The following is a 48,701-nucleotide window of genomic DNA, read 5'->3' as shown; positions in this document are numbered from 1 at the left end:
ACCTCCGAGGCCGAACGCGCAGCACTGTTCCCCGAGTGGCTCCACACCTACAATCACCACCGCGGTCACACCGCACTGGGCGGCAACTCACCAGCCGACCTCGTGCCCAACCTGCGTGGACAGAACACCTAGAGCACGAGCAGCAGCAGCGCGACGACCAGCCCCAGCGCGCCGAGGACCAGCAGCACGACGGCGTCGACCGGTCTGCGGGCGGTGACCCCGGGCCCGGGGAAGGGCACCGTCGGCTGGGTGCGCCGGGTCACCGGCGGGGGAGGAGGCAGGGGTGCCGTCGCCCCGGCCGCCACCGGCGTCGCGGGCAGCGGCGGCGGCGGGTACGCGGCGGTGGTTGGGCCGGTGGCCGGGCCGATGGCTGGGCCGGTGGCCGGGTCCGCGACCGGCTCCGCTGCTGTCGGGGGGTGCTGGTCGACGACCTCGAGGTCGTCGGCGAGCGCGGGATCGTCCCAGCGGGCGACCAGGCCGGACAGCGCCGGGTGCCGCCGCAGCTCCGCCGCGGACGGCCGCGCGGCGGCGTCGTACGCGGTCGCGGCGTGCACCACGTCGAGCAGCGCGTCGTGCTCGGCGACCCCGCGGCGCAGGTCCCGGAGGTCGAGAGGGCGGGGCTCGCCGTCCCCGGGCGGCCGGTGGCCGGTCAGCATCTCCAGCATGACCACGCCCAGGGCGTAGACGTCGGCACGGGGGTCGGGGTCGGCGCCGCGGTACTGCTCGGGCGGCATGTAGCCGGGCGTCCCGATCACCATCGCGACATGGGTCAGCCGCGGCTCGTCGCTCGGGACCGCGATGCCGAAGTCGGTCAGGCGCAGGTGCGGTCGGGCCCGCCCGGTCGGCTCGAGCAGCAGGTTGCCGGGCTTGATGTCGCGATGGACGATGCCCGCCCCGTGCACCGCCTCGAGCGCCTGCAGCGTCTGGTCTGCCAGCATCGCCACCCATCGCGGAGGGAGCGGGCCGTAGCGCTTCATCAGCTCCGACACCGAGCCGCCCCGCACGAGCGGCATGGTGAAGAGCACCCGGTCGTCGACGCCGGCCCAGGACCGGGGCGTCACGACGTGGGTGTGGTCGATCCGGACCGACTGCTCTCGGACGAACCGCAGCAGCATCGCCGCGTCGGTCTGGCGCAGCATCTTCGCCGCCATCACCTCGCCGGCGACCCGGTCGAGGACCCGCCACACGGTGCCCATGCCTCCGGAGGCCACCGGGTCGAGCAGCTCGTAGCGCCCCGCGAAGACCTCGCCCATGGACGGAGCCTATCCAGCGCCGCAGCCGACGGTGGGTGGGCTCGCGACGACGGACGCCCCGGCGGGTCCGACGGGACCCGCCCGGGGCGTCCGGTGCGGTGGCGCTGGCGCGCGACGGCAGCGACCGGTGGGTCAGCTGCGGATCGCGGAGATGTCGAACTCGAGCTTGATCTTCTCCGAGACCAGCACGCCGCCGGTCTCGAGGGCGGCGTTCCAGGTGAGGCCCCAGTCCTTGCGGTTGACGGTCAGCTCCCCCTCGAAGCCGACGCGCACGTTGCCGAACGGGTCCTTGGCGGAGCCGGTCTCCTCGAAGTTGATGGTCACCGGCTTGGTGACGTCCTTGATGGTGAGGTCGCCGGTCACGGCCCACTCGTCGCCGGCGCGCTCGACGCGGGTGGAGACGAAGCGCCACTCCGGGTGGTTCGCGACGTCGAAGAAGTCGGCGGAGACGAGGTGGCCGTCGCGGTCGGCGCTGCCGGTGGAGACGCTGGCCGGGTCGATGGTCACCGTCACCGAGGAGTTGGCGGGGTTGGCCGCGTCGACGTGGGCGGTCGCGCTCCACTCGGAGAACTGGCCGCGGACCTTGGTCACGACGGCGTGCCGGGCGACGAAGCCGAGCCGGCTGTGGGCGGTGTCGAGGGTGTAGTCGCCGGTGATGTCGTCCAGGGCGGCGGACTGGCGGGTCTCGGTCATGGTGGCTCCTCAGGTCAGAGTGGTTGAACCGTCAATCGCTTCAACTAAGGTGACGTGTCAACCATTCCGGGATGCCGTGTGACCTGGCTCACAGCACGCCCGCCCGTCGCGCTGTGCCGCGGCGAAATGGCCGAGGAGTCGCCCCATGAGGGCGGCTCCTCGGCGACTGCTCGACGTCGGACGAGCGGGGTCAGGCCGCAGCGGCGCTGTGGACTGACGCCGGTCGACCGACCTCGACCTCGACCCAGCGGGCCACGATCCGCGTGCGGCCGTCGTTGTCGGTCGTCGGGACCCAGCGCATCTCGAGCCGGGGCGTCATCTGCGTGTCGGTCATGGGACACCTCCTGTTCACCATCCGTTCACCAAGGTAGCACGCTCCCCACCTGCGGGCATGGTCGATGAAGAAACTCGCCCGCTCGCTCCACTCCGGCAGCCCTGGAGCTCCCACGGCGTACGCGCCGCTCCACCGGTGCCGAAGCTCCGCGGTCGTGGGCGCTCGAGGGACATTCCTGCCCGAAATCGGGCAGGAAGTTGCGCGAAGCCCGCGGTTCGGCGCACGCTGCCGCCGTGACCGTCGATCCGCGCCTGCTGGAGCACGTGCGGACCAGCACGGGTCTCTCCGCCCAGGAGGCGGAGCGACTCGTCGAGGACGTGCTCGCCTTCCACGACGAGACGGTGGCGCAGTACGTCCGCCGGCGGCATGCGGAGCTGAAGACCTACGGCGCGCGCAACGCCGAGATCTTCGCCCGGCTCCGCGAGGAGCTGCGCCACCGCGTGGTGGCCGCGCCCGACCTCAGCGAGCGCCAGATCCGGCGCCTGATCTACGGATAGGAAGACACCCCATGTGCGGCATCGTCGGCTATCTCGGCACCCAGCAGGCGGCCCCCGTCCTGCTCGAGGGACTCACCCGCCTCGAGCACCGGGGCTACGACTCGGCCGGCCTCGCGGTGCTGGGATCCACCGGCATCCGGGTGGCGAAGCGCGCCGGGCGGGTCCGCGACCTGGCCTCCGCGCTGCCGAAGCGGTTCGCCGGCAGGGTCGGGATCGGGCACACCCGCTGGGCGACCCACGGGCCGCCCACCGATGCGAACGCCCACCCGCACACCGACGCGAAGGGCCTGGTCGCCGTCGTCCACAACGGGATCATCGACAACGCGGCAGCGCTCCGCGGCGAGCTCGCCGACGACGGCGTGGACCTCGTCTCGGAGACCGACACCGAGGTGATCGCGCACCTGGTCGCCCGCTCGGAGGCCGACACGCTCGAGGCGAAGGTCGCCGAGGCGCTCAGCCGGATCGAGGGCACCTACGGCATCGCCGTGGTCCACGTCGACTTCCCCGAGCGGATGGTGGTCGCGCGCAACGGGAGCCCGCTGATCATCGGCGTCGGTGACCGCGAGATGCACGTCGCGTCCGACCTGGCTGCGCTGGTGCGCTACACCACGACGGTGGCGCACCTCGAGGACGGTGACATGGCCTCGATCACCGCGAGCGGCTTCACCACCTACCGCCGAGAGCCGAGCGGCCTGGCCACCACCGACCGGCGCGCGGCCCGGGTGGACATCGACCCGTCGGCGTACGACGCCGGGGAGCACGAGTCCTTCATGCACAAGGAGATGCTGGAGCAGCCCGCGGCCACGGAGCGGGTGCTGCGCGGGCGGCTGGACGAGCGGTTCGGCACCGGCCACCTCGGCGGCCTCAACCTGGACCCGCGCGAGCTGCGCGCCATCCGGCGGGTCAAGATCCTCGGCTGCGGGTCGGCGTACTACGTCGGGCAGATGGGCGCCACGCTGGTCGAGGAGCTGGCGCGGATCCCCGCCGACGCCGAGGCCGCCTCGGAGTTCCGCTACCGCAACCCGATCATCGAGCCGGACACCCTCTACGTGGTGGTCAGCCAGTCCGGCGAGACCGTCGACACCCTGCTGGCCGTCCAGGAGGTACGACGCAAGGGCGGCCGGGTGATCGGGCTGGTCAACGTGGTGGGCTCCGCGATCGCCCGCGAGGTGGACGGCGGCATCTACCTGCACGCGGGGCCCGAAGTCGCGGTGGCGTCGACCAAGGCGCTGACCAACATGTTCTGCGGCTTCGCGATGCTCGCCCTCCAGCTCGGCCGGGTCCGCGACCTGTCGATCTCCGACGGCCGCCGCCTGATCGCCGGCCTGGCCGCCCTGCCCGGCCAGATCCAGGAGATCCTCGACGGCGAGGAGGCGGTCGCCGACGTGGCCCGCCGGCTCGCCGAGGCCGAGAGCCTGTTCTTCGTCGGCCGGGTGCGTGGCTTCCCGGTCGCGCGGGAGGGTGCGCAGAAGTTCAAGGAGGTCAGCTACCGCCATGCGGAGGCCTACCAGACCTCGGAGCTCAAGCACGGCCCGCTGGCGCTCATCTCCCCGGCCGTGCCGACCGTGGCGATCGTGCCCGACGACGAGCTCGTCGAGCGCAACGTCGCCGCCCTGCACGAGATCGCGGCGCGCGGTGGCCCGCTGACAGTGGTCACCCACGCCGGGGTGGACCTCGGCGATCTCGGGACCGACCCGGAGCGCACGCAGCTGGTCCGGGTGCCGCGGAACGAGCGCGAGCTCGACCCGATCCTGCTCACCATCCCGCTGCAGCTGCTCGCCTACCACGCCGCGGCGAGCCTCGGCCACGACATCGACAAGCCGCGCAACCTCGCGAAGTCCGTGACCGTCGAGTGAGAAGGGGCGGTCGCCCCCCGCGGCCGCTCAGCCGAGGAGGCCGCCGAGCAGGCCGCCGGACGACGGCAGGTAGATCGTCATCGCGACCGGGCTGTGGTCTGACGGCAGCGGCGTCACGTAGCGGTTGCCGCGGGTCCGGGTGACCGTCCGCCAGCCGGTGACGGTGGCGCCCTCCGGGACGAACACCCGGTCGACGTGCGAGCCCCACAGCACCGACGTCATCGGGCGGGCGCGGTAGCGGTTGGCCGAGTTGCGGTACGGCGTGCGGAACGTCGCCGAGACGTCGTAGGCGTCGTCGAAGCCGGCCCGGCGCAGCCGCTGGAGGGGTCCGTCGTAGGCGTGGCCGCGGTGGGAGTTGAAGTCACCGCCGATGACGAACCGCGGCGTGCCGCGAGCTCCGATGTCGCCGTACCTCTCCTGCATCACCCGCAGGATCTTGCTGGTCTGCACCTCGCGGACGTGCGCGGGCCAGGCGCCCCGGCCCTTGCGGAGGTGGACGCTGGCGACGGCGAGCTGGGTGCCGGTCGCGCGGTGGCGGACCTTCGCCCAGCAGCCCCCGTGGGCCTTGTCGTTGGTGAAGCGCAGGCCGCCGGCGGAGCCCCAGGTGACCGCGTAGACGCTGCGACGCACGAAGACGGCCTGGGCGTTGGCCCACGAGCAGGCCTTCACGAAGCCCTCCGCCTCCAGGTCCCGGGCGATCCCGGACAGCACCGCGCGGGTCTCCTGGAGCGCCACCACGTCGGCGCCGCTCATCACGATGTGCTGCTTCACGAGCGGACGCCGGCGCGACCAGCTCCACCGTGCCTGGCACGGCTCCGCCTTCCCGCAGACGTTGAAGGTCACCATCCGCAGCTCGACCTTCGTCGGCTTCAGCGCCCGCGCCGCCGGCATCACCACCTTGCAGTGGGTGGGGCCGAGATGGCCGACTCCGGTGGTCGAGCGCCCGCGCAGCTGGAAGCAGTACTTGCGACCCGGCTCCAGGCCGCGCACCACGTAGGTCTCCAGGGCCCGACCGGACGCCGGGATGGCGCGCACCACCACGCGGCCCCGGGACCGTTGCACGTCGTAGGCGGGGGCGTAGTGCAGCTCGTTGGTCGTGGCGCCCGCGGTCCGGGGCCACTTCAAGGTCAGCGTCGTCCGGCGTCCGGCCGACGTCGACGCCACGGTCTGCCCGGTCACCCAGGCCGCCCGGCCGGTCGCGATCGCGCGCGGGGTCCGCGCGCAGACCACGGCCGACGGGGCGCCGTACCGCGTCCTCCCGGCGGCCTTGCGGACAGCCCGGACGCGGAAGCAGTAGGTGCGCGACGCGCGCAGGTGCCGCACCGTGCGCGACGTGTCGCCGGCGCCGACGGACCTCGCGGGCGCCATGTCCCGGGAGGTCGCGTACCGCACCTGGTACGACGTGGCGCCGCGCACGGGGCTCCACGTCGCCGTCAGCCGGGCGCTGCTGCCGTTGGTCCGACCGGAGCCGACCGTCAGGTCGTCCACCCGCTCGAGCCCGGCCGCCGCCGACGCGGCCGGCACCGCGCCCGTGCCGCCGGGCAGCAGCCCGCCGCCCGCGACCACGGCGCCCGCGACCGCGACCGCGAGGCGACCCCGCACCACACTCCAACGCCGCATGCTCGTCTCCCCGTCAAGCGCCCTCCCCAGAAGGCTATGTCGGGTCGTTCCGGGCGTCCGCGGAACGGGTCAAGCCGGCCGGCGCCGACCGTGCTACTGCACCAGCCGCGGCAGCTCGAGGGACACCAGGACCGGGTTGTGGTCGGAGATGATCGGCGTCACGTAGCGGGTGTTCGTGGAGTTCGTGCGGTAGTCGACCTCCCACGTCGCGACGTGGGCTCCGCGCGGCGCGAAGACCCGGTCGACGTGGTCGCCCCACCGGTCCGACGTCTGCGGGACGGTGGACACGTCGCAGCTGGAGTTGCGGTTGGGGCGGGAGAGCCGCCTGGCCGCCATGTCGTAGGCGTCGTCGTGGCGGCCGTGGGCGTAGAGCGCCTTCAGCGGCGCGTCGGTCGCGCGGTTGCGGTGGGAGTTGAAGTCCCCGGCGAACACGGTCGGGGTGTCGGCGCCGAAGCCGTCCTGCTCCATCAGGTCGAGCACCTCCGTCATCTGCTTCGCACGGCGCGCGTCGACGTCGGAGCTCGAGCCCGGCGTCAGGTGGAGGCTGACGACCACCACGCGCTGCTGCGTCTCCCGGTGGCGCACCTGCACCCAGCAGGCCCCCTGGGCCTTGTTGCCGGTGAGCCCGGCGAAGTCGGTCCCGCCGCTGGTGCCCGGCACGATGTCGTAGCTGTCGGTGCGCACGAACACCGACTGGTTGTCGGAGTCGGCATGGGTCTGGCAGGCGCGCTGGAAGCCGGCCAGGCCACCGCTCTGGAACGAGTCGGTCGCGAGGCTGGCCTCCTGGAGCGCGACGACGTCGGCGGGTCGGCCTCCCACGCCCATCTCCAGGATCCGCTTCCGCACCCCGGCGGCCCGCCCGCTCGCCCAGTTCGTCAGCTCGCCGTTGCACGCGCTGCTGCACGTGTTGAAGGTGCCGACGACGAGGGGGAAGGACGTGCCCTCCGCGGGCTTCGGCCGGCTGCTCCGGGTGGTGACCTTGCAGTGCAGGCCGCTGCGGTAGCCGTAGCCGGAGCCGTTGCGACCGCGGACCTGGAAGCAGTACGTCGTGCCCTGCTTCAGCCCGGTCATCATCACGGCCTGGACGCTGCGGCTGGTGCCGCGGACCTTCTTGACCCGCTTCGACCGCGACCGCTGCACCTCGTCGGGCTGGATGCCGCCCGACGCCGGCGCGTAGTCGATCTCGTAGCTGCCTGCGCGCGCAGCCCGCGGCCACTCCAGGCGCAGGTCGACGGTGCCGTTGGCGCGCAGCAGGTTGTGGGTCACCCACACCGGTCGCGCCTTGCCGGGCTTGGCGGCGTGGGCCGGCGGGGCGGCCAGCACGGTGGCGGCGCAGGCGAGGGCCGCGACCAGGGCCAGCAGCGCGTGCGGTCGGCGCAGCCGGACACCCGTGTCGGTCAGCAACGGCATTCTCGTTCCCCTCTGGTTGCGACTCTGAGCCAACGAACCCCCATCGGCAGGCGTCCATTCCACCTGAGCCCCAGTGGGTTCGGGTGATCGACGGCACCGCGCTCGCGATCGTTGGTGAAACGCCTCACGGCCGTAGGCTGGAGGGGTGAGCGAGTCCGACCACCCCGAGACCACGACCTTCGCCGACCTCGGCCTCGGCGAGCGGATCCTGAAGGGCCTCGCCGACGTCGGCTACGAGTCGCCCTCGGCGATCCAGGCCCAGACCATCCCGCACCTCCTCGAGGGCCGCGACGTGCTCGGCCTCGCCCAGACCGGCACCGGCAAGACGGCGGCCTTCGCCCTGCCCATCCTCGACCGGCTCGACCTGGCGCAGAAGACGCCGCAGGCGCTGGTGCTCGCACCGACCCGGGAGCTCGCGCTCCAGGTCTGCGAGGCGTTCGAGAAGTACGCCGCCAACCTCCGCGGCGTCCACGTGCTCCCCGTCTACGGCGGCCAGGGGTACGGCGTCCAGCTCTCGGCCCTGCGCCGCGGCGTGCACATCGTCGTCGGGACGCCCGGGCGGATCATGGACCACCTCGACAAGGGCACCCTGGACCTGACCGAGCTCCGCTTCCTCGTGCTCGACGAGGCCGACGAGATGCTCAACATGGGGTTCGCCGAGGACGTCGAGACGATCCTCGCCGACACGCCCGCCGACAAGCAGGTCGCGCTCTTCTCGGCGACCATGCCGAAGCAGATCCGCAACCTCTCGGCGAAGTACCTCTCCGAGCCGGTCGAGGTCACCATCGAGCGGAAGACCCGGACCGCCGAGAACATCACCCAGCGCTACCTGGTGGTGAGCTACCCGCAGAAGGTCGACGCGCTCACCCGGATCCTCGAGGTGGAGAACTTCGAGGGGATGATCGTCTTCGTCCGCACCAAGAACGAGACCGAGACCCTGGCCGAGAAGCTCCGCGCCCGCGGGTTCAGCGCGGCGGCCATCAACGGCGACGTGCAGCAGGCGCAGCGCGAGCGGACGGTCAACCAGCTCAAGGACGGCAAGCTCGACATCCTGGTCGCCACCGACGTCGCCGCCCGCGGCCTCGACGTCGAGCGGATCAGCCACGTCGTCAACTACGACATCCCGACCGACACCGAGGCCTACGTGCACCGGATCGGCCGCACCGGTCGCGCCGGCCGCAGCGGCGACGCCATCTCGTTCGTGACCCCCCGCGAGCGCTACCTGCTCAAGCACATCGAGAAGGCCACCCGCTCCACGCTGCAGCAGATGCAGCTCCCGAGCGTCGACCAGGTCAACGAGACCCGGCTGGCCCGCTTCGACGACCAGATCACCGCCGCGCTCGAGTCGCCCAGCATCGACTTCTTCCGCGACGTCGTGAGCCACTACATCAAGGAGCACGACGTCCCCGAGGTCGACGTCGCCGCCGCCCTGGCGATCGTGATGCAGGGCGACAAGCCGCTGCTCCTCGAGCCGGAGCCCGAGCCCGAGCGCCGCCCGCGGCTCGACCGCGACCGGGGCGACCACCGCAAGCGCGACACGTGGGGTGCCGACGGCGGCCGCGACAGCCGCCCGGCGCGCGGCCCGCGGCCGACCGGGGCCGGCCTGGCGTCGTACAAGATCCAGGTGGGGAAGCGGCAGCGGGTGGAGCCGCGGCAGATCGTCGGCGCGATCGCCAACGAGGGCGGGCTCGACCGACGGGACTTCGGTCGGATCACCATCCGGCCGGACTACTCGATCGTCGAGCTGCCCGCCCGGCTGCCCGACGACGCCTGGGAGAGGCTGAAGAACACCCGGATCAGCGGCAAGCTCATCGAGCTCCAGCGCGACTACGGCCCGCCCAAGCGGAAGCGCCCCAGCGAGGGCTGACCGGGGTGCGGCACCAGCAGACGCGCGGGGGCGTCGCGCTCGCGGGCGTGGTGGCCGCGGTGGTCGTGGCGGCCGGAGTGGTCGGTGCCGCGGGGTGCACGGCAGGACCCGCCGGTCCCGGCCCGGCGGGTGACCGGACGTCGGCGGCCACCACCGCCTCGATGCCGGCCCCGTCGGCCCCAGCGGCCAGCCCCTCGACCGCTCCGTCCCGGACCGACGGCGGCCAGCAGCCCTCCGGCGCGCGGGCCGAGGTCCCGGCGACGGTGATCATGGCGCAGCTGGCCCGCCGGGCCGAACGGGTGGCCAAGCGGATCCCCCTGGAGCAGCCCACGCAGGTCGACGTCGACCCCGGCACCAACCGGGCGCTGGGCTACCAGCTGCTCGTGGAGTTCGGCTTCCCCGCCGACCAGTGGAAGTACCTCGACGCGCTGTGGCTGCGCGAGTCGGGCTGGGACCACCTCGCCGAGAACCCGAGCTCCGGCGCCTACGGCATCCCGCAGTCGCTGCCGGCCGAGAAGATGGCGGTCGTCGGCCGCGACTGGCGCACCAACCCCGAGACCCAGATCTCGTGGGGCCTGGCCTACATCGCCGCCCGGTACGGCAATCCGCAGCGGGCGTGGGAGCACTCCGAGCGGCGTGGGTGGTACTGAGGTGGGCAGAGTCGGCGGCTCTGCAGGAATCACCGGTCAACCGGTGATTCCTGCACTTCGCGGCCATTGCAACACCCGCGAAGTGCCAGTTCCGGCCGGGTCAGGTGACGGGTGCGACCGGTGTGACGGTCTCGGCCCGGGGGCGGTCACCGCTCCGCCGCTCGCTGGTGCACGTCGAGGTGGAGCAGCCGGGCCGCGAGGGCGACCAGCGGCCCGAGCAGCACGATGGTGGCGATCGTCCCCACGCCGATCGTCGCGCCGAGGAGCCACCCCACGACCGCCCCGCCGCCCTGGACGACGCTGTAGCTCCACTTGAACGGGACCGGCGGGTCCCAGGCCAGGGCCGCGGCCTCCGCCGGCCCGGCGCCGGTGCGGCTGCCCAGGTACGTCGCGATGCCGACGGCCAGCACCGGGAACGCCGCGACCAGCAGCGCGACCCGCGCCGGCCAGCCGTCCGGCGTCCGGACCAGCTCCAGCACCACCGAGATGGTGGCGCCGACGACCACCACCTGCACGAGCGTGCCGACGCCAGGCCACAGCCGCCGGCTCGCGGCCACCGCCAGGAAGCCCAGCCCGACGGCGACGTTGGCGATCCAGAACTCCAGCTCCAGGGCGAGCGAGAGGCCGTTGGCCAGGCTGGAGTAGCCGTCGGAGCCGAGGTCCGCGCGCAGCAGGAGGCCGACGCCGACGCCGAGGATGACGCAGCCTCCGAAGAGGAGCGCCAGACGGCGCAGGTAGGCGACCACGGGAGACACCCTGACAGGTGCCCGGACGCGGGTCAGAGCAGGTCGCGGTCGCACGACGCCGCGGCCACCAGCCCGGCCGCGGCGGCGGTGAGCACCGAGGCCACCGGCATCGGCAGGTCCCGGTGGTGCGCCAGGTCGCCGGCGGCGTACACGCCCGGCGTGCTGGTGAGCCCCTCGGAGTCGAGCCGGATGCCGCCGAGGTTGCCGGTGTCGAGGCCGAGCTGCTCGGCGAACGGCGCCGCGGGCCGCCACACCGGGTGCACGAACAGGCCGCCCAGCTCCACCGCCTCGCCGTCGGCCAGGCACACCCGGACCCCGAGGTCCGCGGGCTCGACCCGGTCGACCGCCTCGGTGACCAGCACTGCGGCGAGCTCCTCGACGGCGGCCGCGATCTCGTCGTCGGGCTCCTCGCCGTTCATCAGTACGACGACCGGCGTGGCCAGCCGCTCGAGGAGCCGGGCCTGTCCGGCGACGTGCGACCCCGGTCCGAGGATGCCGATCGGCTTGTCGCGGTACTCGTAGCCGTGGCAGTAGGGGCAGTGCGCCACGGCGGTGCCGAAGAGCGCGTCCAGGCCGGGCACGTCCGGCAACTCGTCGGTCACGCCGGTCGCCAGGATCACCCGTCGGGCCTGCACCGGCGACCCGCCCTCGACCGCCAGCCGGAAGTCGTCGACCTTGCCCGACACCTCGGTGACCATCCGCTCGACGACCTCGACGGTCTCGTACTCGGCGAGGTCGCGCACCGCGGCCGCGCGGAAGTCGCCCGGCGGCATCCCGTCCAGCCCGATGAAGTTGTGCATGTGCTCGGCCGGGTGGTTGCGGCAGTGCTCGGTGCCGAAGAGCACCACCCGCCGTCGCATCCGACCGAGGGTCAGCGCCGCCTGCAGCCCGGCGGCACCGGCGCCGACCACGGCGACGTCGTACGAGCGATCGATCTCCATCCCTCCCCGCTGCCCGAAACGGGCCGGCTCATCCCTGTGCGGCACGCTCCAGCGCCGCGTCCTGAACGCAGGCCGCGGCCGCGACCAGGCCCGCCGAGGCGGCGGTGAGGACCGACGCCATCGGCATCGGGAGGCCCGGCCCCTGGGCCATGTCCCCAGCCGCGTAGACCCCGGCACGGCTGGTGCGGCCGAAGGCGTCGACGACCACGGCGCCGACCTCCGACATCTCGACCTCGAGCTGCTGGGCGAACGGTGTCGACTGCCGCCAGGCGGTCTTCACGAAGAGCCCGCCCAGCTCGACCGTGCCGCCGCCGTCGAGGTCGACCCGGACGCCGAGCGACCCGCGGCAGGTGCCGAGCACCCGCTCGGCGCGGACCTCGGCGCCGAGCCGGGCGAGGGTCGCGGCGGTGTCCGGCTCGAGCGCGGCGCCGTCGGTCAGCACGACCACCTCGCTGGCGATCGGACCCACCATCGACGCCATCATCGCGACGTGGGCCGCCGACCCGAGGATGCCGACCGGCGTGCCCGCGAACTCGTGGCCGTGGCAGAACGGGCAGTGGGCCACCACGTCGCCGAAGAGGTCGGCCAAGCCCGGCACGTCAGGCAGGTCGTCGGCGACGCCGGTGGCGAGCAGGACCCGGCGGGCCCGGACCGGCTCGCCACCGGACAGCTCGAGGGTGAACGCACCGGCCTCGCCGCTGATCCGGAGGACGGCCTGCTCGCGGAGCTCGACCGTCGGGTACCGCTCGGCGTCCTTCCGCGCCGCCGCCCGCAGCTCCGCCGGCGGCTCGCCGTCGTGGCCGAGGAAGTTGTGCATGTGGGTCGCCGGGTCGTTGCGGTAGCGGTCGGTGCCGAGCACCACGGTGGTCTGCCGCATCCGGCCGAGGGTCTGGGCCGCCTGGAGGCCGGCGGCGCCGGCGCCGACCACGGCCACGTCGTACAGGTCGGGCCGGTCGTGCCGGTCATGCTGGTCGTGCTGGTCGTGCTGGTCCTGCTCGCTCATCGAGAGCTCCCTTCGTGTCGGTTCGAGGTGACGACTTGCGTCTGTGGAGAGGATCTGAGTTCATGTGAACATGAAGTCAAGCGCAGACCGGATCCGGTGGAGCGTGGGCGACCTGGCGAGCCGGTTCGACCTGGAGACCCACGTCCTCCGCTACTGGGAGGACATGGGCCTGCTGAGCCCCGAGCGCGATGCTGCGGGGCGTCGCGTGTACGGCGAGGACGACGCCTACCGGGTGGCGTCCATCCTCACCAGCAAGGCGGCCGGCATGACCCTCGAGCAGATCCGCACGATGATCGACGCCACGGCCGACGACCGCCGCGCGGCGCTGCGCGCCCACCTGGCCGAGCTCGACCGACGGCAGGAGGAGATCGAGCGGTCCCGGCACATGACCGAGCACGCGCTGGAGTGCCGAGCCCACGACATCACCACCTGCCCTGGCTTCCAGGCGCACGTCGCCGACATCGTGGAGGGCACCCGCCGCGGGCTTCCCCTGCCGCGTGGACATCGGCACGTCGGGCGGTGACCGGGCCCGGCACGCCGACCTACGCCCTCGCCTCTGGCCGGGACGGCGCCGACCTGCTTGAGTGACCCGGGTCACATCAGCGCGCTCACCAGCGCCGGCCCGAAGGGCATGGTCATGTCCCGCTCCCTCCGCCTGTTCCTCTCCTCCCTCTCCGGCCTCGCCGCGGGCCTCGTCGCGCTCGTCGGCGTGCCTGCCCCGGCACACGCCGCGGCGCCGTCGTACGTCGCCCTCGGCGACTCCTACTCCAGCGGCGTCGGCACCCGCAGCTACATCGACGACGGCACCAGCTGTCAGCGCTCCACCTACTCCTTCCCCAAGCTGGTGGCGGCGCAGCGGGGCTACGCGCTCAACTTCCGCGCCTGCTCCGGCGCCACCGTCGCGACCGTCACCAACACCCAGCTCGGCGCGCTGACCACCGGCACCGACTACGTCACGATCTCGGTCGGCGGCAACGACGCGGGCTTCAGCAGCGTGGTCACCGAGTGCGCGCAGCCGGGCTGGATGTCCGACTGCGGAGCGGCGATCGACCGGGCGCGCAGCTACATCAGCAACACCCTGCCCGGCCGCTTGAGCACGCTCTACGCCTCGATCAGGTCCAAGGCGCCGAACGCGGTCGTCGTGGTCGTCGGCTACCCACGGCTGTTCATGGGCGAGGACTGCAACGCCGGCACCTGGTTCTCCCCGACCGAGCAGACCCGCCTCAACTCCACGGCCGACCTGCTGAACAGCAAGCTCGCCGCCGCCGCGAGCGCGCGGGGCTTCGCGTGGGCGAACCCGACGAGCCGGTTCGTCGGCCACGCCGTCTGCGACGACGTCGAGTGGGTCAACGGCCTCTCCAACCCGATCAGCGAGAGCTACCACCCCAACCGCGCGGGCCACTCGTCCGGCTACAAGCCGCAGGTCGCAGCGCTCCTCGTCGGGTGAGGCGCGGGCCCGGCCGCCCGCGCTGCCGCACGGTCGGTGCCTGCTGGTAGAACCGTCGGCATGCGGCGACTCTCGGCAGCCATCACCGTCGTGCTGGTCACCTCCGTGACCGCCTGCTCGGGCGACGGCTCGGGCGAGGGCGGGGGAGCGGAGGCGCTCGCCGGACAGCTGGCCGGTGCCCTAGCGGCCGCGGCCGGGTCCGAGCGCTCGGCCGCCAGCGACGGGCCCGACCCCCTGGCGACGGTGCCGTTCACCGGTGCCGAGAACGCCGCCGTCACCGAGGAGTACGACGCCATCGTGGCCGGCATGGACGGCATCGTGCCGGAGATCTCGGTCGAGGACGTCCAGACCGACGGCGACGCCGCCACGGCGACTCTCGTGTGGGAGTGGCCGGTCGTCAGCGACGAGGAGGAGCAGTGGGTCTACGAGACGGAGGTGGCGCTGAGCCGCAGCGGTGAGGGCTGGGCCGCCGCCTGGTCGCCGGCGCTGGTCGAGCCCAGCCTCGAGGAGGGCGAGGTGCTCGACGCCGTCACCCAGCCGACCGACCGGGGCGACATCACCGGGGCGGGAGGACGGGTCCTCGTCACCGAGCGCCCGGTCGTCCGCGTCGGGATCGACCGCACCCGGGTCGAGGCGGCGGCCGCCCCGCGCTCGGCGCGTCGCCTCGCCCGGCTGGTCGGCATCGACGTCGGGCCCTACGTCAAGGCCGTGCGGGACGCCGGCTCCCGGGCCTTCGTCGAGGCGATCACCTACCGGCAATCCGAGGTGCCGGCGGCCGTGGAGGCGGCGCTCCCGCAGATCGACGGCGCCCACCAGGTGGCCGACCAGCTCGCGCTCGCCCCCACCCGCGAGTTCGCCGCGCCTCTTCTCGGCCGAGTGGGCCCGGTCACCCAGGAGATCCTCGAGAAGCACCCGGACGCCTACCGGCCCGGCGACCTGGCCGGCATCTCGGGGCTCCAGGCGCGCTACGACGAGCAGCTGCGTGGCCGGGTCGGGCGCAACGTCTACGCCGTGCCGGACGACCCGGCCGCGCGGAGGCGGCCGCTCTACACCTACGAGCCCGAGCCAGGCGACCCGCTGGCGATCACCCTCAGCCAGCCGCTGCAGATGCTGGCCGAGGAGGTGCTCGCCGACGTCGGGCCCGCCAGCGCGATCGTCGCGGTGCGCCCGAGCGACGGCGCGATCCTCGCCGCGGCCAACGGTCCGGGCACCGACGGCCTCAACCACGCGACCTTCGGCCAGTTCCCGCCCGGCTCGACGTTCAAGATCGTCACCGCGCTCGCGCTGCTGCGCGCCGGCCTGACGCCGGACTCGCCGGTGCGCTGCACGCCGACGATCACCGTCGACGGCAAGCGGTTCAAGAACTACTCCGACTATCCCGCCGACGCGCTCGGCACCATCCCCCTGCGCCGCGCGATCGCCGAGTCGTGCAACACCGCGCTCATCGCCGCCCGCGGCCGGCTCGACGACGGCGACCTGGCCGCCGCGGCGGCCAGTCTCGGGCTGGGCGTCGACCACGACCTCGGGTTCCCGGCCTACTTCGGCGAGGTACCCGATCCGGCGACGGAGACCGAGGGTGCGGCGGCGATGATCGGCCAGGGCAAGGTGCTCGCATCGCCGATGGCGATGGCGGCGGTGATCGCCAGCGTGCAGGCCGGCGAGACGGTCGTGCCGCGACTGGTGGAGGAGGTCGACGTCGAGGTCCCCGCCGAGGCGGAGCCGCTCACCGCCACCGAGGCGCGCCAGCTGACGTCGATGCTCCGTGAGGTGGTCAGCAGCGGCAGTGGGACCGGTCTGGCCGACGTCCCCGGGCCGCCGGTCATCGCCAAGACGGGCACCGCCGAGTACGCCGACGACGGGACGATCCGCACCCATGCCTGGATGGTGGCCGCCCAGGACGACCTCGCCGTCGCGGTCTTCGTGCGCAACGGCGAGTCCGGCTCCCGGACCGCGGGCCCGCTGCTCGAGGAGTTCCTCCGCCGCGCCCGCTGACCCGCACGCCGACGAGGCGGCTCGAGCAGCCGACCGCCGGGCAGGAGGCCGGGCCCGGAGGAGGGCGGCGACCGGACCGGAAAAAGGAGCGAGCCCCCGGGGCTGCATGGGGTCAGCTCAACGGGGGCTCTGTCGTGACTTGCGGTGCTCCCTCCGAAGTACGACGCCTCAAACTGTAGCGCGCGCACGGGCGCCGTGCAGCCCAGGTCCGGACATTTCCTTCCGCAGTCCACCGGGACAGGACCATGGTCCCGGCTGCGACTCCCACGGCGGTGTCACAGTGGTCCCCATGACCCCGCGTGACCGCCTCTCCGAGATCCTTCCCGACGACCGCCGCCAGCTGTTCGTCGGCGGCTCCTGGGTGCCTGCCTCCGGCGGCGACCGCCTCGACGTGATCGACCCCGCGGACGGCTCCGTGCTCGCCCAGGTGGCCGACGGCACCACCGACGACGCCTGCGCTGCCCTCGACGCCGCGGTGTCCGCGCAGGCCGACTGGGCCGCGACGCCGCCACGCGAGCGCGGCGAGATCCTGCGTCGTACCTTCGAGCTGGTCACCGCCCGAGCCGACGACCTCGCGCTGGTGATGAGCCTGGAGATGGGCAAGCCGGTGGCCGAGGCGAGGGGCGAGGTGACCTACGGCGCGGAGTTCCTGCGGTGGTTCTCCGAGGAGGCGGTGCGGGTGCACGGCCGCTGGATGCACAACCCGGCCGGCGGCAGCCGCCTGCTGACGGTGCGCAAGCCGGTGGGACCGTGCCTGTTCATCACGCCGTGGAACTTCCCGCTGGCGATGGGCACCCGCAAGATCGGCCCGGCGGTGGCCGCCGGGTGCACGATGGTCGTGAAGCCCGCGGCGCAGACCCCGCTGACCATGCTGATGCTCGCGGACATCCTCGCGGAGGCCGGCCTGCCGCCCGGCGTGCTCAACGTGGTGGCGACGTCGGACTCCGGCGCGCTGAGCAGCACGCTGCAGGCCGACCCGCGGCTGCGCAAGGTGAGCTTCACCGGGTCCACGCCGGTCGGCAGGAAGCTCGTGGAGCAGTCCGCCGGGCAGCTCCAGCGGATGTCGATGGAGCTCGGCGGCAACGCGCCGTTCCTGGTCTTCGCCGACGCCGACCTCGACGCCGCGGTCGACGGGGCGATGCTCGCCAAGATGCGCAACATGGGGGAGGCGTGCACGTCGGCCAACCGGTTCCTCGTCGAGGAGCCGGTGGCGGAGGAGTTCGGTCGCCGCCTCGCCGAGCGGATGGGGGCCCTCCGCGTGGGCCGCGGCCAGGACGACGGTGTCGACGTGGGGCCGCTGGTCGACGACAAGGCGGTGGCCTCGGTGGCCGCGATCGTCGACGACGCGGTCGACCGCGGCGCGCGCGTCCTCACCGGCGGCACCCGCCCCGACGGCGCGGGCTTCTTCTACCCGCCCACCGTGCTGGTCGACGTACCCGTCGAGGCCGACGCGGTGACCACCGAGATCTTCGGCCCGGTGGCCCCGATCACCACCTTCGCCGACGAGGAGCAGGCGATCCGGCTGGCCAACGCCACGGAGTACGGGCTCGCCGCCTACGCCTACACCCGCGACCTCGAGCGAACGCTGCGCCTGGCGGAGCGGCTCGACGTGGGGATGCTCGGCATCAACACCGGGATCGTGTCCAACCCGGCGGCGCCGTTCGGCGGCGTCAAGGCCAGCGGCTTCGGCCGGGAGGGCGGCTTCGAGGGCATCGAGGAGTATCTCGACACGACGTACGTCGCGCTGCCGGCGCCCTGACCGGCCGGACCGGCTGACAGACTCCGGTCATGCGGGTCCACGGGCCGATCGAGGAGAAGTACCGCGAGTTCGCGTCGTACGCCACCGACTCGCCGTGCTTCACCGACTGGGCCCTCGGCGTCGCCGGCGACCCGGAGGTGCGCGCCTGGCTCGCGTCGCTGCCGGGCGCGAAGCAGCAGCCCAACCTGGTCTTCGCGGCGGCGCGCTGGCACGGGGTGCCGGCGCCCGCGCCGTACGACGCCCTCCGGTCGGCGCTGCTGGCCGACGACGGCCGGATCCGCCGCACCATCCTCGAGCGGGCGACGCAGACCAACGAGGCGGGGCGGATGGCGACGCTGCTGCCGGCCGTCGCGCTCGCCGCGGCCGGCCGTCCGGTCGCTCTCCTGGAGGCCGGGGCGAGTGCTGGGCTCTGCCTGTTCCCCGACCGCTGGGGGTATCGCTGGGTGACGCCCGACGGGGTGCGAACCGCCGGTCCCGCCGCGCCGGTGCTGTCCTGCCACGTCACCGGACCGGCCCCGCTGCCGTCCGCCGTGCCGACCGTCCGCTGGCGGGGCGGCATCGACCTCAACCCCCTGGACGTCACCGCCGAGGACGACCGGAGCTGGCTGCTGCAGCTCGTGTGGCCCGAGCACGACGACCGGCGGGAGCAGCTGGCGACCGCGCTCGACGTGGCGCGCCGCGACCCGCCCGACATCCGGCGGGGCGACCTCCTCGAGCTGCTCCCGGCGCGGGTGGAGGACGCGCGGCGCGCCGTCGGCCCGGAGGGCGCGGTGGTGGTGTTCCACTCGGCGGTCATCGCCTACCTCGAGGACGCCGACCGGCGACGCTTCGCCGCGCTGATGGGGGGCCTGGTCGCCGACGGGCGCTGCCACTGGGTGAGCAACGAGGCGCCGGAGGTGCTGCCCGAGGTGGCGACGACCGGGCCCGAGCCGCCGTACGGCCGGTTCGTGCTGGGCGTGGACGGTCGCTCCGTCGGCCACACGCACGGCCACGGCCGTTCCCTGGGCTGGTGGCCGGACCGCACCTGACCGGACTGCACGGTCTGCCCGCTTGACCTGAATCAAGGTTCAGGTTGTCCACTCGGTCAGGACAGTCGGCCGCGGCGATGAATCCGCTGGCCGCTGTCGGTCCCCACGTGCAGACTGAAGGAAGCCCATGACCGAGCAGCTCGTACCCCCCGCCCCCACCCCCGAGGACCCGGCCCCGCTGGCACCCCGCCGGGTGCCGCGCGCCCTCACGCCGTTCCGCCACTCCTCCTATCGGCGGTTGGGTGCCGCCCTGGTGCTGCAGACCTTCGCCCACGGGGTGTGGGTCGTCGCCCTGGTGTGGGAGGTGATCCGGATCGACGGCGGCGCGGGCGACCTCTCCGTGGTCTCCACCGCGGCGGCCGTCGGCGTGCTGCTGCCGGCGCTGCTCGGCGGCGTCGTGGCCGACCGGATCCCGCAGAAGCTGATCCTGCTCGCGGTCGCCGCCGTCGAGCTCGGCGGCATGGCCCTGGTCGCCGCTCTCTCCTGGGCCGACCTCACCCAGCTCTGGCACCTCGCCGTGGTCTCCTTCGCCACCGGCGTGGCGCTCGCCTTCTACTACCCGGCCTACTCCGCGTGGCTGCCCGCCCTGGTGCCCGAGCGCGACCTGCTGGCGGTCAACGGCTTCGAGGGCATGGTGCGCCCGACCGTCGGGCAGGCGCTCGGGCCGGGGGTCGCCGGCTTCGTCGTGGGCGCCGCGTCGTCCTCCGCCGCCCTCGGCGTCGCCGCCGCCTTCGGCCTGTTCGGGCTCGTCGCGCTCAGCACCGTGCCGCTGACGCCGGTACGTCGCGACGTGTCGGCGCTCGAGAGCGGCGCCGCCGGTGCCGCGGCGGCCGCTGGCGCGGCGAGCGCGGTCCGCACCGCCGTCGCCGACATGCGCGAGGCCTTCCAGTACATGATGCGGACGCCCTGGCTCCTCGCCACGCTGCTGTTCGCGTCGGTGATGATCCTGGTGCTGATGGGCCCGCTCGAGGTGCTCATCCCGTTCCTGGTCAAGGACGAGCTCGGCGGCGGTCCCGGCGACCACGCCGTCGTGATGGCCTGCTTCGGCATCGGCGGCGCGATCGGGTCGATGGCGATGGCGTCGATCCGGATGCCGCGCCGCTACCTCACCTGGATGAACCTGATGTGGGGCCTGGGCTGCCTGCCGTTCCTGCTGATCGGCACGGCCGACCGGGTGTGGGTGGTGGCCGCGTCGGCCTTCGTGATCGGGGCCTTCTTCTCCGCGCCGATGGTGATCTGGGGGACCTTGCTGCAGCGGCGGGTGCCGCCGCACCTGCTCGGCCGGGTCGCGTCCCTTGACTTCTTCGTGTCGGTCAGCCTGATGCCGGTCTCCATGGCCCTCGCCGGACCGGTGGCCGAGCTGATCGGCCTGGGCGCCACCTTCGCGATCGCCGCCGTCGTCCCGGGGGTCGCGGCGATCGTCGCCGTGGTGTGGGCGAGGCTGCCGGCCGACGAGCTCGCCCACCCGCTGCGCGACGAGGACTGAGCGCCGGTGCACCTGGACCTGGTGACCGTCGTCGTCGACGAGTACGACGCCGCGATCCGCTTCTTCGTCGACGTCCTCGGCTTCGAGCTGGCCGAGGACTCGCCCAGCCGGACCGACGACGGCCGGCCGAAGCGGTGGGTGGTCGTCCGGCCGCCGGGCGGCGGCACCGGGCTGCTCCTGGCCCGGGCGGACGGCCCCGACCAGGCGGCCGCGGTGGGCCGGCAGGCCGCGGGACGGGTCGCGTACTTCCTCCGCGTCGACGACTTCGCGGCCGCGCACCGGCGCCTGCTCGCCGCCGGCGTCGAGATCGTCTCCGGGCCGCGGACGGCCGACTACGGTCAGGTCCTGGTCTTCCGCGACGTCGCCGGCAACAGGTGGGACCTGCTGGGGCCGGCCGGTCCCTGAACCGTCGGCCGTGAACCGCCGGACGCGGGCCGTGGTCGCGGGCGGTGGTCGCGGGCCGTGGTCGCGGTCGCGGCGCCCGGGTCTCCTACGCGGTGGCGCCGGCCCGCCGGCCGAGGACGGCGAGCAGTCGGGTGCTCGACGCTGCGTGGGCCGGCACGGGCACCGGCGGCGCGAACTCGCCCTCCTGCTCCAGCGCGACGGCGACCGCCGTGGGGAGCAGCGCCTCGGCGAGCGGGCCGGGGACGGGGTCGGCGAAGCCCGTCGTACGGCCGACGTCCCAGCCGTGCACCACGACCTCCAGCGCGGCGAGCCGTGCGATGGTGCCGACCGGCACCGGCCGGCCGCCGACGTCGACCAGGGTCGACGTCGCCGAGGCCCAGGCGCCGAGCAGGTGGCACGCCTTCGCCTGGAGCGCGCTGATCCGGTCGAGGGCCGGCGCGGGGGCGGCGCTGTGGAGGCCGATCGAGCCGTCCGCGCCCTCCGCGAACGCGTCGATCGAGTCCTCCATGTGCGCCAGCAGGTCGGCGAGGCGCCACCGGTCGCACGGGGTCGGCAGGCACAGGTGGGCGGGGGTGACGGTGGCGAGGGCGCGGCGGGTGTAGCCGAGCGCACGCTCCAGCAGCTCCACCCCCGGGTCGGTGCTGGGCGTCGGCCGGGGCTGGGCGGTCATGGCGTCAGCCGGCGGTCGGCGGGGCGCCCGGCACGGGCACGAAGTCGGCCGGCAGCCGATCGGGCAGGCCGAAGCGCGCGAACAGCCGGGTGTCGAAGAACGCGGTCACGTGCTCGACCCGGTCGCCGTCCATCTGCAGCACCTGGAGGTGGAACGGCTCGAAGTGCCCGGCGGGCATGCGCATGTAGAGCCCGAACGCCGGCTGGCCGTTGGCGGTGGTCTGCACCATCGGCATGTCGTTGCTGCCGCCCGGGCACTTCACCCCGATCAGCTCGCCGATCGCGTCGGCACCCCGGTAGTGGTTGAGGAACGGCGGCATGTCCCAGGTGGCGTCGTACCGCAGCAGCTTGACGATCTGGTCGATGTCCTTGCGCCAGAACGCCTCCAGGTAGGCGTTGAGCATCTGCTGCTTGTCGGCGTCGAGGTCGGCCTCGACCGTGTCGGGGGTGAGTCCGCGCTCGGCGAGCTGGGCGTGCGCGCGCTGGAGGGCGGAGTTGACGGCGGCGGTGGTCGTGTCGAGCGTGGCCGCGGTCTCCGCGGCCGACCAGCGGAGCACGTCGCGCAGGATCAGCACCGCGCGCTGGCGGGCGGGGAGGTGCTGGAGCGCGGCGACGAAGGCCAGCCGGATCGTGTCGCGCTCGGCGACCTCGACGGCCGCGTCGGGGATGGGCTCCAGCCACGGCACCTCGTGGTCCTCGAGCAGCTCGTCGGACGGCGCGGAGTCGGCGGTGCCGAGGCCGGTCGGGAGCGGACGGCGCGGCTTGCTCTCGAGGTTGGTCAGGCACACGTTGGTGGCGATCTTGTAGAGCCAGGTGCGCACCGACGAGCGGCCCTGGAAGCTGGCCGAGGCCTTCCACGCCCGCAGGAACGTCTCCTGCACGAGGTCCTCCGCCTCGTGCACCGACCCGCTCATCCGGTAGCAGTGCGCCATCAGCTCCCGCTGGTAGCGCCCGGTGAGCGCGTCGAAGTCGGCGAGCTCCGCTGTCGCCGGGGTGCTCGTCGTCGTTGCCACTGCATCGGTGTCGGTCACAGTGCTTCCCATCGCTACCCCCGTGGTGTCGCCAGTCTGCCTGATCTGTGGACCGAGGTCGATGGGAAAACTCATCGGCGAGGTTGGGGGCGGGGCGGCTTCGTCATGTAACTCGGTGTTCGGGCGTCCACCACGGTCCTGTGACCGGTCCTGAGACCGTGGCAGATGACGGTTCGCCGTGGTGGACGACGTAACACCGAGTTACATGCCGCCTTCCCGGCCGGCGGGCCAGCCACACCCGCGGGCCGACCAGGGCCGGGCCCCGGACCGGCCCCCGCCAACCCGCGGCTACCCCGCCACCCGCCCGACCAGCCCCAGCACCCGCTCCGCGGCCGGTACGACGGCCGCCCGGTCGGCCGCGACCAGGCCGACCCGCGTGCGCCGGTCGAGCAGGTCCGCCACGTCGGCGGCACCCTCGTGGGTGACGCCGAAGGCCAGCTCCGCGAGCACCGTCGGGATCGTCGGGGCCAGCGGCTCGAGCAGCTCGGCGGCGGGGAGGCCGGTCGCCCGGCGGGCGGCGTCGAGCACGAGGCCGGCGTCGGCGCCGTACCGCCGGACGAGCCGGGCCTCGCCGGGTGAGCCGGCGCGAGCGGCCAGGTGTGCGAGCTCGTGGCGCGACGCGGCGCCGGCGAGGGGGAGTGTCGCGGTGACGCACGGACCGGCGTCGAGACCGGCGTGGGCGACGGCGGCGTCGACCGCGTCCTGCGCCATCCGGCGGTACGTCGTCAGCTTGCCGCCGACGACGGTCACCACCCCCGAGCGGCCGGTGACCACGGCGTGCTTGCGGGACAGGTCGGCGGTCGCGTCGTCGTCGCCGGTGTCGAGCAGCGGCCGGAGACCGGCGAAGGCGCCGACCACGTCGGCCCGGGTGAGCCGGCGGGCGAACGTCGCGGACACCACGTCGAGCAGGAAGCCGATCTCGACCTCCGTCGGCTGGGCGACGTCGGGGACCGGGCCGGTGACGGGCTCGTCGGTGAGCCCGACGTAGAGCTGGCCGTCCGGCTGGGGCAGCACCAGGATGAACCGGTTGCGCTCGCCCGGGATCGGCGCGTAGACCACGACGCCGAGCCCCGGCAGCGCCTCGGGTCGCAGCACCAGGTGGGTCCCGCGCGAGGGCCGCAGGCGTACGTCGCCGACGAGGTCACCTGCCCACACGCCGGCCGCGTTGACGACGGCCCGCGCCCTGACGTCCAGCGTGGCGCCGGTCAGCTCGTCGCGCAGCGACACCCCGGTGCCGGTCGCGGTGGTGACGCGGGCGTGGGTGTGCACGGCGGCACCGGCGGCGGCCGCCGTGCGCGCGATGGTGGTGACCAGCCGGGCGTCGTCCTCGAGCTGGCCGTCCCAGCCGACCAGCGCCCCGCGCAGGCCGTCGGTGCGCAGCGGGGGCGCGATGGCCCGCGCCTCCGCGGCGGTGAGCCGACGCGGCCGCGGCAGGGTGTCGGTGCTGGTGCGCGCGGCGCGGCGCAGCAGGTCGCCGCCGAGGAACCCGGCCCGGGTGAGGAGTGCGTCGTGCCACTTCACGGCCGGCGCGAGCGGCACGATCGTCGGGATCGCGTGGGTGAGGTGCGGCGCGGTGGTCTCCATCAGGATGCCGCGCTCGACGGCGCTCTCGTGGGCGATGCCGACCTGCCCGCTGGCCAGGTAGCGCAGCCCCCCGTGCACGAGCTTGGAGGAGAACCGGGAGGTGCCGAAGGCGAGGTCGTGCGCGTCGACGGCCAGAACGCTCAGGCCGCGCGAGACGGCGTCGAGCGCCACGCCGGCGCCGGTCACGCCGAGCCCGACGACGACCACGTCGACGTCGGTCGGCGCCCCGGACAGTCCCGGGGCGATCCGGCCCCCGCCCGTGCCGCCGCTCATCGGAGCATCTCCGCGACGAGGGTCCACAGCTCCGCGTCCAGGTCGCTGGTGCGCACCTCGTCGTCGGTCATCGTGTGCGCCGAGAGCACGAAGCCGTGGCCCGCCAGCACGACCGCCCGGGCCATGGTGACGGGATCGCCGGCGCGGACCGTGCGGGCCTCCTGGCCGGCGGCGATGAGCTCGCCGAGCAGGGTGCAGATCAGCTCCTGCGCCCGCCCGCGGCGGTCGAGGAGATAGGGCAGGATCAGCTCGGGGTCGAGCTGGACGATCCGGGTGAACAGCTCGTTGACCCGCAGCGCCCGCACCCGCAGGAGTACGGCGTCCGCGATGCCCTCGGGGGTCGGCTCGCTCGGCTTCGTGCCCGTCGGACCGGTGGCGGCGACCAGGTCGGACCACTCCCGGGTCATCAGGTCGCCGAGGAGCGTCGGCATGTCGGGCCACGCGCGGTAGATCGTCATCCGGGAGACGCCGGCTCGCCGCGCGACCTCGGTGAGGGTGGTCCGGCGCCAGCCGACGTCGAGGATGCACGCGCGTGCGGCGTCGAGGTAGAGGTCGCGCGGTGACGGATCGGGGTTGTGACGTTGTGACGTCATGTGTCACACTGTAACACATGGCGACGAACCTCCCTTCCGGCCCCGCCGTCCTCCAGCCCGAGATGCCGCCGACCCGCTGGGGCGACCCGGTCCGGGCCGGGTCGCTGCCGGACGGCGTGCGCGATCTCGTCGGCGCCGTCTTCCCGCTGCGTGAGGCTCCGCCCAGCGCCGACGTGGCCGTGCCCCGCCGCCGGATCGACGACTCCGCCGTCACCGCGCTCGCCGAGCTCGTCGGCGCCGACAACGTCCGCACCGACGACGACACCCGCCGCCTCCGCACCCGCGGCAAGTCCAGCCCCGACCTGCTGCGCCAGCGCGCGGGCGACCTCGCCGACGCCCCGGACGTCGTCGTACGACCGGGGTCGCACGAGGAGGTGGTCGCCGTCCTCGCCCTCGCCCAGGAGCGCCGGCTCGCGGTCGTCCCGTTCGGCGGCGGCACCGCGGTGACCGGCGGGCTCGTCGCCGATCCGGGCGGGCTGGGCGGCGTGGTCTCGCTCGACCTCGGCCGGATGCGTCGACTGCTCGCCGTCGACCCGGTCTCCGCCACCGCCAGCTTGGAGCCGGGGCTGCGGGGACCGGAGGCGGAGGCCCTCCTCGCGGAGCAGGGCCTGATGCTGGGCCACTTCCCGCAGTCGTTCGAGTACGCCTCGATCGGAGGGTTCGCCGCCACCCGCTCGAGCGGCCAGTCGAGTGCCGGCTACGGCCGGTTCGACAGCATGGTGGTGGGGCTGCGCGTCGCCACCCCCGTCGGCGAGGTCCGGCTGGGCAGCGCACCGGCCAACGCCGCGGGCCCCGACCTCCGCCAGGTGTTCCTGGGGTCGGAGGGGGCGTTCGGCGTGATCACCGAGGTCACCGTCCGGGTGCGGCCGCTGCCCGAGACCAAGGAGTACGAGGGCTGGCGCTGGCCCGACTTCACCGCGGGCGCCGACGCGATGCGCGCCCTCGCCCAGGCCGACCTGCTGCCGACCGTGCTGCGCCTCTCCGACGAGGCGGAGACCGCGATCAACCTGGCCGACCCCGCCGGCATGGGCGGCGACGCGCCGGGCGGCTGCCTGATGATCGTCGGCTACGAAGGGACGCCCGCGGCGGTCGAGGCCAAGCGGGCCGCGGTCACCGCGGCGCTGACGGCCCTCGGCGGCACCGCGCTGGGGGCCGGGCCGGGTGAGTCGTGGGCGGCGGGCCGGTTCAGCGCGCCGTACCTCCGCGACAGCCTGCTCGACGTCGGGGTCCTCGTGGAGACCCTCGAGACGGCCACGTTCTGGAGCAACCGGGACGCGCTGTACGCCGGCGTGAGGGCCGCGCTCGAGGAGGCGCTCGGCGAGGGCACGATGGTGCTCTGCCACATCTCGCACGTGTACCCGACCGGGTGCTCGCTCTACTTCACCGTCGTCACCCCCGGCGGCGAGGACCCGCTGGCGCGCTGGCTGCCCGCCAAGGCGGCGGCGTGCGAGGCGATCGTCGCCGCCGGCGCCTCGATCACCCACCACCACGCCGTCGGCACCGACCACCGGCCCTACCTGACCGCCGAGATCGGCGAGGTCGGCGCCGAGGTGCTGCGCGCGGTGAAGCGGGCCGTCGACCCCCACGGCATCCTCAACCCCGGGGTGCTGGTGCCGTGAGCGCGACGGGTCGCTCGTTCTCCTTCCTCGTGAACCCGACCTCGGGCGGCGGCGCCGCGCCCAAGGTCGTCGTCCCAGTGGCGCGGCTGCTGCGTGAGGCCGGTGCCGCGGTGGAGGTCAGCTACACCACCTCGGCCGCGGACGTGCCCGAGCTGGTGGACGTCGCCGTCGCGCGGGACGCGGTCGTGGTCTCCGTCGGTGGCGACGGGATGCTGTCCTCGGTCGCGGGCTGCGTGGCCGAGCGCGACGGCGTGCTGGCCGTGCTGCCCGCCGGCCGCGGCAACGACTTCGCGCGGATGCTCGCCGTGCCGCACGACGCGGCCGCCCAGGCGCGGCTCCTGCTCGACGCCGTCCCGCGGCCGGTCGACCTGCTCCGGGCGACCCAACCGAGTGCGGAGTCGGGAGCAGAGCCGGGTGCGGGGTCGGTGGTGGTGGCCGGCTCCGTCTACGCGGGGGTCGACGCCCGGGCGGCCGAGATCGTGGACCGCTCGCACTGGCTGCCGTCGCGGCTGCAGTACCCGGCGGCCGCCGTACGCGCCCTCGCGACGTACCGCCCCGTCGACTGCGTGCTCACCGTCGACGGCGTGCGCAGCGAGCACCAGGCGGCGACCGTGGTCGTCGCCAACTCCCGCTTCTACGGCAAGGGCATGGCCATCGCGCCCGCCGCGGAGCTCGACGACGGCGAGCTCGACGTGGTGGTCATCGAGGCCGCCGGACGGCTCGACCTGATCCGCTCGCTCCCCAAGGTGTACGACGGTCGCCACGTCGCCCTGCCCGAGGTCACGGTGCTGCGGGGCCGGACCGTCACCCTCGCCGGTCGCCACGCCGGCGGCGCCGCGGTCCCCGTCGGCGCCGACGGCGAACGGCTCGGCACCCTGCCACCCGACCCGGCCGCTCCCCTCACCGTCGACCTGCTCCCAGCCGCCCTCCGCGTCCTCGCCTGAGGCCCCGACGCGCGACCCGCCGCGTGGGGCGGGTCAGGCGGAGAACGTCCAGACGAGGAGGTGGGTGGGGACCGCGGCGGTGAGGGTGTGCGGTGCCTCGTCGGTCATCAGGAACGCGTCGCCGGCGGAGAGCGGCTCGGCGAGCGAGGAGCGCAGCAGGGCGCCGGTGGCGACGAACACGTGGGCGCGGGCGGCCGCGGGGATCTCCACTGCCTCGCCGGCATCGAGCCGGGCGACACCGAACGCCGCCCCCGGCACGTCGACCGCCAGCGGCCCGCCGTGACCGACCACCGGGACCGGGCCGGACGGCCCGCCCTGAGCCGGATCCGGCTCGGAGGCGAGGCCCGCCTCCGCTCGGGCGTACGACGGCGCGCGGTCCGGCGTCGCCGGGGTCAGCCAGACCTGGACGAACCGGGCGGGCCCGTCGGGCGTGGCGCGCTCGGCGTGCCGGACGCCGGCCCCGGCGGAGAGCACGCCGCACTCGCCGGCGCGGAGGACGACCGAGCCGCCGAGGGAGTCGAGGTGCTCCACCGCCCCCGACACGACCCAGGTGACGATCTCGAGCCCCTCGTGGGCGTGCTCGTCGAAGCCGCGGCCGGACCCGAGCAGGTGGTCGTCGTGGCACACCATCGGCCCGAATGACAGGCGCTCGGGGTCGTAGTGGCCGCCGAAGGCGAAGCCGTGGTGGCTCACCCGCCCGGTTGACCTGTCAACGAACCTGTCCGAAGCCCTGCGGATCTCCACGCTCACGTGCAAGATTGTGCCGGTGCTGCCGCAGGACCTCGCCCCACGGTTCCCGGCCGGCTTCCGGTTCGGCACCGCCACGGCCGCGCCGCAGGTGGAGGGCGCCGTCGCCGCAGACGGTCGTGGCCCCAGCGTCTGGGACACGTTCGCGGGACTGCCGGGCCGGGTCCTGGACGGCTCGACGCCGTGCGTCGCCGCCGACCACTACCGCCGCTACGCCGAGGACGTCGCCCTGCTGGGCGAGCTCGGCGCTCCCGGCTACCGGCTCAGCATCGCCTGGCCCCGGATCCAGCCGACCGGCAGCGGCCCGGCCAACGCGGCGGGCCTGGACTTCTACGACCGGCTCGTCGACTCGTTGCTCGAGGCGGGCGTCGACCCGATGGTCACGCTGCACCACTGGGACCTGCCCCAGGCGCTCGAGGACGACGGCGGCTGGCTCAACCCCGCGACGGCGGACCGGTTCGGCGACTACGCGTCCCTCGTCGGCGAGCGCCTCTCCGACCGCGTCGTCGACTGGGTGACGATCAGCGAGCCGTCGGTGATCGCCTACCTCGGCTACGCCACCGGCGAGCACGCGCCCGGCCACCGCCTGATGTTCGACGCGCTGCACGCCGCCCACCACCTGCTCCTCGGCCACGGCAGCGCGGTCGGTGCGCTGCGCGCCGCCGGCGCCCGCCGGATCGGCTGCGCGCACAACCACGCCCCCATGTGGCCCGCCAGCGCCGAGCCGGCCGACGTCGGCGCGACGAAGCTCTTCGACGCGCTGTGGAACGGCTTCTTCCTCGAGGCGACGATGCTGGGTCGCTACCCCGAGGACCTCGCGCCGCTGCTGGAGGACATCGTGCAGCCGGGCGACATGGCCTTGATCCGGCAGCCGCTCGACTTCTACGGCGTCAACTACTACAGCCCGCTCCGCGTCGCCGCCGCCGACGAGGACAGCGAGTCGCCGTTCCGCTTCCTCGACGTGCTCGGCCGGGCCCACACCGACAGCGGCTGGGCGGTCGTGCCGGAGGCGCTCCAGGAGTGGCTGATCATGACCCGGGCCCGCTACCGCGCGGCGCTCCCGCCGCTCGTCGTCACCGAGTGCGGCGCGGCCTTCGACGTCGCGCCCGGCGCCGACGGCTCGATCGACGACGCGGCCCGCATCGACTACCTCGCCGGCCACCTCGACGCGGTGGCCAACGCGATCGCGGTGGGCGTCGACGTGCAGGGCTTCTACGTGTGGTCGCTGCTCGACAGCTGGGAGTGGGACGACGGCTTCACGCCCCGCTACGGCTTGGTCCACGTCGACCGCGCGACCCAGGACCGCCGCCCCAAGCGCTCGTTCCGGTGGTACGGCGACCTGGTCGCCGCCCACCGCGCCGCCCACTCCTCGCCGGCCGGCTGACCACACCGGCCGGCTGACCACACCGGCCGGCTGACCACACCGCGCCGGAGCGGCCCGGGTGGACTGTCCGGTCGGGCTGACGCCGCCGCCCGGACGTGGCAGGGTGGCGGGGTGACGAGCGCTGAGGGAGGCGTGTCCGAGCTGGCCGGCCGGTTCCCGGCCGAGTTCCGGTTCGGCGCCAGCACGTCGTCGTACCAGATCGAGGGTGCCGTCGACGAGGACGGCCGCGGCGTCTCGGTGTGGGACACCTTCACCGCCCAGCCGGGCCGGATCGCCGACGGCTCCAGCGGCGCGGTGGCGTGCGACCACTACCACCGCTACCGCGAGGACGTCGCGCTGCTGCAGCGGCTCGGCGTCGACGGCTACCGGTTCTCCATCGCCTGGCCCCGGATCCAGCCCACCGGCCGGGGACCGGCGAACCCCGCGGGCCTGGACTTCTACGACCGGTTGGTCGACGCCCTCCTCGAGGCGGGCATCCGGCCGATGGCCACGCTGTTCCACTGGGACCTGCCGCAGGCGCTCGAGGACGACGGCGGCTGGCTCAACCGCTCGACCATCGACCGGTTCGCCGACTACGCGGCGATCGTCGGCGCCCGGCTGGCCGACCGGGTGGGCGACTGGGTGCCGGTCAACGAGCCGAGCGTGGTCACGATCATGGGCCATGCCGTGCCGTTCCACGCGCCGGGCAAGCAGCTGATGTTCGACGCGCTGCCCGTGGGCCACCACCTCCTGGTCGCCCACGGCCGTGCCGCCATCGCGCTGCGGGCGGCGGGTGCGACCAGCGTCGGCTGCGCCAACAACCACGCGCCGATCTGGCCGGGCAGCGACGACCCGGCCGACGTGGGGTCGGCGAAGCTCTTCGACACGATGTGGAACGGCCACTACCTCGAGGGCATGCTGCTGGGCCGCTACTCCGAGGACCTGCTGATGGTGCTGGAGCCGCACCTGCGCGACGGCGACCTCGCCACCATGCGCCAGCCGCTCGACTTCTACGGGGTCAACTACTACAACCCGATGCGGATCGGTGCCGCGCCCGAGGACGCGGAGCTGCCGTTCGAGTTCCGCGAGGTGGTCGGCTACCCCGTCACCGACTTCGGGTGGCCGGTGGTGCCCGACGCGCTGCGCGAGTGGCTGATCATGTTCCGCGCCCGCTACCGCGCGGCCCTGCCGCCGATCGTGGTCACCGAGTCGGGCTGCGCCTACAACACCGGTCCGGACGCCGACGGCGTCGTCGACGACCAGCAGCGGATCGACTACTACCGCGCCCACGTCGGCGCCGTCGCCGAGGCCATCGAGCGCGGCGTCGACGTGCGCGGCTACTACGCCTGGTCGCTGCTGGACAACTTCGAGTGGACCGAGGGCTACACCCAGCGGTTCGGCCTGGTCCACGTCGACTTCGAGACCCAGCGCCGCACGCCCAAGCGCTCCTTCGCGTGGTACGCCGCCCTGCTGGCCGCGCACCGGCGCGGCTCCGGTCGAGGCTGACGCCGCTAGCCTCGGGCTCATGCGCGCAGTCCAGGTCCTCGCCCCCACCGGTCCCGCCGACGTCGCCGTCCGCGACGTGCCCGAGCCGACGCCCGGCTCCGACGACGTCCTCATCGAGGTGCACCGGGTCGGGATCTCGTTCCCCGACCTGCTGCTGAGCAGGGGGGAGTACCAGCTCAAGCCCGAGCCGCCGTTCACCCTGGGCGTCGACTTCGCCGGCGTCGTGGTGTCCGGCCCCGGGTTCGAGCCCGGTCAGCGGGTGGTGGCGGTGGCGCCGTACGGCGGCGCGGCGGAGCTGGTCGCGAGCCCGCCGGCGGCGACGTTCGCCCTGCCCGACAGCGTCGGCTTCGACGAGGCGGTCGCGCTGCCGATGAACTACATGACCGCTCACTTCGCGCTCGCTGAGCGCGGTGGGCTCCGCGAGGGCGAGACGGTGCTGGTGCACGGCGCTGCCGGCGGCGTCGGCACGGCCACGCTGCAGGTCGCGAAGGGCCTCGGCGCGCGGACCATCGCGGTCGTGAGCACCGAGGACAAGGCGGCGTTCGCGAAGACCGCCGGCGCCGACGAGACGGTGCTCGCCGACGGGTTCCGCGACGAGGTCGCCCGGCTGACGGCCACTGCCGGGGTCGACGTGGTGCTGGACGTCGTCGGCGGCCCGGCCTTCACCGACTCGCTACGCTGCCTCGCCCCGCAGGGGCGGCTGCTGGTCGTCGGCTTCGCGTCGGGCGCCGGGATCCCGGAGGTGAAGGTGAACCGGCTGCTGCTCAACAACATCGACGTCCGCGGCGTCGGCTGGGGCGCCTACACGTTCGGGCGGCCGGGCTACATGCAGGACCAGTGGCGCGCCCTGCTGCCCATGATCGAGTCGGGCTTGGTGAAGCCGCCGGTCGGCAAGGTCTACGGCATCGAGGAGTTCGGCCGGGCGCTGCTCGACATGGACGCGCGGGCGACGCTCGGCAAGTCCGTGGTGCGGATCCGGGACTGACCGGGCTCCGGCGCTTCAGGGCGACGGGTCAGCGCCGGCCGAAGTCCTGGGTCCACCAGACCCGGTCGCCGTACTTGACGTAGCCGACGCCGACGTGGCGCAGCCGGCAGTCCAGGATGTTGCGGCGGTGGCCCGGGCTGGCCATCCACGCCCGCACCACCTGCCGCGGCGTGGTCTGGCCGCTGGCGAGGTTCTCCGCGACCAGCGTCCAGGGCGTGTAGCCGGCCCGGGTGAGCCGGATGCCCAGGTTCGGCTCGTCGGGGAGCTGGTGCGACAGCGTCCGCGCCTTGGCCATCACGACGGAGTGCCTGCGGGCGGCCTGGCGGATGTCGCGGTGGAGGCGCAGCGGACGGCAGCCGTGCGCCGCGCGCTTGCGGTTGGTCAGCGTGATCACCCGGTCCTCCATCGCGGAGCTGAGCGACACGGTCAGCTGCGCCGCGCGGCCCGGCGACGGCGTGGCCGCCGCCGGCGCTGCGCCCGGCACCATCGCCGCGCCGGCCGTCAGGCCGGTCGCCAGGCAGACGAGCAGTGCCAGGAGAAGGGCCGGGGCGAGTCGGTTCGAGCGCACGCCCCGCAGCATGGCGTCCGCGGAGGCCGCCGGGCATCGGCAGCGAGGACCGGGTCGGCTAGTCCGGAATGACCAGGTGCCGTGGTCGCTCGACGCTCAGCGACGACCGAAGTTCTGCGTCCACCACAGCTGCCCGCGAGCGAGCACCACGCCGACGCCGAGGTCGCGCAGGCGGCAGTTCAAGATGTTGGCCCGGTGACCGGGGCTGCGCATCCAGGCCTTCACCACGGCCGCCGGGCTGCTGAAGCCGCGGGCGACGTTCTCGGCGACGATCCGCCAGTCCCGGTAGCCGGCGCGGGTGATCCGGACGCTGAACCGCGGCTCGCCGGGCAGCCGGTGGGACATCTCGTTGTGACGCGCCATGGTCACCGAGTGGCTCCGCGCGGCCTTGCGCAGCGTCCAGTTCGCGCGCAGCGGCGCGCAGCCGCGGGCCCGGCGCTTGCGGTTGGTGAGCACCAGCACCCGGTCCTCGTAGGCCCGCTGGACCAGCAGGCGGGCGGGCAGGAGGTCCATCGCGCCGGGTGCGCTGAGGGTCCGGGCGGGCGCGGCCGGCGCCGGCGCGGCGTCGACGGGGCCGGTGCCCATGCCGACGACGAGGCCCAGGACGACGAGCGGCAGCAGGCCGATGATCCTTCGCATGGACGCCCAGTCGGCAGCGCGCCGCGGGACCTGAGTGGTCGGTCGCGCCGTTGCGCGGACCGCCTAGGCTCGGGGTCGTGAGCATCCTCGACGACGCCTCCCCGGGCATGGACCCCGACATCCGCCCCCAGGACGACCTGTTCGGCCACGTCAACGGCGCCTGGCTGGCCGAGACCGAGATCCCCTCCGACCGGTCGAGCTGGGGTCCCTTCGTGCAGCTGGCCGACCAGGCCGAGGAGCACGTGCGCGACATCATCACCGCGCTGGCGGAGCAGGCGAAGGCGGGCGCCGCGGCCGAGGCGGCCGAGGGCGTCTCCGGCGACGAGGCCCGCAAGATCGCGGACCTCTACAACTCCTTCATGGACACCGAGCGCGTGGAGGCCGCCGGCCTCGCGCCGGCGCAGCCGCTGGTCGACGCGGTCGCCGGGCTCCGCGACGTGCGGGACGTCGCGGCCTTCCTGGGCGAGTTCGAGAGGGTCGGCGGCTACGGGCTCTTCGGCTCCTACGTCGACACCGACGACCGGCAGTCCGACCGCTACCTGTTCCACCTCGTCCAGGGCGGCCTCGGCCTGCCGGACGAGTCCTACTACCGCGACGAGAAGTTCGCCGAGATCCGGCAGGCCTACGTCGGCTACCTGACCCGGCTGCTGGAGCTGGGCGGCCACGGCGACCCGGCCGGTGCCGCCGAGCGGGTGCTCGCGCTCGACACCGAGCTGGCGAAGGGTCACTGGGAGCGCGCCGAGACCCGCGACGTGCAGAAGACCTACAACCTGCTGACCGGCGACGAGCTGCGCGCGCTCTGCCCTGCCTTCGACTGGGACGCCTACGTCACCAACCTCGGCGGGCAGGACGCCACGCTCGCCGAGGTCGTGGTCCGCCAGCCGTCGTACCTCGAGCACCTGTCGAAGGTCCTGGAGGGCGAGCCGATCGAGGTCTGGCGCGACTGGTTCCTCACCCGCGTGCTGCGGTCGGCGGCGCCGTACCTCTCCGACGCCTTCGTGCAGACCAACTTCGACTTCTACGGACGCACCCTCTCCGGCACCCCCGAGCTGCGGGCACGTTGGAAGCGGGCGGTGGCGTTCGTCGAGGGGGCGATGGGCGAGGCCGTCGGCAAGGAGTACGTCGCCCGGCACTTCCCGCCGAGCTCGAAGGCGATGATGGACGAGCTGGTCGCCAACCTGCTCGAGGCCTACCGCCAGTCGATCAGCGAGCTGGACTGGATGACCGAGGAGACCAAGCAGCGCGCCTACGAGAAGCTGCGGACCTTCCGGCCGAAGATCGGCTACCCCGTGAAGTGGCGCGACTACTCCGCGCTCGTGGTGGTGCCCGACGACCTGGTCGCCAACGCGCAGGCGGCCGCCGGGTTCGAGACCGACCGCCAGCTGGCCAAGATCGGCGCGCCGGTCGACCGCGACGAGTGGTTCATGCTGCCGCAGACCGTCAACGCCTACTACAACCCGGGCACCAACGAGATCTGCTTCCCGGCCGGGATCCTGCAGAAGCCGTTCTTCAGCCCCGATGCGCATCCGGCCGAGAACTACGGCGGGATCGGCGCGGTGATCGGTCACGAGATCGGCCACGGCTTCGACGACCAGGGTGCGCAGTACGACGGCGAGGGCAACCTCAACGACTGGTGGACCGCCGACGACAAGGCCGCCTTCGAGGTCAAGTCCAAGACCCTGGTCGCGCAGTACAACGGGCTGTCGCCGCGGAACCTGCCGGGGGAGTTCGTCAACGGCGCGCTCACCGTCGGCGAGAACATCGGCGACCTCGGCGGCCTGACCATCGCCCACCGCGCGTTCCTGATCTCCCAGGGAGGCGACGCGGCGGTCGACGACCGCCGCCGGCTGTTCCTCAACTGGGCCTACGTGTGGCGCACGAAGCGGCGGATCGAGCAGGAGCGGCAGTACCTCACCATCGACCCGCACAGCCCGCCGGAGTTCCGCGCCAACATCGTGCGCAACCTCGACGAGTTCCACGAGGTGTTCGGCACCGAGCCCGGCGACGGGCTGTGGCTGGACCCCGCCGACCGCGTCCGGATCTGGTGAGCACGGTGTCCGCCTTCGACCAGGAGACCGTCGACGCCGTACTCGCCCACATGAACGGCGACCACCTCGACGACAACCTCCTCATCGTCCGCGCGCACGGCGCGCCGGAGGCGACGGCCGCGTCGCTGTCCGACGTCGACGGCGAGGCCGGCACCTGGACGGTGATGGGACCGGAGGGACCGATCGACGACGTCCGGATCCCGTGGCCGTCGGGCCCGATCACCGAGCGGGAGCAGATCCGCCGCGAGGTCGTCGCGCTGTACGACGCCGCGTGCGCCGCGCTCGGCGTGGAGCCCGGGACGCACTGATCCCCGGCGCCCGCGGGACCGGGTGACCTCGGGACCTGGCGGCGCGGGCAATTGGTCCTGCGGACCGGTGGCGCAAGCCCCTGCTCCGCGCACGCGGGAGCGGGTGCACTGGACGGGTGCGGGCAGGGCGCCCGCACCACCCGCACCCGTGACCTGGAGGTCGCCGAATGTTCCCCGATGCCACCGCGACCCTCTCGGCCGGCGTGCCCGCCGTCCTCCCGCTCCACGGACGCTGGTTCGTCGACGAGCCGCCGGGCGGCGACTGGGGCTTCTTCCTCTCGCCGCTGCCGCTCGCGCTGACCGCTGCGGTCGCCGTCGTCGCGGTGCTGTGGCGGCTGGTCGCCGCGCGCATCACCGGACCCGAGCTCCCCGTGCTGGCGCCGCTGGCCCGGCTGGTGCCGTGGGTGCCGCGGCTGCTGGGCGTGCACCTGGGCGTCAGCCTGCTCGCGCTCGCGGCCACCGGGGCGTTCGTGACGCCGGCGGTCGACCACCTGCACGGTCCGGCCGGATCGGCCCTCCTCCTCGCGGAGGCGGCGATCGGCGTCTGGCTGATCACCGGCGTGTGGCTGCGCGCGGCGTCCGCGGTGGTGCTCGGCATGGGGCCCGCCCTCGCGCTGGTCTCCGGACCGGTCGCGCTGCTCGAGTGCGCCAACCTGGCGGCGGTGGCGGCGTTCCTGGTCTTCGTGCCGATCGGTGCCGACCGGCACGGGGCGTCGGTCGCCTCCCCGGCCCAGGTCGCGCGGGGCCTGCTGGCGCTGCGGCTGGGCGTGGGCATCGCGCTGATCGCGCTGGCGTTCACCGAGAAGCTCACCAACCCCGGGATGGCGGTGGCCGTCGTCGAGCAGCACCCGGTGCTCAACGTCTTCACCTGGGTGGGCATCGACATGTCGCCGACCACCTTCGTCACGGTCGCCGGCGCGGTCGAGATCCTGTTCGGCCTGCTGGTGATCTCCGGCGCACTGCCGCAGGTCGCGGTCCTGGTGGCGATGGTGCCGTTCAACGCGACCCTGCTGGTCTTCGGGCAGACCGAGCTCGTCGGGCACCTCCCCGTCTACGGCGTCTTCCTCGCCCTCCTCGCCTACGGCTCCCACCCGCAGCTGGCGCCGCTGGTCAAGCAGCTGCCGTCCCTGCGCCGGTCCGGCGGCACCGACACCACCAGCTCCACCGTGCCGACCGCCCCCTCCGCTCCGGTCCCCGCCTGAGCGCCGCGCCCCAACAGTTTCCGCGGTCGGAACCGCCGATCTACGACAAATTCTGTTGGGGCGCGAGAACGGCGCCGGCATGCGGCGGGAGCAGGAGCCGCTGGTCGCGCATCTCCACGGCGTCGTTGGTGGCGAAGAGGAGGGCCCGGGTGCCGACGCTCGGCTCGGCCGGCCGGTCGCCCAGGTTGAGGGCGACGAGCACGTCGCCGCGGTGGAGCAGCACCAGGCGGCTCTCCTCGTCCACGTCGCAGCGGGTGCTGCCGAACGCGGGGTCGGTCAGCTGCGGCCACGCCCGCCGCAGCGCCACCAGCTGCCGGTACGCCGCCAGCACGTCGGCGTGGCGGCCGGACCCGCGCTCGTCCCAGTCGAGCCGCGACCGGTGGAAGGTCTCCGGGTCCTGCGGGTCGGGAACCACGTCGGGATCCCACCCCATCTGCTCGAACTCCGCTATCCGGCCCTCGGCCGTCGCCGTACCGAGCTCGGGCTCGGGATGTGAGGTGAAGAACTGGAACGGTGTGGAGGCGGCCCACTCCTCGCCCTGGAACAGCATCGGCGTGAACGGCCCGCACAGCGTGAGCAGGGCGGCGCACTTGAGCTGGTCGGTGTCGAGGTGCTCGGTGAGGCGGTCGCCGACCGCCCGGTTGCCGACCTGGTCGTGGTTCTGGTTGCAGACCACCAGCCGCCAGGTCGGCATCGCCTCGGTGTCGATCGGTACGCCGTGGTCGCGGCCGCGGAACGACGAGTAGGTGCCGGCGTGGAAGAAGCCCTCCTCGCACACCTTCTTCAGCGCGGCGAGCGGCTCGAAGTCGGCGTAGTAGCCGGTGGTCTCGCCGGTCAGCGCGACGTGGACGGCGTGGTGGAAGTCGTCGCTCCACTGCGCGTCGAGCCCGTACCCCCGCGCCTCGCGCGGCGTCACCAGCACCGGGTCGTTGAGGTCCGACTCCGCGATCAGGGTGAGCGGGCGGCGCAGGTGGGCGGAGAGGGCCGCCACCTCGACCGCCATCTCCTCGAGCAGGTGCACGTCGGACTCGTCGGCGAGCGCGTGCACGGCGTCCAGTCGCAGCGCGTCGACGTGGTAGTACTCGAGCCACATCCGCACGTTGTCGAGGATGTAGCGGCGCACCTCGGCCGAGCCCTCGCCGTCGAGGTTGACCAGGTCGCCCCAGGTGTTGCGGCCCTGCTTGAGGTACGGGCCGAACTCCCCGAGGTAGTTGCCCGACGGTCCGAGGTGGTTGTAGACCACGTCCTGGACGACGCCCAGGCCGCGGGCGTGGCAGGCGTCGACGAAGCGCTGGTAGGCCTCCGGGCCGCCGTACGGCTCGTGGACGGCGAACCAGAGCACGCCGTCGTAGCCCCAGCCATGCTCGCCGTTGAAGGCGTTGACCGGCATCACCTCGATGAGGTCGACGCCCAGGCCGACGAGGTGGTCGAGGCGCTCGATCGCCGCGTCGAGGGTGCCCTCGGGCGTGAAGGTGCCGATGTGGAGCTCGTAGATCACCGACCCGGCGAGCTGGCGCCCGGTCCACGCCTGGTCGGTCCACGCGAAGGCGGAGGGGTCGTAGACGCGCGACCACTCGTGGACGCTGCGGGCCTGACGCCGCGACCGCGGGTCGGGCCGTACGTCGCCGCCCTGGTCGAGCAGGTAGCCGTAACGGGTTCCGGGCCACCCGGCCGTCTCGGGGAGAGGCTCCGCCGGGGACCACCAGCCGTCCGTGCCCGGCGCCATCTCCACCGTGCGGGCGGGGCCGCCGTCGTCACCGGCGAGCGCCAGCCGCACCCGCTGCGGAAGCGGCGCCCAGACGTCGAACGGCCCCCGCGCGGTCATCGGTCCTCCTGGACGAGCAGCGCGACGGGCAGCTGGTCGAGGAGCTCGGCCAGCCGCGGCCCGTCGCCGAACCTGCGGTCGGTGAGCACGTCGCGCCAGCCGCCGGCCAGCTCCAGGACGGTGTCGCCCCAGCCTCCGCGCTGCTCGAGGCCGATCGGCAGCCGGGTCGCGACGGTCACCGCGCCGCCGCGGTCGAAGGCGACCACGTGGCCGGCGGCCTCGCCCTCGGCGCCGACCGGTGCGTACGACGCGAACAGCTCCGGCCGCGCACGCCGCAGCCGCAGCGTGCGGGCGGTGAGGAGCAGCTTGGCCTCGCCGTGGTCGTCGAGCCCGGCAGGGCGTCGTACGGCGGCGTCGTCGCCGGACAGCGAGGACAGCAGTGCCGCGCGGCCGGTGAAGTCCACCGGTCGTCGGTTGTCGGGGTCCACCAGGCTCTGCTCCCACAGCTCGCTGCCCTGGTAGACGTCGGGGATCCCCGGCATGGTCAGCTGCACCAGCTTGGCCGAGAGCGCGTTGCTCCAGCCCGCGTCGACCACCGCCGCGAGCAGGTCGCGCAGCGCCCCGGCGACGTCGGGGTCGTCGAACGCGGCGTCGACGGCCGCGTGCACCGAGCGCTCGTAGGCCTCGTCGGGGTCGGCCCAGGTGGTGTGCTCCGACGCCTCCCGCATCGCCTTCTCGGCGTAGGCGTGGAGCCGGGCCCGCAGGTCGGGGTCGTCGTCGCGCCACGCGCCGACGATGGCCTGCCACAGCAGCGAGCCGAAGCTGCCGCCGGCCACGGGTGCGGCCTCGAGCAGCCGGGGCAGGGTCGACCGCCAGAGGTCGGCCACCTCGGCCAGTGCCGTGATCCGGGCGCGGGTGTCCTCGCCGCGCTTGGTGTCGTGGGTGGTCAGGGTGGTCATCGACTCTGGCCACCGGTCCTGCCGCTGCGCCATCGCGACGTGGAAGTCGGTCACCGAGAGGGCGAGGACGTCGGGGTCGCCCCCCACCTCGTTGAGCGAGGTCAGCCGGTTGTAGCGGAAGAACGCGGTGTCCTCCACGCCCTTGGCCGTCACCGCGCCGGTGGTCTGCTCGAACCGCCGGGCCGCGGGATGCTCCGGGTCGCCGAGCACCGGCTCCAGCCGGTCGAGGGCGGTGTCGAGGTCGGGCCGTCGTCGCCGCGCCTCGGTCAGGGCAGAGGAGAGCCGGTCGGCCCCCTCCGGCAGATAGGAGCGGTAGACCGGGAAGCACGCCGCGAGCTCGGCGACGGCGTCGACCAGGTCGTCCGGCTCCTCGCCTACGGTCCCTCCGCCGAGCACGTCGCGGACGACGCGCCGCACCTCGGAGCCGAGGATGGTGTCGGCGACCCGTCGCTTCTGGTCGTGGACGAGCTCGGCCCACGTGCGGCGGTCGCCGCACAGGTCGGCCTCCACGGCGTCGAGGCTCGCCTGCCCCGCGGGGTCGACGAGCACCCGCTCCACCTGCGCGAGGGCGTCGTAGCCGGTGGTGCCGGCACAGCGCCACGACGCGGGCAGCTCCTCGCCGTGGTGGAGGATCTTCTCGACCAGCACCCAAGCTCCATCGGTCAGCCCGGCCAGCCGCTCGAGGTAGCCGCCGGGTTCGCGGAGGCCGTCGGGGTGGTCGATCCGCAGGCCGTCGGCGAGGCCCTCCTCGAACCAGCGTGCGATCTCGACGTGGCTCGCGTCGAACCACTCCGGGTCCTCCACCCGGACGCCGGCGAGGTCGCTGATCGCGAAGAACCGGCGGTAGTTCAGCGCCTGGTCGGCCCGACGCCAGCCGATCAGCTCGTAGTGCTGCTGGGCGTGCACCTCGTCGGGTGTGCCGTCGACGTCGCTGCCGCGGCGCAACGGGTACCGGTGGTCGTGGTAGCGGAGGGTGTCGCCCTCCACCGACAGGTTGGCGATCCGCCCGTCGGGCAGCAGGTCGTCGTCACCGACCACCGGGATCCGCAGGCGCCCGCCCGCGCCGTCCCAGTCGATGTCGAAGGCCGGGGCGTACGGCGACGCGGGACCCTCCGCGAGCACCGACCACCACCAGCCGTTGGCGTCGGGCACCGAGACGCCCATGTGGTTGGGCACGATGTCCACGAGGACGCCCATCCCGGCTCCGTGGGCGGCCGCCGCGAGCGCGGCGAGGCCGTCGGCACCGCCGCGTGCCGCGTCGATCCGGTCGTGCGCGACGAGGTCGTAGCCGTGGGTGCTGCCCGGCGTCGCCTCCAGCACCGGCGAGACGTAGACCCAGTCCACGCCCAGCTCGCGCAGGTAGGGGACCAGGGCCGCGGCGTCCTGGAGGGTGAAGTCCGAGGTGAGCTGCAGCCGGTACGTGCTGGTCGGCGCCTGCCGTGGCTCCATGTGACCTCCCCGCTCTCCCTCGAAATCCGCCGTCGCTGCTCACTACCCGATCGGCGGGTCTCCATGCCGGTCCGGGGACGCCGGCGGAGCCGGCTCAGCGCCGGGGGCCGAAGGCGCGGGAGAGGTCGGCCCACGCCTCCCGCGCGGCCCGCGCGAGGGGTGCCCCGACGGCACGCCACGCCGAGCGGAGCGCCCGGCCGGCGGGCGCCAGCAGGCGGCGGTGCAGCCAGCGCAGCGGGACCATGACCACGCGCCACACCGCCCGCAGCACCACCCCGGCGGCGTGCCACGCCCAGGCCACGGCGTGGCCCAGCGGGCGGAGCACCAGCCGGTGCAGCGGCAGCAGCAGGTGGCGCCACACCACGAGCGCCGGTCCCGACACCAGGTGGTCCCAGCCCCAGGCCAGGGCGCGCCCGAGCGGGACCAGCCCCAGGCGCCACAGCCAGCGGAGCGGGTGCAGGAGCAGCCGCCCCACCGGGCGGAACAGCCGGCGGTGGAGGAGGCGGCACAGCGCCTCCCACGGCCGGAGCACGAGCCGGTCCCAGAGCCGCTCGCACGCCCGGCCCACCACCCCGAGCGCCTCCCACGCCGCGCGGAGCGGCAGCACGACGAGCAGCGCGACGAGCCGCGCCGGCCAGCGCAGCAGCGGGCTGCCGGGGGGCAGCTCCGGTCGCGGCAGCGGCGGCGGGAGGTCGGGTGTCTGGTCGGCGGAGGTCGTCATCGTGGGCCTTCGGGAAAACTGCTGCAGCCGCAGGAGTCTCGGGTCACCTGCGGCTGCGAGAGAGACGTTAGCGACCCGGGTCGTGCCCTGTCCCGGGATTCGCGAAACCCGCGGTCGCCGAGCGGGCTGCCCGCTATGAGCGGCGCAGCCGGCGTCGTACGCGAGCGAGGGGGGCGGCGGGACGGACGGCGCCCTCGTCGGGGCGCGGCCGGTCGGCACCGGCCTGGGTGCGCGGCTGCCAGACCCGGATTGCCGGCCGCCCACGGAGATCCACCATCTCGGTCCGGAGCCCCTCGAGCCGGTCGGGTCGCGACAGCAGCTCCTCGCGGTGGGCGGTCGCGTCGCCGAACGTCGCATAGAGCTTGCGCGGCGTCAGCGCGATCACCTCCATCCCCTGCTCGAGCACCGCCTCCCACACGGCGAGGGCCGTGCCGGGGGTGTGCGGTGAGCGGTAGTCGTCGAAGGCGATCACGGCACCCGGAACCGCCATCACCCGCGCGGACCGCACGTCGCCGGCGACGTGCTCGTAGAGGTGGGACCCGTCGACGTGCACGAACCTCGCGGTGCCGGCCGGCACGTGGTCGAGGATCGTCGAGCTCGGCGCCTGCACCACCTCGGGCAGCTCGGGGTGGAAGGCCAGGTAGTTGGCCTCGAACCGGTCGCGGGTCAGGCTGCGGTAGGAGCGCCGGTTCTCCCGGCGGTTGTCGGGGTCCTCGGCGTCGTCGCCGAAGAGGTCGCACACCGTGAACCGCTCGCCGTCGCGGAGGTGGCGGCCCATCAGGATGGCGCTCTTCCCCAGGTAGGCGCCGATCTCCACGAGGTCGCCGGCGGGCACGACGGTGGACGTCAGGAAGTGGGTGAAGAGTCGCTGGTCGGCCGGCAGGAACCAGCCCTTCACGTCCGCCAGGCTGCGCGGCGCCGGTGCGCTCATGGCGCACACCCTAGGGCCACCGGCCGCGAGCCCGCGTTGGGAAACCCGCGGTGAGAAATAGGAGCAGCCGCAGGCGTCTCGGGTCACCTGCGGCTGCTGAGCACGACGTTAGCCCGGCTCCCTGAGTGCTGTCCGGAGAATCCGGAAAACTCTCCGGGCAGGGCGTCGCTCCCCGCCGGCCGGCGCGTCGGCCCCCGCTGGTAGACACGTCGCATGACCGACATCCGCGACCGCGCCGAGGCGCACCTCCGGTCGCTGGTCGGGCGCCCCGACGTGACGCTGTACGACGACCAGTGGGCCGCCATCGCGGCGCTGGTCGTGGACCGGCGCCGGGCGCTCGTCGTCCAGCGCACCGGCTGGGGCAAGTCCGCGGTCTACTTCGTCGCCACCCTCCTGCTGCGCGAGCAGGGTGCCGGGCCGACGGTGATCATCTCGCCGCTGCTGGCGCTGATGCGCAACCAGATCTCCGCCGCCGAGCGGGCCGGGATCCGTGCGGTCACCGTCAACTCCACCAACGTGGAGCAGTGGGACGACGTGCAGGCCCAGATCCGCGACGGTGGGGTCGACGTGCTCCTGGTCAGCCCCGAGCGGCTCAACAACCCCGGCTTCCGCGACGAGGTGCTGCCGCGGCTGGCGGCCACCTGCGGCCTGCTGGTCGTCGACGAGGCGCACTGCATCTCCGACTGGGGCCACGACTTCCGGCCCGACTACCGCCGGATCCGCACGCTCCTCGACGAGCTGCCCGCCGGGATCCCCGTGCTGGCCACGACCGCGACCGCCAACCAGCGCGTCACCGACGACGTCGCCGAGCAACTTGGATCTGCCGAGCGCGTCTCCGGCGGGCCGGCGGGCAGCGAGCTGCCGGAGCCTGCCTCTCGCCGCGCTGCCGGCGTGGGATCTGCCGAGCGCGTCTCCGGCGGGCCGGCGGGCAGCGAGCTGCCGGAGCCTGCCTCTCGCCGCGCTGCCGGCGTGGGACCTGCCGAGCGCGTCTCCGGCGGGCCGGCGGGCAGCGAGCTGCCGGCGCCTGCCTCCCGCCGCGCTGCCGGCGTGGGATCTGCCGAGCGCGTCTCCGGCGGGCCGGCGGGCAGCGAGCTGCCGGGGCCGGGCAGCGAGGCGGAGGCTGCTCCCACGGCCGCAGCGGCGCCGCTGGTGCTGCGGGGCAGTCTCGACCGTGCGTCGCTGCGGCTCGGCGTCGTCCGGCTCCGGACGGCCGAGCAGCGGCTGGCGTGGATCGCCGACCACCTCACCGAGCAGCCCGGCAGCGGCATCGTCTACTGCCTGACCGTCGCGCAGACCCAGGAGGTCGCCGACTACCTCCGCTCGCGGGGTCACGACGTGGCGGCGTACTCCGGCCAGACCGAGCAGACCGAGCGGCTCGCCCTCGAGCAGGCTCTGGTCGACGGCGAGGTCAAGGCGCTGGTGGCCACCAGCGCCCTCGGCATGGGCTTCGACGCCTCGCTCGGCTTCGTGGTCAACCTCGGTGCGCCCAGCAGCCCGGTGGCCTACTACCAACAGGTGGGCCGGGCCGGGCGCGGCGCCGACCTGCCGCCCGAGGGCGCCTCGGTGGTGCTGCTGCCCGCGACGGAGGACCGGGACATCTGGGCCTACTTCGCCTCGTTGGCGTTCCCGCGCGAGGAGGTGGTCCGCGAGACGCTGGCGGTGCTGGCGGAGGAGGGCCGGCCGCTGAGCACGGCGGCCCTCGAGCCGCGGGTCGACCTCTCCCGCACCCGCCTCGAGACCATGCTGAAGGTGCTCGACGTCGACGGCGCGGTCCGCAGGGTCAGGGGCGGGTGGGAGGCCACCGGCCGGCCCTGGCACTACGACGAGGAGCGCTACCGCCGGGTCGCCGAGGCGCGGGAGGCGGAGCAGCAGGCGATGCTCGACTACCTCGACACCGACGAGTGCCGGATGCGGTTCCTCCGGCGGCAGCTCGACGACCCGGAGGTCCTCGCCGATCCGGCGTGGCGGTGCGGTCGGTGCGACAGCTGCGGAGGCCTCACCCTGTCCGCGGAGGTCTCCGAGCAGTCGGTCGCCGCCGCGGCTGACCGGCTCGCCCGGCCCGGCGTGCCGATCGACCCGCGCAAGCAGTGGCCCAGCGGGCTGTCCGCCCTGGGCATCGGCCTCAGCGGCCGGATCAAGCCGCCGGCCGAGGAGGGCCGGGCCGTCGCCCGGCTGACCGACCTCGGCCACGGCGCCGCCCTGCGCGGGCTGTTCGCGGTGGACGCCGAGGACGGACCGGTTCCCGTGCCGCTCGCCAGGGCGACCGTCGCCCTTCTCCAGGACTGGGAGCCCCAGGTGACGGGCATCGTGGTGACCGAGTCCGAGCGCCGGCCGCAGCTCGTCACCGACCTCGCCGCCGGCCTCTCCCGGTTCCTGCAGGTCCCGGTGGTCGGCCGGTGGGCCGTCGTCGACCCCTCCGTCGGTCCCGACCGCGGCGCCACCAACTCCGCGCAGCGGGTCGCGGCGGTCTCCCGCCGGTGCGCCCTGCGGCTGGACCGGCCCGAGGCGGTGTCGGGCTCCCGGTTGCTCCTCGTCGACGACCGGGTGGTCACCGGCTGGAGCCTCACCCTCGCTGCGGCCGCTCTCCACGAGGCCGGCGCGAGCGCCGTCCTCCCGCTGACGCTGGCGGTGTCCGGCTAGCAGCGAGCGTCCCGCCATCGGCGCCCCGACGCGCCTACAGTCCCGGACATGACCGACGACGCTCCCTCGAACGGCACCCCGGACAGCCCCGAGCGCCCGACCGCGCCGCAGCCGGACAAGACGGTGATGCGCCCGCAGGGGGCCGCGCCCGGCCCGCTGCCCGACGCGAACCAGACGGTGGTGCGGCCCGGCGGCCCGGCTCCGGGCTCGGCCGTCGACAACCCCGACTTCCCGCCGCCCTCCGGGTCCCCGGTCGCGCCGGGCCCTCCGGGGACCGGTCCCGCCACGCCCGGGACGCCCGGGACGCCCGGCCCGGCCGGAGACCACCCCGCCACGGGGCACCTCCCCGCGACGTCCGGTGGCTCCGGTGGTTCCGGTGGTGACGTGCCGCCGGGACGGCTCGGCGACGGCGTGCACCCGGAGTTCCCGACACGGGCCTCCCGCGCCGGGATCACCGGCGCCGTGGTCGCCCTCGGCACCGGCCTGCTGGGGGCGGCGGTCCTGGTCTCCGCGCTGCGGAGCCGCTCGAACGACGAGGGCGAGCTGGACTGGTCCACCTACGGCGTCGGCCTGGCCGCCACGGCAGCGCTCCTGCTGATCGCGGTGCTCGGCATCGTGGCCGCCCGCCGGGACGTCGGCGGCCGCGCCCGCGAGGAGGTGGTCACCTGGCCGGGGACGGTCGGCATCCTCGCGGTGGCGGTGATGCTCGACGTCGGCATCGAGAGCTCCGACCGCTGGCCGGCCTACCTGGCCGGCGGCGTGGTCGTCGCCCTCTCGGTGCTCGGCTACCTCGCCGCCCGCCGGGCCGCCTTCGTCGTGACCGCGATCCTCGGGCTCGCCCTGCTCTACGGGCTGGCCTTCGACGACTTCGTCGCCGACAGCATCGGCGACGAGCACGCGTCGGTGGTCGTGGCCGCGGTGGTCGGCGTCTTCGTGCTCGTGGTGACGCTGCTCGGGTGGCTGCTGCCCACCCGGGCGGTCAGCGGGGTCGTGGTCGGCGCGTTCGCCGTGGCGGCGTACGTCGGGATCATGGCGGTGCTCCTGGTGACCCAGCTGCTCTCGGGTCTCTTCGGCGGCGTGCTCTCGCCGGGCGGCGGTCTGCCGAACGAGTCCGGCGGCGAGGACTCCGGCTGGAACATGATGGACGCGGGAGCCGGCTACGCCGAGGCCGACGTGTGGTGGGTCCTCGCCTTCGCCGCCGTGCTGACCCTGGTGTGGGCGCTGGCGGCGGCGGTCTCCGACCACTCCGGCTTCTCGCTGCTGGCCATCGCGATGCCCGCTCTGCTCGTGCCGATGGCGACCTTCGTGCTCGCGGTGGAGCAGCCGACGTACTGGTCGGCGGCGCTCGCGGCGGCCGGCGGCGTGCTGCTGCTCGGCGGGGTGCTCCTCGCCCGGGCGCGCGGTCGTCGCACGGCTGCGGAGACGAGCTACACCGGCTGACGCGGGCGCGCCCGGGGCGGGTCAGCTCGGTCAGCCCTCAGACGCCAGGGCGGCGAGGCCGTCGAGGACCCGCGCCAGTCCGAACTCCCAGGCCATCGTCGGACTCGTGACGTCGCCCATCGCCTCGCCCGCGGCAGCGCCGACGCGCTGGGCGAGGGGGTAGTCCGCGCCGAGGTACGCCGCCAGCCGACCGCTCCACGCCGGCCAGCTCTCAGCCAGGTCGCCCGCGTGCGGGTCGGGGCGACGTGCCCGCGCGCTGGACCGGACGAAGTCGAGCACGAAGGTGAGCGCCGCGTCGCAGGCGACCGGGTCGAGCTCGAGCGGTGCCAGTGCGGCCAGCTCGTGGTCGTACTTCGCGATCGTGCCGGGGCCGAGCGCCGTCCGGCTGTCGGTGACGTCGAGCAGCCACGGGTGCCGGCCGAGCTGGTCGAGGTTGGTCTCGGCCAGCCGGCGCACCCTCCGGCGCCAGCCGAGCCGGCCGTGGGGCGGCCGCTCCATCCGGCCGTTCACCGCGTCGGCCATCAGCACCAGCAGGTCGTCGCGACTGTTGACGTGGGTGTAGATCGACATCGTCGAAACGTCGAGCTCGCCGGCGAGCCGCCGGATCGTCACGGCCGCCAGCCCGTCGGCGTCGGCCAGCCTGATCGCGGCGTCGACCACGCCGCCGGTGCTCACCCGCGCGCGCGGACCGCGGCTGCCGCCGGTGGGCGCCGCGGGGTGGTCCCGCCACAGCAGGTCGATCAGCGAGCGCGGCACGTGGTCCTCCTGGTCGGGAACCATCCTATAACGTCGTACGTTGTACGGCGTACAGAGTTGTCGAGGAGGAGTCGACCATGCAGATCAACGCCACCGCCGTCTCGCTCAACGTGCCGGACATCGAGGCCTCGGCCGGGTTCGCCACGACGCACCTCGGCTTCCGAGAGTCCGGCCGCGCGGACGGGTACGTCGCGCTCGAGCACCCCACCGCCGGCGTGAACCTCGTGTTCCTGGTCGTCGGACTGCCCACGTTCAAGCCCGCCGAGATCGCAGGTCGTGCCGGTGAGGGCCTGCTCCTCGCCTTCGTGGTCGACGGCCTCGACCGGGAGTTCGCGCGGATCGCCGCCGCCGGTGCCCGCGTGGTGACGCCCCCGGAGACCGAGCCGTGGGGGGAGCGGTACTGCCAGTTCGCGGACGGCAACGGGCTGGTCTGGCAGCTCGTCGAGTGGGTGGAGTCGCCTGCGTGAGTGCCGGGGCGACGCCGGCAACGGTGTCGGGGGAGGTGGCTAGTGTCGCTCGGGTGAACTTCGTTCCGGTGACCGGCCCGGCGACCTTCCGGGCGGGGGATCCCGCTCGCGAGGGGATCGTCGAGTTCACCGACGGAGTCGAGCGCGGACGCGCGGTGGCGCTCCCCGTCCGGGCCGCCCTGCCGGTGCTGAGCCGCGCCCGCACGCGCGACGACGCGCACGCCAGCGTCGCGCTGCTCAGCGGCGCCGCGCTGCTCGCGCTGCGCCTCGTCGCCGCGGGCAAGGTGGCTCCGGCGAGCGACGGCAGCGCGGGCTGGCGGGTCGACGGTCTGGAGCCGCGCGACGACGACGCCGTCGCGCGGCTGGCGGGGGCACGCGCCCACGAGGGCCTGCCCGCGCCTGAGGCCGAGCGGCTGGTGCGGCAGGTGCTCGACGCCGTGGCTGACACCGTGCCGCGGGCGGCACCGTCGGGCACCGTGCCGCGGGCGGCACCGTCGGGCACCGTGC

42 protein-coding genes and 2 pseudogenes are annotated in these 48,701 nt (G+C 74.2%); 24 read left to right on the top strand and 20 right to left on the bottom strand.

Annotated features, from left to right (window positions below):
* A pseudogene (locus tag ACPOLA_RS16510) lies at positions 1-132 on the top strand (IS481 family transposase); the annotation flags it as partial.
* Here ACPOLA_RS16510 and ACPOLA_RS16505 read toward each other — a convergent pair.
* From ACPOLA_RS16505 to ACPOLA_RS16495, 3 genes are all read right to left on the bottom strand, one after another.
* Positions 129-1,253 (bottom strand): serine/threonine-protein kinase, encoded by a 1,125-nt coding sequence (locus tag ACPOLA_RS16505; protein ID WP_435771597.1) that lies wholly within the window; start codon positions 1,251-1,253, stop codon positions 129-131. The pseudogene ACPOLA_RS16510 and the gene ACPOLA_RS16505 sit on opposite strands and share 4 nt — an antisense overlap.
* Before the next feature lie 132 nt (positions 1,254-1,385).
* Positions 1,386-1,946, bottom strand: a complete 561-nt coding sequence (locus tag ACPOLA_RS16500) for a YceI family protein (RefSeq protein ID WP_435771596.1) — start codon at positions 1,944-1,946, stop codon at positions 1,386-1,388.
* Positions 1,947-2,136: 190 nt separating this feature from the next.
* Positions 2,137-2,280 carry a hypothetical protein gene (locus tag ACPOLA_RS16495; protein WP_435771595.1) on the bottom strand — a complete coding sequence of 48 codons (144 nt, stop codon included), beginning with the start codon at positions 2,278-2,280 and terminating at the stop codon, positions 2,137-2,139.
* Positions 2,281-2,513: 233 nt separating this feature from the next.
* Here ACPOLA_RS16495 and ACPOLA_RS16490 point away from each other — a divergent pair, with 233 nt between their 5' ends.
* Both ACPOLA_RS16490 and glmS read left to right on the top strand, forming a co-directional pair.
* Positions 2,514-2,777: a hypothetical protein gene (locus ACPOLA_RS16490; protein WP_435771594.1), complete on the top strand. Its 264-nt coding sequence runs from the start codon at positions 2,514-2,516 to the stop codon at positions 2,775-2,777.
* 11 nt (positions 2,778-2,788) lie between these two features.
* Complete coding sequence (glmS, locus tag ACPOLA_RS16485) at positions 2,789-4,633, top strand: glutamine--fructose-6-phosphate transaminase (isomerizing) (RefSeq protein ID WP_435771593.1); 1,845 nt, start codon at positions 2,789-2,791, stop codon at positions 4,631-4,633.
* A 27-nt stretch (positions 4,634-4,660) separates the two neighbouring features.
* Here the strand turns inward: glmS and ACPOLA_RS16480 are convergent, their stop codons facing one another.
* Positions 4,661-6,253: a fibronectin type III domain-containing protein gene (locus ACPOLA_RS16480; protein ID WP_435771592.1), complete on the bottom strand. Its 1,593-nt coding sequence runs from the start codon at positions 6,251-6,253 to the stop codon at positions 4,661-4,663.
* Positions 6,254-6,346: 93 nt separating this feature from the next.
* Positions 6,347-7,663, bottom strand: coding sequence for an endonuclease/exonuclease/phosphatase family protein (locus ACPOLA_RS16475; RefSeq protein WP_435771591.1), 1,317 nt, complete (start codon positions 7,661-7,663; stop codon positions 6,347-6,349).
* 145 nt (positions 7,664-7,808) lie between these two features.
* On the opposite strand from ACPOLA_RS16475, the gene ACPOLA_RS16470 reads away from it, so the two are divergent.
* Both ACPOLA_RS16470 and ACPOLA_RS16465 read left to right on the top strand, forming a co-directional pair.
* The gene (locus ACPOLA_RS16470; protein ID WP_435771590.1) at positions 7,809-9,530 is read left to right on the top strand and encodes a DEAD/DEAH box helicase; all 1,722 of its coding nucleotides are present in this window, start codon (positions 7,809-7,811) and stop codon (positions 9,528-9,530) included.
* 5 nt (positions 9,531-9,535) lie between these two features.
* Positions 9,536-10,180: an aggregation-promoting factor C-terminal-like domain-containing protein gene (locus ACPOLA_RS16465; protein WP_435771589.1), complete on the top strand. Its 645-nt coding sequence runs from the start codon at positions 9,536-9,538 to the stop codon at positions 10,178-10,180.
* Between the two features lie 146 nt (positions 10,181-10,326).
* On the opposite strand, the gene ACPOLA_RS16460 is transcribed toward ACPOLA_RS16465, so the two are convergent.
* Genes ACPOLA_RS16460 through ACPOLA_RS16450 form a run of 3 tightly spaced genes read right to left on the bottom strand, consistent with a single transcriptional unit; the run spans position 10,327 to position 12,870 of the window.
* Entirely contained in the window at positions 10,327-10,926 is a 600-nt protein-coding gene (locus ACPOLA_RS16460; protein WP_435771588.1) for a DUF6198 family protein, read from the bottom strand.
* Between the two features lie 32 nt (positions 10,927-10,958).
* The gene (locus ACPOLA_RS16455; protein WP_435771587.1) at positions 10,959-11,867 is read right to left on the bottom strand and encodes an NAD(P)/FAD-dependent oxidoreductase; all 909 of its coding nucleotides are present in this window, start codon (positions 11,865-11,867) and stop codon (positions 10,959-10,961) included.
* A 28-nt stretch (positions 11,868-11,895) separates the two neighbouring features.
* Positions 11,896-12,870, bottom strand: a complete 975-nt coding sequence (locus tag ACPOLA_RS16450) for an NAD(P)/FAD-dependent oxidoreductase (protein WP_435771586.1) — start codon at positions 12,868-12,870, stop codon at positions 11,896-11,898.
* A gap of 70 nt (positions 12,871-12,940) precedes the next feature.
* Between ACPOLA_RS16450 and ACPOLA_RS16445 the strand changes: the two genes are divergently transcribed.
* The 7 genes from ACPOLA_RS16445 (at position 12,941) to ACPOLA_RS16415 (ending at position 20,987) form a co-directional block, all read left to right on the top strand.
* Entirely contained in the window at positions 12,941-13,393 is a 453-nt protein-coding gene (locus ACPOLA_RS16445; protein ID WP_435771585.1) for a MerR family transcriptional regulator, read from the top strand.
* 114 nt (positions 13,394-13,507) lie between these two features.
* Positions 13,508-14,317 (top strand): SGNH/GDSL hydrolase family protein, encoded by an 810-nt coding sequence (locus ACPOLA_RS16440; RefSeq protein WP_435771584.1) that lies wholly within the window; start codon positions 13,508-13,510, stop codon positions 14,315-14,317.
* 60 nt (positions 14,318-14,377) lie between these two features.
* Positions 14,378-16,309, top strand: a complete 1,932-nt coding sequence (locus ACPOLA_RS16435) for a penicillin-binding transpeptidase domain-containing protein (protein ID WP_435771583.1) — start codon at positions 14,378-14,380, stop codon at positions 16,307-16,309.
* 289 nt (positions 16,310-16,598) lie between these two features.
* Positions 16,599-18,068, top strand: coding sequence for an NAD-dependent succinate-semialdehyde dehydrogenase (locus ACPOLA_RS16430; RefSeq protein WP_435771582.1), 1,470 nt, complete (start codon positions 16,599-16,601; stop codon positions 18,066-18,068).
* Positions 18,069-18,097: 29 nt separating this feature from the next.
* Positions 18,098-19,096: a DUF2332 domain-containing protein gene (locus tag ACPOLA_RS16425; protein ID WP_435771581.1), complete on the top strand. Its 999-nt coding sequence runs from the start codon at positions 18,098-18,100 to the stop codon at positions 19,094-19,096.
* A 127-nt stretch (positions 19,097-19,223) separates the two neighbouring features.
* A complete protein-coding gene (locus tag ACPOLA_RS16420; protein WP_435771580.1) occupies positions 19,224-20,582 on the top strand; it encodes an MFS transporter in 1,359 nt (452 codons plus the stop codon).
* Positions 20,583-20,588: 6 nt separating this feature from the next.
* Positions 20,589-20,987, top strand: coding sequence for a VOC family protein (locus tag ACPOLA_RS16415; protein ID WP_435771579.1), 399 nt, complete (start codon positions 20,589-20,591; stop codon positions 20,985-20,987).
* 85 nt (positions 20,988-21,072) lie between these two features.
* Here the strand turns inward: ACPOLA_RS16415 and ACPOLA_RS16410 are convergent, their stop codons facing one another.
* The 4 genes from ACPOLA_RS16410 to ACPOLA_RS16395 all read right to left on the bottom strand — a co-directional run bounded on the left by ACPOLA_RS16410 (position 21,073) and on the right by ACPOLA_RS16395 (position 25,137).
* On the bottom strand, positions 21,073-21,657 hold the full coding sequence (locus ACPOLA_RS16410) for a TIGR03086 family metal-binding protein (RefSeq protein WP_435771578.1): 585 nt from the start codon (positions 21,655-21,657) through the stop codon (positions 21,073-21,075).
* Positions 21,658-21,661: 4 nt separating this feature from the next.
* Positions 21,662-22,699, bottom strand: a complete 1,038-nt coding sequence (locus tag ACPOLA_RS16405) for a sigma-70 family RNA polymerase sigma factor (RefSeq protein ID WP_435771577.1) — start codon at positions 22,697-22,699, stop codon at positions 21,662-21,664.
* 276 nt (positions 22,700-22,975) lie between these two features.
* Positions 22,976-24,544, bottom strand: coding sequence for a glycerol-3-phosphate dehydrogenase/oxidase (locus ACPOLA_RS16400; protein WP_435771576.1), 1,569 nt, complete (start codon positions 24,542-24,544; stop codon positions 22,976-22,978).
* A complete protein-coding gene (locus ACPOLA_RS16395) occupies positions 24,541-25,137 on the bottom strand; it encodes a TetR/AcrR family transcriptional regulator (RefSeq protein WP_435771575.1) in 597 nt (198 codons plus the stop codon). Before ACPOLA_RS16395 ends, ACPOLA_RS16400 begins: the two co-directional genes overlap by 4 nt.
* A 17-nt stretch (positions 25,138-25,154) precedes the next feature.
* On the opposite strand from ACPOLA_RS16395, the gene ACPOLA_RS16390 reads away from it, so the two are divergent.
* Together ACPOLA_RS16390 and ACPOLA_RS16385 are read left to right on the top strand one after the other, a co-directional pair.
* Entirely contained in the window at positions 25,155-26,756 is a 1,602-nt protein-coding gene (locus tag ACPOLA_RS16390; protein ID WP_435771574.1) for an FAD-binding oxidoreductase, read from the top strand.
* A complete protein-coding gene (locus ACPOLA_RS16385; protein ID WP_435771573.1) occupies positions 26,753-27,700 on the top strand; it encodes a diacylglycerol/lipid kinase family protein in 948 nt (315 codons plus the stop codon). The genes ACPOLA_RS16390 and ACPOLA_RS16385 overlap by 4 nt, the downstream gene beginning before the upstream one ends.
* A 33-nt stretch (positions 27,701-27,733) precedes the next feature.
* On the opposite strand, the gene ACPOLA_RS16380 is transcribed toward ACPOLA_RS16385, so the two are convergent.
* A complete protein-coding gene (locus ACPOLA_RS16380) occupies positions 27,734-28,393 on the bottom strand; it encodes a pirin family protein (RefSeq protein WP_435771572.1) in 660 nt (219 codons plus the stop codon).
* Between the two features lie 73 nt (positions 28,394-28,466).
* Between ACPOLA_RS16380 and ACPOLA_RS16375 the strand changes: the two genes are divergently transcribed.
* From ACPOLA_RS16375 to ACPOLA_RS16365, 3 genes are all read left to right on the top strand, one after another.
* Positions 28,467-29,831 carry a GH1 family beta-glucosidase gene (locus ACPOLA_RS16375; RefSeq protein ID WP_435771571.1) on the top strand — a complete coding sequence of 455 codons (1,365 nt, stop codon included), beginning with the start codon at positions 28,467-28,469 and terminating at the stop codon, positions 29,829-29,831.
* A 111-nt stretch (positions 29,832-29,942) separates the two neighbouring features.
* On the top strand, positions 29,943-31,316 hold the full coding sequence (locus ACPOLA_RS16370) for a GH1 family beta-glucosidase (RefSeq protein ID WP_435771570.1): 1,374 nt from the start codon (positions 29,943-29,945) through the stop codon (positions 31,314-31,316).
* Between the two features lie 19 nt (positions 31,317-31,335).
* On the top strand, positions 31,336-32,301 hold the full coding sequence (locus tag ACPOLA_RS16365; RefSeq protein WP_435771569.1) for an NADPH:quinone oxidoreductase family protein: 966 nt from the start codon (positions 31,336-31,338) through the stop codon (positions 32,299-32,301).
* A gap of 28 nt (positions 32,302-32,329) precedes the next feature.
* Here ACPOLA_RS16365 and ACPOLA_RS16360 read toward each other — a convergent pair whose 3' ends face one another.
* Positions 32,330-32,869, bottom strand: coding sequence for a CAP domain-containing protein (locus tag ACPOLA_RS16360; protein WP_435771568.1), 540 nt, complete (start codon positions 32,867-32,869; stop codon positions 32,330-32,332).
* Positions 32,870-32,965: 96 nt separating this feature from the next.
* Positions 32,966-33,508 (bottom strand): CAP domain-containing protein, encoded by a 543-nt coding sequence (locus ACPOLA_RS16355; RefSeq protein ID WP_435771567.1) that lies wholly within the window; start codon positions 33,506-33,508, stop codon positions 32,966-32,968.
* Between the two features lie 77 nt (positions 33,509-33,585).
* Here ACPOLA_RS16355 and ACPOLA_RS16350 point away from each other — a divergent pair, with 77 nt between their 5' ends.
* From ACPOLA_RS16350 to ACPOLA_RS16340, 3 genes are all read left to right on the top strand, one after another.
* Positions 33,586-35,556: a M13 family metallopeptidase gene (locus ACPOLA_RS16350; protein ID WP_435771566.1), complete on the top strand. Its 1,971-nt coding sequence runs from the start codon at positions 33,586-33,588 to the stop codon at positions 35,554-35,556.
* On the top strand, positions 35,553-35,864 hold the full coding sequence (locus tag ACPOLA_RS16345; protein WP_435771565.1) for a DUF2470 domain-containing protein: 312 nt from the start codon (positions 35,553-35,555) through the stop codon (positions 35,862-35,864). The genes ACPOLA_RS16350 and ACPOLA_RS16345 overlap by 4 nt, the downstream gene beginning before the upstream one ends.
* Before the next feature lie 167 nt (positions 35,865-36,031).
* Complete coding sequence (locus ACPOLA_RS16340) at positions 36,032-37,066, top strand: hypothetical protein (RefSeq protein ID WP_435771564.1); 1,035 nt, start codon at positions 36,032-36,034, stop codon at positions 37,064-37,066.
* Between the two features lie 40 nt (positions 37,067-37,106).
* Here the strand turns inward: ACPOLA_RS16340 and treZ are convergent, their stop codons facing one another.
* From treZ to ACPOLA_RS16320, 4 genes are all read right to left on the bottom strand, one after another.
* On the bottom strand, positions 37,107-38,891 hold the full coding sequence (treZ, locus tag ACPOLA_RS16335; protein WP_435771563.1) for a malto-oligosyltrehalose trehalohydrolase: 1,785 nt from the start codon (positions 38,889-38,891) through the stop codon (positions 37,107-37,109).
* On the bottom strand, positions 38,888-41,239 hold the full coding sequence (gene treY / locus ACPOLA_RS16330) for a malto-oligosyltrehalose synthase (protein ID WP_435771562.1): 2,352 nt from the start codon (positions 41,237-41,239) through the stop codon (positions 38,888-38,890). Before treY ends, treZ begins: the two co-directional genes overlap by 4 nt.
* Positions 41,240-41,333: 94 nt before the next feature.
* Complete coding sequence (locus tag ACPOLA_RS16325) at positions 41,334-41,960, bottom strand: hypothetical protein (RefSeq protein WP_435771561.1); 627 nt, start codon at positions 41,958-41,960, stop codon at positions 41,334-41,336.
* A gap of 133 nt (positions 41,961-42,093) precedes the next feature.
* Positions 42,094-42,891, bottom strand: a complete 798-nt coding sequence (locus ACPOLA_RS16320) for a class I SAM-dependent methyltransferase (RefSeq protein ID WP_435771560.1) — start codon at positions 42,889-42,891, stop codon at positions 42,094-42,096.
* Positions 42,892-43,104: 213 nt separating this feature from the next.
* On the opposite strand from ACPOLA_RS16320, the gene ACPOLA_RS16315 reads away from it, so the two are divergent.
* Together ACPOLA_RS16315 and ACPOLA_RS16310 are read left to right on the top strand one after the other, a co-directional pair.
* Positions 43,105-45,531 carry a RecQ family ATP-dependent DNA helicase gene (locus ACPOLA_RS16315; protein WP_435771559.1) on the top strand — a complete coding sequence of 809 codons (2,427 nt, stop codon included), beginning with the start codon at positions 43,105-43,107 and terminating at the stop codon, positions 45,529-45,531.
* A 48-nt stretch (positions 45,532-45,579) separates the two neighbouring features.
* Complete coding sequence (locus tag ACPOLA_RS16310) at positions 45,580-46,971, top strand: hypothetical protein (RefSeq protein WP_435771558.1); 1,392 nt, start codon at positions 45,580-45,582, stop codon at positions 46,969-46,971.
* Between the two features lie 30 nt (positions 46,972-47,001).
* On the opposite strand, the gene ACPOLA_RS16305 is transcribed toward ACPOLA_RS16310, so the two are convergent.
* Complete coding sequence (locus tag ACPOLA_RS16305; RefSeq protein WP_435771557.1) at positions 47,002-47,751, bottom strand: TetR/AcrR family transcriptional regulator; 750 nt, start codon at positions 47,749-47,751, stop codon at positions 47,002-47,004.
* Positions 47,752-47,804: 53 nt separating this feature from the next.
* On the opposite strand from ACPOLA_RS16305, the gene ACPOLA_RS16300 reads away from it, so the two are divergent.
* Both ACPOLA_RS16300 and ACPOLA_RS16295 read left to right on the top strand, forming a co-directional pair.
* Positions 47,805-48,194 (top strand): VOC family protein, encoded by a 390-nt coding sequence (locus ACPOLA_RS16300; protein WP_435771556.1) that lies wholly within the window; start codon positions 47,805-47,807, stop codon positions 48,192-48,194.
* Positions 48,195-48,247: 53 nt separating this feature from the next.
* Positions 48,248-48,701, top strand: a pseudogene (locus ACPOLA_RS16295) (ATP-dependent helicase); the annotation flags it as partial.

This window comes from Nocardioides proteolyticus (genome assembly GCF_051280635.3).
Classification (GTDB): domain Bacteria; phylum Actinomycetota; class Actinomycetes; order Propionibacteriales; family Nocardioidaceae; genus Nocardioides.
This window is presented reverse-complemented; position numbering and strand designations above follow the sequence as displayed.

What these genes read in the sequence shown, in the direction of transcription:
- ACPOLA_RS16505 (WP_435771597.1), bottom strand. Translation starts at nt 1,253, where the DNA reads ATGGGCGAGGTCTTCGCGGGGCGCTACGAGCTGCTCGACCCGGTGGCC.
- ACPOLA_RS16500 (WP_435771596.1), bottom strand. Translation starts at nt 1,946, where the DNA reads ATGACCGAGACCCGCCAGTCCGCCGCCCTGGACGACATCACCGGCGAC.
- ACPOLA_RS16495 (WP_435771595.1), bottom strand. Translation starts at nt 2,280, where the DNA reads ATGACCGACACGCAGATGACGCCCCGGCTCGAGATGCGCTGGGTCCCG.
- glmS (WP_435771593.1), top strand. Translation starts at nt 2,789, where the DNA reads ATGTGCGGCATCGTCGGCTATCTCGGCACCCAGCAGGCGGCCCCCGTC.
- ACPOLA_RS16480 (WP_435771592.1), bottom strand. Translation starts at nt 6,253, where the DNA reads ATGCGGCGTTGGAGTGTGGTGCGGGGTCGCCTCGCGGTCGCGGTCGCG.
- ACPOLA_RS16475 (WP_435771591.1), bottom strand. Translation starts at nt 7,663, where the DNA reads ATGCCGTTGCTGACCGACACGGGTGTCCGGCTGCGCCGACCGCACGCG.
- ACPOLA_RS16455 (WP_435771587.1), bottom strand. Translation starts at nt 11,867, where the DNA reads ATGGAGATCGATCGCTCGTACGACGTCGCCGTGGTCGGCGCCGGTGCC.
- ACPOLA_RS16450 (WP_435771586.1), bottom strand. Translation starts at nt 12,870, where the DNA reads ATGAGCGAGCAGGACCAGCACGACCAGCACGACCAGCATGACCGGCAC.
- ACPOLA_RS16445 (WP_435771585.1), top strand. Translation starts at nt 12,941, where the DNA reads ATGAAGTCAAGCGCAGACCGGATCCGGTGGAGCGTGGGCGACCTGGCG.
- ACPOLA_RS16440 (WP_435771584.1), top strand. Translation starts at nt 13,508, where the DNA reads ATGTCCCGCTCCCTCCGCCTGTTCCTCTCCTCCCTCTCCGGCCTCGCC.
- ACPOLA_RS16435 (WP_435771583.1), top strand. Translation starts at nt 14,378, where the DNA reads ATGCGGCGACTCTCGGCAGCCATCACCGTCGTGCTGGTCACCTCCGTG.
- ACPOLA_RS16430 (WP_435771582.1), top strand. Translation starts at nt 16,599, where the DNA reads ATGACCCCGCGTGACCGCCTCTCCGAGATCCTTCCCGACGACCGCCGC.
- ACPOLA_RS16425 (WP_435771581.1), top strand. Translation starts at nt 18,098, where the DNA reads ATGCGGGTCCACGGGCCGATCGAGGAGAAGTACCGCGAGTTCGCGTCG.
- ACPOLA_RS16420 (WP_435771580.1), top strand. Translation starts at nt 19,224, where the DNA reads ATGACCGAGCAGCTCGTACCCCCCGCCCCCACCCCCGAGGACCCGGCC.
- ACPOLA_RS16410 (WP_435771578.1), bottom strand. Translation starts at nt 21,657, where the DNA reads ATGACCGCCCAGCCCCGGCCGACGCCCAGCACCGACCCGGGGGTGGAG.
- ACPOLA_RS16405 (WP_435771577.1), bottom strand. Translation starts at nt 22,699, where the DNA reads ATGGGAAGCACTGTGACCGACACCGATGCAGTGGCAACGACGACGAGC.
- ACPOLA_RS16400 (WP_435771576.1), bottom strand. Translation starts at nt 24,544, where the DNA reads ATGAGCGGCGGCACGGGCGGGGGCCGGATCGCCCCGGGACTGTCCGGG.
- ACPOLA_RS16395 (WP_435771575.1), bottom strand. Translation starts at nt 25,137, where the DNA reads ATGACGTCACAACGTCACAACCCCGATCCGTCACCGCGCGACCTCTAC.
- ACPOLA_RS16390 (WP_435771574.1), top strand. Translation starts at nt 25,155, where the DNA reads ATGGCGACGAACCTCCCTTCCGGCCCCGCCGTCCTCCAGCCCGAGATG.
- ACPOLA_RS16365 (WP_435771569.1), top strand. Translation starts at nt 31,336, where the DNA reads ATGCGCGCAGTCCAGGTCCTCGCCCCCACCGGTCCCGCCGACGTCGCC.
- ACPOLA_RS16355 (WP_435771567.1), bottom strand. Translation starts at nt 33,508, where the DNA reads ATGCGAAGGATCATCGGCCTGCTGCCGCTCGTCGTCCTGGGCCTCGTC.
- ACPOLA_RS16340 (WP_435771564.1), top strand. Translation starts at nt 36,032, where the DNA reads ATGTTCCCCGATGCCACCGCGACCCTCTCGGCCGGCGTGCCCGCCGTC.
- treZ (WP_435771563.1), bottom strand. Translation starts at nt 38,891, where the DNA reads ATGACCGCGCGGGGGCCGTTCGACGTCTGGGCGCCGCTTCCGCAGCGG.
- treY (WP_435771562.1), bottom strand. Translation starts at nt 41,239, where the DNA reads ATGGAGCCACGGCAGGCGCCGACCAGCACGTACCGGCTGCAGCTCACC.
- ACPOLA_RS16325 (WP_435771561.1), bottom strand. Translation starts at nt 41,960, where the DNA reads ATGACGACCTCCGCCGACCAGACACCCGACCTCCCGCCGCCGCTGCCG.
- ACPOLA_RS16320 (WP_435771560.1), bottom strand. Translation starts at nt 42,891, where the DNA reads ATGAGCGCACCGGCGCCGCGCAGCCTGGCGGACGTGAAGGGCTGGTTC.
- ACPOLA_RS16315 (WP_435771559.1), top strand. Translation starts at nt 43,105, where the DNA reads ATGACCGACATCCGCGACCGCGCCGAGGCGCACCTCCGGTCGCTGGTC.
- ACPOLA_RS16310 (WP_435771558.1), top strand. Translation starts at nt 45,580, where the DNA reads ATGACCGACGACGCTCCCTCGAACGGCACCCCGGACAGCCCCGAGCGC.
- ACPOLA_RS16305 (WP_435771557.1), bottom strand. Translation starts at nt 47,751, where the DNA reads ATGGTTCCCGACCAGGAGGACCACGTGCCGCGCTCGCTGATCGACCTG.
- ACPOLA_RS16300 (WP_435771556.1), top strand. Translation starts at nt 47,805, where the DNA reads ATGCAGATCAACGCCACCGCCGTCTCGCTCAACGTGCCGGACATCGAG.